Source organism: Arthrobacter sp. zg-Y1143 (assembly GCF_030125565.1).
Classification (GTDB): Bacteria; Actinomycetota; Actinomycetes; order Actinomycetales; family Micrococcaceae; genus Arthrobacter_B.
In genome coordinates this window covers 1-53428 of the sequence record NZ_JASKLW010000001.1, presented here as the reverse complement: position 1 = coordinate 53428, position 53428 = coordinate 1, and the positions used below count along the sequence as shown (strand labels likewise).

The following is a 53428-nucleotide window of genomic DNA, read 5'->3' as shown; positions in this document are numbered from 1 at the left end:
GGGCGTGGAGACCCCCGTTTTTGTGCGCTTTTCCACCGTGCTCGGCTCCCGCGGCTCCGCGGATACTGTTCGGGACACCCGCGGATTCAGCACCAAGTTCTACACAGCCGAGGGCAACTATGACCTGGTCGGCAACAACATTCCGGTGTTCTTCATCCAGGACGCCATCAAGTTCCCCGACGTTATCCATGCGGGCAAGCCGCATCCGGACCGCGAAATACCGCAGGCCCAGAGTGCACATGACACCTTCTGGGACTTCGTTTCCCTCCACACCGAAGCACAGCACCACACCATGTGGAATATGTCGGACCGCGGAATTCCGCGCTCCTACCGCACCATGGAAGGCTTCGGCGTCCATACCTTCCGCCTGGTGAACGCCGCCGGCCAAACCACGCTGGTGAAGTTCCACTGGAAGCCCCGGCAAGGCGTGCATTCCCTTGTCTGGGAAGAGGCACAGATCATCAACGGCATGGATCCGGACTTCCACCGCCGCGATCTTGCCGACGCCATTGAAGCCGGCGCGTTCCCGCAGTGGGACCTGGGCATCCAGGTGTTCCCGGACACCGAGGACGAAATGTTTGAGGGCATCGATCTGCTGGATCCAACCAAGCTGGTACCCGAGGAACTGGCGCCGGTGCAAATCATCGGCACCATGACGCTCAATGCGAACCCCACCAACTACTTCGCCGAAACCGAGCAGGTGGCCTTCCATCCCGGTCACCTGGTGCCCGGCATCGACGTCACCAACGACCCACTGCTGCAGGGCCGGCTGTTCTCGTACATCGACACCCAGCTGACGCGGTTGGGCGGACCGAACTTCAGCCAGATCCCCATCAACCGGCCGCATGCACCCGTCAATGACATGCTCCGGGACGGCTTCCACCAGGATGCCGACCATGCCGGCGTCGCACCGTACCAACCCAATTCGCTGGACGGCGGATGCCCATTCATGGCGGGGGCGGACATGGGGGCGTTCATTGATGTTCCCGCGCCGGTGCCCGCCTCCCGCAAGGTCCGCGAGAACCCGGCCACCTTCGATGACCACTACAGCCAGGTGCGGATGTTCTTCCGCTCCCTGACGCCGGTGGAGCAGGACCACGTGGTCCAGGCCTACACGTTTGAGCTGGGCAAGTGCTATGAGGAGAACATCCGCCTGCGCCAGCTCCAGTCACTGGCGAACATCGACGAACGGCTGGCCGCCGAAGTGGCAACCGGACTGGGACTCGAAGCGCCTGCCCCTGACACAGCGGTTGAAGACACGGACCCAAGCCCCGCGCTGAGCCAGATCGGGGCTTCGTGGCCCGTGGCAGGGCGCGTGGTGGGCGTAGTTGCCGACGATTCCACCGACTTGGGAGCACTGTCCGACGTGCTCACTTCCCTGAACGCGGCGGGCATGGTTCCGCTGGTCGTCGCTCCGCACGGCGGCAAGCTCGGCGGGGAAGTCACGATCCAGCGGACCTACCTGACGGCCCGCTCCACCGAGTTCGACGCCGTTGTTGTGGCAGCGTCGGGTGCTCCGGCACCTGACGCGGCGGACAGCCTGGACGCGAAGGCCGGCAACCCGGAGGGCCATCCGTCCCAGGACCCACGGGTCACCATGCTCCTGGCCGAAGCCTTCCGCCATGTCAAGGCTATTGGGGCCTGGGGCGACGGAGCATCAGTCCTTGCGGCTGCGGGCATCCTTGCGGAAACGCCCGGCGTAGTTGTGGGCGCTGCTGCCGAGGTTGTGTCCGGAGTGACCGGGCTGCTCGCCAACCACCGGGTTTGGGAGCGCTTCCCCGTAGCCTGACCTGTCCCGCCAATCGGCGGACGAACGAATGATGAACGAATAAGGGGATCTGCGGCAGCAGCCGCAGATCCCCTTATTCGTCCTGTTCGGAACCGGCCTAGACTCCGAGGAGCTCGGTGATGGGACCCACTCCGAAGTACAGGACAAACGCAGCAGCCACCACGTACATCAGCGGGTGGATTTCCCGGGCGCGGCCCTGGCAGAGCCTGATGACGGTGTAGGAGATGAACCCGGCACCCAGTCCGTTGGCAATGGAGTAGGTAAAGGGCATCAGTGCGAATGTGAGGAAGGACGGCAGGGCCAGTCCAATGTCCGTCCAGTCGATCTTGCCCACCTGGGAGACCATCAGGTAACCCACCACCACCAGGGCCGGAGCCACGGCCTCGAAGGGGACGAGGTAGATCAGCGGGGTCAGGAACATGGCCACGATGAACAGCAGGCCGGTTACCACGGAGGCCAGGCCGGTCCGGGCACCTTCACCGATGCCGGCGCCGGATTCCACGAAGATCTGGTTGGAGGAAACACCGGCGCCGCCGCCGGCAACTGCACCCGCTGCGTCGACCAGCAGCACGCGCTCAACGTTGGGGATGTTGCCGTCCTTATCGAGGCTCCCGGCCTCGCTGGCCAGGCCCACCATGGTGCCCATGGCGTCGAAGAAGATACTCAGCAGGATCACGAAGACCAGCAGCGAGGCGGCAATGCCGCCCAGGGTCTGGAAGGAGCCAATGAGGCTGACGTCGCCGATCAGGGAAAGATCAGGTGCGCCCCATTCGGGCATGCTGGGGGTCACCAGCGACCAGCCGGTGGCGGTTCCGGCGCCCTGGCTGCCCGGGCTGGCCAGCCACTCAACGATTACCGCGAAGATGGTGGAGGCCACGATACCGATGAGGATGGCGCCGCGGACCTTGCGTGCCATCAGCACAATGGTCAGCAGCAGGCCGAAGACGAATACCAGGGTGGGCCAGCCCAGCAGCTCGCCGCCGTTGCCCAGCCCAAGGGGAACGGTGGTGCCCGCGTCGTCCGGGTTGCGGCGCACAAACCCGGCGTTGACCAGTCCCACGAGCGCCACGAACAGGCCGATGCCCACCACAATGGCGGTCTTCAGGCTGGGCGGAACCGCGCGGAACACCGCGGTGCGGAAACCGGTGAGCACCAGGATGACCATTGCCAGGCCGGCAATGACCACCAGGCCCATGACGTCCGGCCAGGTGAGCCCGTCATTGGTGGCAACAGTAACGGCCACGAAGGCGTTGACGCCCAGGCCGGTGGCAATGGCGAAGGGGTGCTTGGCCCAGATACCCATGATCAGTGTCAGCACGCCGGCCACCAATGCGGTGCCGGCGGCGACGGCCGGGCCGGGAAGGGTGTTCCCCATGGAGTCTTCGCCGCCAAGGATCAGCGGGTTCAGGACCACGATGTAACTCATCGCGAAGAAGGTGGCCAGGCCGCCGCGTACTTCGGTGGAAAGGGTTGAACCACGTTTAGTGATTTCGAAGTAGCGGTCCAGCTTTGAACCTTGTTTGAGCATGACGCGTCCTCTGAACTGAACAAATGGTGGGATGGTGAGGGGAAATCCTGCATCTTGATCTTATCGCGGGCGCATGGCGGTCCCTTTGATCCCGTGCCGCTAGGCTGAAGCTGTGATGAATTTTGCACGCAGTTTCCTTTCCCGGTCCGGTTGCGCCGCCGCCGCCGTTGCAGCACTGACGCTGTTTGCCGGGTTGCTGCTGACCGCTCCGCCAGCTGCCGCGCACGATGAACTGACGGGCTCCACCCCCGCGAACGGTGCAGTGCTTCCCGCTCCGCCGCTGTCCGTGGAACTGACCTTTTCCAACGTCCCTGCCGCCATCGGTTCCGAAGTGCGGGTGCTGGACGAGGAAGGCATGGACTGGGCTGAGGGGGACGTGCGGATCCTGGACAACAGTGCAACCCAGCAGTTGAGGCCCGGTGCGCCCGCGGGCAGCTACACGGTGCAGTGGCGTGTTGTGTCTTCCGACGCCCATCCCATTGAGGGGACCTTCGCTTTCAGTGTGGCCGCCGGAGCAGACACCGGTTCCGGTTCCGCCTCACCCACCGGCACGGCGCAGACCAATGCCGCCGGGCCCACCGGCATGACGCAGACCCCGGTCCTGAACCAGCCGGAGGAGGGCGGATCTCCGTGGCTTGTGGCGGTTCCGGCCGTAGTGGTGCTGATTGCCGTTGCCGTGTTGATTGCCCTGGTGGTCCGCAGGCGGCTGCGCGAGGACTAAGCAGGCGGTGCGGCGTCCGCGATCGCTTCGCCCGCTGCCCGGGCCTGGCGGATGAGGCTTCCGACCGGCAGCGGATCCACGCCCACCAAATACACGCCAATGCCGCGCAGGGCCGTGGCTGCCCCGGGGCCTGAGCCGGCGCCCACGGCGCGGGAAAGCTTCCGCAGATCCGCCCGGGAGCAGCTGGTGAGGACAACGTAGTCCGCCAAGAGCAGTTCCCTGCCCGTGCGGACCGCCCATTTCCCCGCGGAGGGGGCCGGCACCGGTGCCGGCAGCACGCCGTCCGCGGGAGAGGCGAGGCTGATCTCCCGGGCCTCGGAATCCTCCCGGACATCAAGGTGGTGCCCTGCCGCGTAGGCCTGCAGCAGCCGCACCAGCTCCACCCGCTCGGGGAAAACCGCGGGCTCTCCGGACGTTTCACGGATGGCATCCGCATCCGCCACCGGACCATGGATGACAATGGAGTCCACACCCTGCCGGCTCAGCTCCCGGGCCACCGCCATGCCGCTGAGGCCGCAGCCGATGACGACGGCGCCGGTCAGTTCAGTGAGCGGCGCCGCGTCGTCGTCGTTGGTATCTGTGTCAGGCATGTTCATCGGCGGTTCTTTCCGAGAGTCCTGGTTCCGGAACCTCAGCCCACCCCCAGAGCCTCAGCGCCCTGCCGCCGAACCATATAGGCAGATGCTGGCCAGCGGTAGCGTAGCCCGGAGCCCGTGCGCGGTACGCTACTGCTAAGGACAGCCGGAAGGTGTACCGGTTGGGGACCGGAAGGAGCAGCACATGACTGATTCGACCTGGGGAGCCGGGAACGGTGCGGAAGGACCCGCGGGCATTGTGGTGGGTGTGGACGGTTCCGATCAGAGCATCTGCGCCCTGTTCTGGGCGGCGCGGGAGGCCCGGCGGCGGCGATGCCCGCTGCACGTGGTGACCGCCTACACGGTGCCCATCTTCGCCGCGTCCTCCATGGACGCCGGGTACACCACGGTGGATGACGAGATGATCCGCGAGGGCGCGCAGCAGGTCCTGGATGACGCCGTCGAGCGCATCAGCCACTACGGCGTGGAAGTGATCCCGCGGGTGGAGACCGGGGACGCGGCCGCCGTGCTGCTGGAACTGTCCGAAGACGCCGACCTGATGGTGGTTGGTTCCCGGGGCCGCGGCGGATTTGTCGGGCGCCTGCTCGGATCCGTTTCCAGCGCCCTGCCCGCACACGCAAAGTGCCCCACCGTAGTGGTCCCGCTGCGCACCGCCGGGCGGCTGCCGGACTCCGGGGTGCGGCCCCCGGCCAACTCACCCGATCCCGGTGCGGTGCACCAAGCCGTGGTGGTGGGAGTGGACGGTTCCGAACAGGGCCGGGCAGCTTCCCTGGTGGCCGCGGAACAGGCGCAGGGCATGGGCCTGCCGCTGCGCATCCTGTGCGCGCTTCCCCCGTTCACCGGTTCGCTGGCGTGGGTGCCTGCGCCGCTGGACATCGAGGCCCTGCACGCAGAGCTGCGGGAGCAGCTCGACGCCGGGAAGGACTGGCTGCAGAGCCACTTCCCGAACCTGGAAATGAGCGTTGAGCTGGTGGACGGCACACCGCCGGAAATCCTGGTGGAGCGCACAGCCAAGGTTGAACTGCTGGTGATGGGTACCCGCGGACGCGGCGGTTTTGCCGGCATGCTGCTCGGGTCCACCAGCCAGAGCGTGCTGCACCATGCCAAGGGGCCCATGATGGTGGTGCCGGACCATGAGGACCCCCGCCTGCTGGACCGCCCCAATTTCGGACCCATGGTGATGGAGTAGCCCCGGCCGCGGGGTTCGCTGGGGGAATGGCCGGCCGCTAGGCGTGCTGCTGGCCCTCGTGCACGGCGTGGCTGGCCGGCTCCAGCTGGAAGGTGCAGTGCTCGGTGTCGAAATGGCTGCTCAGGCACCGGGTAAGCCGGTCCAGGACCCGGTCCATGCCCTCCGACGTCAGATGCTCATCCTCGACCACCACATGCGCGGAGAATACCGGCACCCCGGACGTGATGGTCCAGATGTGGATATCGTGCGCGTCGGCCACTCCGTCCACCGACACTATGTGGTCTCGGATCAGTGCCACTTCCACCCCTTCCGGGGTCGCCTCAAGGAGGACGTCAATGACTTCGCGCAGCAGCGACCAGGCGCGGGGCAGGATCATCAGGGCAATCAGGATCGAGGCCCAGGCGTCCGCCCGCTGGTAGCCGGTGGCCATAATCACGACGGCGGAAACCACCACTGCGGCCGAGCCCAGGAGGTCGCCGAGCACCTCCAGATAGGCGCCCCGCACATTCAGGGACTCCTTCCGTCCCGAGTGCAGCACCAGCAGGGACGCCAGGTTTGCCAGCCCGCCCACTACAGCCGCAGCCAGCATCAGCCCGGTGTGGACATCCGCGGGGTCGCTTCCCAACCGGCGTACCGCCTCGATGAAAATGACTGCGGCAATCACAATCAGCAGCACGGCGTTGGCCAGCGCGGCCAGGACTTCGGCCCGCTGGTAGCCGTAGGTGCGCCGGGCCGTGGCCGGCCGCCCGGCAATCCAGGCGGCCAGCAGGGCAATGGACACCCCGGCGGCGTCGGACAGCATGTGCCCGGCGTCGGCCAGCAGCGCCAGTGAACCGGACAGCAGGGCGCCGGCAGCCTGGATCAGCACCACGGACATGGTGATGATGAAAACGGTCAGCAGGCGGCGGCGGTGCTTTCCGGTGGCGGTTCCGGAGCCGAGGCCGTGCGAATGCGTGTGGCCGGTGGGGGCGCTCATGCTTTAAGGCTAGCCCCAACCCAATTCGTGCAGGCGTTCGTCGTCGATCCCGAAGTGGTGGGCTACCTCGTGGATCACGGTGATGCGCACTTCGTCCACTACTTCCTCCCGGCTGGAGCACATCCGCAGCAGCGGACCCCGGAACACCACAATGCGGTCCGGCAGGGAACCGGCATCCCACCACGAGTCGCGCTCGGTCAGCGGCGTGCCCTCATAGACGCCGAGCAGTTCGGTGTCCGGGTCCTCGTGCGGGCCGGGTACGTACTCGTCTTCGATGAAGACGGCCACGTTGTTCATGGCGGAGGACAGGTCCGCCGGGATCGAGTCCAGCGCTGCTTCTACGCAGGCCTCGAACTCGTCCGGGTTCATCTCGATTGGCACCCTTCCACTGTAGTGGCGCACGCCTCACCTCAGCCGTTTTGGATATTCCGGAAAATAGACCTATAGTTTTAGAGTCCACAACGGCACGAAACGACTGGTTCTCCAGCCGCTTCAAGCAATGTGTGTTCTGTTGGCCCCCATCGTCTAGCGGCCTAGGACACCGCCCTTTCACGGCGGCGGCACGGGTTCGAATCCCGTTGGGGGTACTCAGGAGTGGTAAATCCGCTGGAAATAATCTGGTAGAGTTTACACTCGTGAAAAGCAAGGCCCTGTAGCGCAGCTGGTTAGCGCGCCGCCCTGTCACGGCGGAGGTCGCGGGTTCAAGTCCCGTCAGGGTCGCTCAGATTTTCTGAAGCGATTTGGAAGATCACGGTGATCATCGGTTGATGATGCCAGGCTCTGTAGCTCAGTTGGTAGAGCGTTCGACTGAAAATCGAAAGGTCACCGGATCGACGCCGGTCGGAGCCACCAGCTAAAACCCCGTAGCTGTCTCGCAAGAGGCAGGACGGGGTTTTTCTTTTGTCCGGGGTCCTTTTGTCCGGGGTCCCGTCCCGCCAATTCGGAGAGCGCCGGCGCGGCTGCTCCAAACTTCCCACGCTGTGGGACTGCTGTTACCCGTGGGGTCACATTGGCCCCTCTGGTACCGAAGCGTGGGAATTCCCGTTCCCCGCATGCGCGCCACGCGCCCTGCACAAGGTCCGGCCCCCGGGATACGCTGAAGCCATGGATGAGCTTCGCAACACATCACCGGCAACTACCCCCGTTTCCCCGGCACACGCAGCCCCGGCCACACCGTCTGCTGACCCGGCCGGCGCCACTGATGCCGCCGTCGTCGTCGGCCGCACCGCCATCAGCGAGCAGGCAGTGGCAAAGGTCGCCGCCATCGCCGCCCGCGCAGTGCCCGGCGTATTCGCCCTGGGCAACCCGACCGGGCGGGCACTGGGTGCCGTGCGTGACGCTGTCGGTGCCTCCAGCGCCACGCAGGGCGTTCACGTGGAGGTCGGGGAACGGGAGGTGGCCGTGGATATTGCCCTGGTTGCCGTGTACGGAAACGCGCTGACCACCGTGGCCAACAATGTCCGCGCAGCGGTCTACGGATCCGTGGAGCAACTGGTGGGGCTGCGCGTGGTGGAGGTGAATGTGGACATCACCGATGTCCACCTGCCCACCGACAATGCTGAGGCTGCCGCCAAACCGGTTGCCGGCGCCAAAGCGGTATAGGGTCAAAAGCACGTTCCTCGCAGGACGCACCAGGCCGTTTGGCCGTTAGACGCAGGTTATGAGGCAGGCAAATGAAAGCAACTGTGGTGGGCATGGCAACGGGCGCCGTATTGGCTTTCGCGGCGCTGATATTCGACTTCTGGGGCTTTCTGCTGACCGCCCTGTTTATTGCCCTCGGCGCGCTGCTCGGCCGCGCAGCGGAGGGCAAGATTGATTTCCGCAGCGTTTCGGACGCCCTGACCGGCCGCCGCTCCTCTTCGTGAGCAGCACTGTTATGTCCGCACCGCCGGCGCTGGACACCGGAGCCGTCCTCGCCGGGCACAACCGGATCAGCACCCAGGCACTGACCAGCACGGCAAAGGCCGCCGCGGCGGAATACTTCGGTGTGCCGGCGCAGCAGATCCGGGTGCTGTGGAGAGATGACCAGGGACTGCTGGCACTGTCCCTATCCCTGCCCATTGCGCTGCCGCCGCTCAATACCCTGACGCCGGCCATGCTGGAGCTTGCCGGCGGCACGGTATGGCAGCGGGCGCACGCCGCCAAGCCGGTGCTGCTGCAGCGCGTGGCCGAGCTCACCGGATCACGGCTGTCCCGCGTGGATATCCGGATCACCGGCGCCCTCCCGGCCGAAGGCAGGCGGGTGCGGTGAAGCGCGCCGACGTTGAACTGACGGACCGGATCGTCAAACGCGAGACCCACTCCGCCCGCACGCCGGCAGCGGTGACCGCGGCAGCCATCGGCATCCTCTTTTTCGCCTATGTCCTGCTGGAAACCGTGCTTCAGGCCCTGGGGCAGGACGCCTGGCTGATCGACCCGCCCACCTTCTGGCGCTGGCTGGCGAACCTGCCCGCCCGCTCTGACCCGCTGATCCTCGGCTTGTCCGGCGGGCTGATCTTCCTTGCCGGCCTGCTCTTTTTCCTGCAGGCGGTGCTGCCGGGATGGCGTGCCCGCTACGCGCTGCCCAACCCGCGTGCCGCCGTCGTGGTGGACGGCGAAGTCCTGGCCGCGTCCCTGGCCCGCTGCGCCCGCACCAGTGCCGGCGTCACGCCGCAGCAGGTGCTGGTCACCGTGGGCCGCACGGCGGTGGATGTGCAGATCCGGCCGACGTCGGGTACCCCTGTTGACCCCGAGGCTGTCCGGGCCGCTGTGGAGGAGGAACTGCAGTTGACCAAGTTGAACCCGCAGCCGGCTGTACGCGTGCAGGTTGCCTCGTCCGGGGTGATCGGACAGTGAACGCCACACCGCGGGCCCTGAACCGTTTCCTGCTCGCACTGCTGGGCCTGCTGCTGATGGGTGTCGGCGGCGGGTTGGCCCTGATTTCCGCCTGGCCGGCCGCTGCCCGTGCCTGGCACAGCTTCGCCGCCCGGGCGGGCACAGAAGGAGCCGCCGCCTTCTCATCCACGGTCATGCCCGGCAGCGGTGCCAGCTGGATCTGGGTGGCCGCCGCAGTGCTGTCCTTTGTGGGCATAGTGCTGATGGTGCTGTGGATGGCTGCCCAGGGCGGCGGCCGCACGGACACGCTGGTCTCCGAATACGACGACGACGGCGCCCCCGGGCGGGTGGCGATCAGCGGCGGCGTGGCTGAGCAGGCGCTGCGCAACGCGTTGCTGCAGGACCCGGATGTCGCGGGTTCCGCAGTGAGCACCTACCGGGTGAGGGGACGCAGTGCCCTGCGGGTGCGGATCACCCCGCGCCAGGGGGCAGCGCCGCACCTGATTGCCGCTGATGCCACCGCTTTGGTGGAAAGCCTGGACCTGGCCCTGGGTCATGAAACACCGGTCCTGCTGAGTCTGGAAGCGGGCCGGCGGATCCGTCTGGGCCGGGAGGACCGGGTCCGCTAGGGCGGCCAGCCGCCCGCCGCTAGGAGGCCCGGGCCAGCTGCCGGATGGGAATCCAGCGGGAGGCGAGGCGGCGGTAGGCCGCAGCCGCGCCGGTCATGTCGCCGTCGGCCAGGGACTCGATGCCCAACCGGACGTCCGAGGGGGAATCGTCGGGGAACACCAGGTCCGCCACCGGTCCGTAGTCAAGCTCCAGAACGGCGTCCGGATCGAAGACCTCCAGCCAGGCGATCAGTTCCGCCAGTTCATCCAGCAGGTCCAGTTCCGGCGCGGCCATGGACAGCGACGCCGACGCCGCCCGGGCCCGTTCGATGCACTGCAGCACCGGTGCGGACAGCCGCACGGTCTGCACATGGCCGTCGTCCTCCACCACTTCGGTGTGGTCCTCCTCGTGCAGCAGCACAAACCAGCCGAACGGCACACCCCAGGTGGCGGAACGGGTGTGCAGCTTGGCCAGCGAATCGGCAAAGGAATCCGGATCCAGCCGCGCTGCGTGGGCCTCGCGGGCCACCTCGGGCACCAGCACGTCCACCAGCGGTCCGCGGATGGACTCGCCCAGGGATTCAGCGGCCAGGGACGTGCGCACCGCCAGCTGGTTGGGGCAGTAAAGGCGGTTGGTCACCCCCTCCTGCGCGGGGTAGTGCAGCACCCGGACCAGGTCCGTGGCGTTGTGCGGAAACGGATCAGAAACCACGCGTACCAGGCGGCGGACGGCGTCGGTGCGCTCCAGGACCTCGGTTTCGTGCCGGCCGCGGGCCCGCTGCTCCATGATGGCCAGCTGCTGGGTGTCATCGAAGGCATCCAGCGGCTCGTAGACGCGCAGGTAAGAGACGAAGGGGAAGGTCCGGTACAGCGAGGGATGCCGCGCCACGGCTAGTCCAGTTCCACAATCACGGGAGCGTGGTCCGAGGCGCCCTTGCCCTTGCGTTCCTCCCGGTCGATCACCGCGCCGGTGACCCGCTTCGCCAGGGCGGGGGAGCCCAGGACAAAGTCGATGCGCATGCCCTGTTTCTTGGGGAAACGCAGCTGGGTGTAGTCCCAGTAGGTGTAGACGCCGGGCCCGGGGTGGAAGGGACGGACCACGTCGGTGAAGCCGGCGTCGAGGAAGTCCTTGAAAGCCTGCCGTTCGGGATCGGTGATGTGGGTGGCGTTCTGGGCGCGGAACCAGTCGATGTCCCACACGTCGTCGTCCTCCGGGGCGATGTTCCAGTCACCCATCAGGGCCAGTTCCAGGGACGGATCCTTGGTGATCCACTCGGCGGCATGGTTCTTGAGGGTCTTCAGCCATTCCAGCTTGTACGGCATGTGCGGATCCTCCACCGCCCGGCCGTTGGGAACGTACAGGCTCCACACGCGCACTCCGCCGCAGGTCGCACCGATGGCACGGGCTTCGGCCACGGTGGTCTCCGCGGTCTTGCCGAAGTGCGGCTGGTCGGGGAAGGTGCGTTCGACGTCGTCGAGGCCCACGCGGGAGGCAATGGCCACGCCGTTCCACTGGCTCAGGCCGAAGTGCGCCACTTCGTAGCCGTTCTTCTCGAACAGTTCCCAGGGGAAGTTCTCGTCCTTCGCCTTGGTCTCCTGAATGGCCAGGACATCGACGTCGGAGCGCTGCAGCCAGGCCTCAATGCGGTCGGCTCGGGCGCGGATGGAGTTTACGTTCCAGGTAGCAATCTTCACACTGCTACGTTACCCAATCCGGCCCGCTCCCACACTGCGCCGCGGGCCCGGCGGGGCCGGATGCGCGGCGCAGTGCGGTGCAGCACAGGCAGGGTCAGGTGTTACTTCCACCAGGTGTCGTGCACCGTGACCGGGATGGTGCGCTTGTGCCGGGTCATCACGAAGCGGGCCTCGATCTTTTCCGCCGCGTCGGCGGGGGTGTCCTCGCCCTCCAGATAGCCGTCGATGGTGTCGTAGCTCAGGCCCAGCTCCGTCTCGTCCGTCTGCCCGGGCTTGTCATCGAGCAGATCGGCGGTGGGGGCCTTGGCTACCAGCTTCTCCGGAGCTCCCAGCTCGGTCAGCAGTGCACGGTTCTGCCGCTTGTCCAGGCCGGAAAGGGGCAGCAGGTCCGCGCCGCCGTCGCCGAACTTGGTGAAGAAGCCGGTAACGGATTCGGCGCCGTGGTCCGTGCCGATCACCAGCAGGTTGTGCTGCCCGGCCACCGCGTACTGCGCGGTCATGCGCACCCGGGCCTTGATGTTGCCCTTGTTGAAATCGGTGATCTTTTCGCCGGTCATCTTGACGTACTCGTCTTCGAAACCGTCCACTGCCGGGCCCACGTTGTAGACCAGGGACTGGTCGGGGGCAATGAATTCCAGCGCAGCTTGGGCGTCCGCTTCATCATGCTGGACCTTGTACGGCAGGCGCAGGGCAATGAACGTTGCCTCGGTACCTTCGGCCTTCAGCTCATCCACGGCCATCTGGGCCAGCTTGCCGGCGAGCGTGGAATCCACGCCGCCGCTGATGCCCAGAACGTAGCCCTTGGTGTGCGAGGCGTGCAGATATTCTTTGAGGAAGTCCACCCGGCGGCGGATTTCCGCGGCCGCATCAATAGTGGGCTGAACTCCCAATTCGGCAATGATTTCCTCTTGTAGTTTCCGCATGGACCTCAGCCTATATCCGTCACCGGCGCCCTGCCCGGGCAACGGCCGGCGCGAGTTGGTCCGCCGCGCCGTCGCAAAGATGCACAAACATCCGTGCGCGGCACGGCCATGGCTAGGATTAAGGCATGACATCGCCCGCCATTGCGCCCGCCCGTACCCGTCTGCTGGACCTGATCCAGGAGTTGGCGGTGGTCCGCGGCAAGGTGGTGCTGTCCTCCGGTGCAGAGGCCGATTACTACATAGACCTGCGCCGCGTCACGCTGCAGCACGAAGCATCCGCCCTGGTGGGCGAGGTGATGCTGGAACTGCTGGACAGCGCAGGAATCGAGTTCACCAACGCCGGCGGCCTGACCATGGGCGCCGATCCGGTGGCCACCGCGCTGATGAACGCCGCCGCCCGCGCGGGCCGCCCGGTGGACGCCTTTGTGGTGCGCAAGGCGCAGAAGTCCTACGGCATGGGCCGCCAGGTGGAAGGCCCCGACGTCGCCGGACGCAACGTGGTGGTCCTTGAGGACACCTCCACCACCGGCGGCTCGGCCCTGACTGCCGTCGAGGGTGTGCGGAAGGCCGGCGGCAACGTGGTGGCCGTAGCCGTGATTGTGGACCGGGATACCGGTGCCAAGGAACGCATCGAGGCCGAGGCCGGGGTGCCGTACCTGTTTGCGTTCGGCAAGGATGAACTCGGCCTCGAGTAGCCGCGGCAACCGGCGCGGCAGCGGCGACCCGGAACCGGAGAGCGTCCGGGACCCGGAAATGCTGCCCGCCCCTGGGACGCCCGGCGACCCGGGAGCATTCCTCCGCAAGGTCTCAGACCTGCACCGGATTTCCCGCCGCCGGTTCCTGGCCGGTTCCGCCGCCGGACTGCTGCTGGCCACGGACCTGGCCGTCACCTCGCGGATCCAGCGCTACCGCGAGGAACTGGAAATCCTGCGGGTGCCGGACAAAGAGGCGCAGCGGAGGTTTCCCCGGGCCATGTGGTTCCTTTTCCCGGGGTACAAAACCAGCTGGGAGGAAACCCGCTGGATCCTCGGCTCACTGCGCCCGGCGCTCACCACCCGCGGACAGCTGGCCGCGGTGGGCTACTCGAACCTGGGCCTGAGGGTGCAGGACATCCTCGACGCCGTCCACCGCTGCATCCTCGACCTGCGACTGGAACGGATCTACTTCTACGGGCACAGCTTCGGCGGCATGGTGGCCGTGCAGGTGGCGGCCGGCCTGCGCGAGCGCGGCGTCGCCGTCGAACTGATCATCCTGGACTCCAGCCCGTCCGGGAAGAAGGACGTCCTGGACCGGGCCATGTTCGAGGGAGCGGTGTTCCTGTACGACGCCGGCTACCGGGTGCCGCTGGGACTGCGCGGCGGCTACGAACTGGGCGAGCGCCTGGTGCACAAAGACGAGCGGTCCTGGCGGACCATCGGCGAACAGACACTGGCCCAGCTCTCACCTCTGGCCCCTTCCAGCACCCTCATCCAGTCCCAGGCCTCGTTCATCTACCACTTCAGCGCCGCACGCTTCACGGCGGCGCTCGCCGGCACCAAGGCCGCGTTCATCGGGAATCCGCGGGATGAAACCGTGAATTACGCGTCGGCCCGGGCGGGCTGGACGGACGCCTTCGGTTCGAACCTGCTGCCCGGTTCCCCGGTGACCGAAGGGGCCCGCCCCGCACATGCCAGCCCGCAGTGGAACCCGGAGATCTACGAAGAGGTCCTGCTGCAGGTATTGCGGCTTTACGAGCCGGCCCCCTCCGGCGGTGTCCGGCCGGTGGAGTAACCGGGCCGGTCGGGTCAGATGGTGTTGATCAGGTCCGATACCGAGTTCATGATCTGCGTGGGCCGGAACGGGTACCGGTTGATGTCCTCGCGCTGCGTGATGCCGCTGAGCACCAGCACCGTGTGCAGGCCCGCTTCGATGCCGGCCACAATGTCGGTGTCCATCCGGTCGCCGATCATGGCGGTGGTCTCCGAGTGCGCGTCAATCTTGCGCATGGCGGAACGGAACATCATGGGGTTGGGTTTGCCCACAATGTACGGCTCCATCTTGGTGGCTGCGGTAATCAGCGCCGCGATGGCACCGGTGGCCGGCAGGACGCCTTCCTGCGAAGGGCCCGTGACGTCCGGGTTCGTGGCGATGAACCGGGCGCCGCCCAGGATCAGCCGGATGGCCTTGGTGATGGTGCCGAAGGAGTAGGTGCGGGTCTCGCCCAGCACCACATAGTCCGGGTTCGTGTCCGTGAGGATCATGCCCGCCTCGTGCAGCGCCGTCGTCAGCCCGGCCTCGCCCACCACAAAGCAGCGGCCCGGGGCGCCGGAGTTCTTGACCTGGTCCTTGAGGAACTCCGCTGTGGCCAGGGCGGAGGTCCACAGGTTCTCCTCCGGGACCTCCAGGCCCGAGGCGCGCAGCCGTGCGGCCAGGTCCCGGGGCGTGTAGATGGAGTTGTTGGTCAGCACCAGGAACCGCTTGCTCGTTGCTACCCAGCGCTCAATGAGCTCCGCCGCGCCCGGAATCGGATGGTTTTCGTGGACCAGGACACCGTCCATGTCCGTCAGCCAGCACTCAATGTTCTCGTTTTCGCCCACGGTCTCCCATTTCTCGCTTCATTGCCTAGGTGGCCCCGCCCACAACCGGCCCGTGACGGGCACGCTGCGGCGGGCACAGCCAGTCTTTCACCTTAGGCTGGAAGGGTGATAGACAGCAGCCCCCGGGAACCCCTTGATGACGCCACGGATGCAACCGCCGCCCCAATGCACCAGGTGGGTGTAGGCCCTTGGGAAGGGCCGCTGCCCGAAGGGGAGCACTGGGATCCGGAACTGCTGGCGAACGGCGATGCCCGCAACGTGGTGGACGAATACCGGTACTGGAAACATGACGCGATCGTGGCGGACCTGGACACCAAACGGCATCCCTTCCATGTGGCCATCGAAAACTGGCAGCACGACTTCAACATCGGCACCGTTGTCCGCACCGCCAACGCGTTTATGGCCAAGGAAGTGCACATCATCGGACGACGCCGGTGGAACCGCCGCGGCGCCATGGTCACCGACCGCTACCAGCACATCCGCAACCACCCCACGGTCGAGGACTTTGTCGCCTGGGCGCACGGCGAAGGCCTGCACATCATCGGGATCGACAATTTTCCCGATTCCGTGCCGCTGGAAACCTATGAGCTGCCGGAAAACTGCGTCCTGGTGTTCGGGCAGGAAGGCCCGGGCCTGAGCCCCGAGGTCCATGCCGCCGCAGACGCCACCCTGTCCATTGCCCAGTTCGGTTCCACCCGGTCCATCAACGCCGGCTCGGCCGCGGCCATCGCCATGCACAGCTGGATCCGCCGCCACGTTTTCGGCCAGAAGGCCGGCTAACCCGGGAGCGGGCGGGTACGTAAACTGCGGCCGCGGTTATCCGCCGGGCGCACCTGATGCCGCGCGGGTACTTGTGGCTAGGATGTAGGAAGCCAGAGAGGGCGCCAGGCCCTGCCGCACGACACTTGGAGTCAGCATGCCTATTGCAACCCCGGAGATTTACGCCGAGATGATCGACCGTGCCAAGGCAGGAGGGTTCGCTTACCCGGCAGTCAACGTCACCTCCTCGCAGACCCTGAACGCAGCCCTGGCCGGGTTCGCCGAGGCCGGCTCGGACGGCATTGTCCAGGTCTCCACCGGCGGCTCGGCCTACTGGTCCGGCGCCACCGTGAAGAACATGGTTGCCGGTTCCCTCGCGTTTGCGGCGTACGCCAAGGAAGTAGCCAAGAGCTACAACGTGAACGTTGCACTGCACACCGACCACTGCCCCAAGGACAAGCTCGAAGATTTCGTCCTGCCGCTGCTGGCCGCGTCCGAAGCTGCGGTGAAGCGCGGCGAGGACCCCATCTTCAACTCGCACATGTGGGATGGTTCCGCCGAAACCCTGGACGACAACCTGCGCATTGGGCAGGAACTGCTGGCGCGCACCGCTGCCGCGAAGATCATCCTCGAAGTGGAAATCGGCACTGTGGGCGGTGAAGAGGACGGCGTGGAAAACGCCATCAACGAAAAGCTCTACACCACCGTGGCGGACGGCATGGCCACCATCGAAGCCCTCGGCGACGGCAGCAAGGGCCGCTACCTCACCGCCCTGACCTTCGGCAACGTACACGGCGTGTACAAGCCCGGCGGGGTGAAGCTGCGCCCGGAGATCCTCAAGGAGATCCAGGACGCAGTCGGCGAATCCCTCGGCAAGGACCGGCCCTTTGACCTGGTCTTCCACGGCGGCTCCGGCTCCTCCGCCCAGGAGATCGCCGACGCCGTCTCCTACGGCGTCGTGAAGATGAACATCGACACCGACACCCAGTACGCGTACACCCGCCCGGTGGCCGACCACATGCTGCGGAACTACGACGGCGTCCTGAAGGTGGACGGCGAAGTGGGCAACAAGAAGCAGTACGACCCGCGTGTTTGGGGTGCCTCCGCCGAAAAGGGCATGGCCGCCCGCGTGGTCGAAGCCGCACAGAACCTCGGATCGGCAGGCAAGGCGCTCTAATGTCAGACGAATTCCGCAAGAACCTGCTCGGCCCCGACGCCACGTACCTGCCTGAGGAGACCGACGTCGTCGCCCGCCTGGAAGCAGGCGACGAACCGGTGGACCTTGCCGCCAAGTACCCCACCTCCTCCCAGGTGTGGGCTGCACTCGCCGACGAGGCGTTCGAGGAGGGCCAGAACGTCGAGTCCTACGCCTACGCCCGGGTGGGTTACCACCGCGGACTGGACTCCCTGCGCCGTGCCGGCTGGCGCGGCATCGGCCCCATCCCGTGGTCGCACGTCCCCAACCGCAGTTTCCTGCGCTCGCTGTACGCCCTCGGCCGCGCCGCAGCAGCCATCGGCGAGACCGAGGAAGTGGACCGGATCCGCAAGTTCCTCGACGATTCCGATCCGCAGGCCAAGGCAGCCATTGAAGGCCAGGCCCTCTAGCCGTTCCTGCTGGAAAACCGGCGGTCCCTGAGGCAGGGGCCGCCGGTTTTTTGTGCCCGCCTGCCCATCCCTATCCGGCTTGGGGGCGGGAACGGTGCCGGCGGACAGCCGCCCGGTTGGCACAGCGGACCGAGCAATACCGCTGCCGGCCGTTGCGGGTGACGTCAACAACCACCGCTCGGCACGGCTCCGCGGCGCACCGTCCGAGCCGGTGCATGCCGCGGGTGACCAGATGCAGGGAAGTGCCGACGCTGATGATGGCCCGCAGTACCGACGGCAGGGATTCGTCATTGTCGCGGTAGTGCAGGTGCCAGCCTTCGCCGTCGTGGTTCGTAAGCCGAGGGTAGGCCGCGGCGTCGGCCATCTGCGCGTTCAGCAGTGCCGCCCGCTGCTCCGGAGCAGGTGTGTCCACCACTGCCAGCCACTCGTCAATGAAGGTGCGGGTGCGCGCAAGATCGTCCGGGCGGGCGGGGAAGGTCATGGTCATACCGGCCTCCAACGTCCGCTCCACCAGGGCGTCCCGGTTGCCCGGCCAGTTGTTCGCCAGCGACGCGGCCAGCAGCACGGTGTACTCGCCGTAAGGGTTGAGATGCATAAGGCCATTACAGCATTGTTGAGTCCATGCATATCAGTCCGGTCTCGAACCACGATCTCCCAGTAGTTGGTGTCAGTCACGAACATTCCTGGATAACGGAATCCCGCCACCAGGTATCCGCCGGCGTCCTCCTCTGTGTCCGGTGTACGCAGTGCCGGGGACGGCGGGTGGATCTGCAGGCCCCGGCACAGGTTGTTCCCGCGGGCATCAGCCGGGTAGTAGGGGTGTAGTGCACCGCCGGGGACGGTGCGTAGGCTGGACCCGACGCGAAAGGCCGGTGCGGGCATGGATAAGTTCGACTTCCGGAAGTCCTACCCGGAGCTGTACTCGCCCGGCCGGCGGGACTTCACCCTGGTGCAGGTGCCGCACCTGCAGTACCTGGCCGTGGATGGACACGGGAACCCGAACACCTCGCCCGAATACGCCCAGGCCCTGGAGTGCCTCTATCCCGTCGCGTACGCAGTGAAGTTCCGGTCCAAGAACGAGCTGGAGCAGGACTTCACGGTGCCGCCGCTCGAAGCGCTATGGCGGGCAGCGGACATGAGCGCGTTCACTGCCGGGGACAAGGATTCGTGGGACTGGACCGCATTGATTGCCCAGCCGGAATGGATCACCGCCGGGATGGTGGAACAGGCGGTGGCCGCGGTGGCCGCGAAAAAGGATCCGCCCGGCATCGACCGGGTGCGGCTGCTGCCCCTCGATGAAGGGCTGTCCGCGCAGATCCTTTTTGTAGGCCCCTACGACGACGAGGCGCCGGTCCTGGCGCGGCTGCACGATGCCTGGATGCCGGAACATGATCTGGCGTTCAACGGCGATCACCACGAGGTCTACCTGAACGATCCCCGGCGCACCGCCCCGGCGAAACTGCGGACGGTGCTGCGCCAGCCGGTCCCGCCGGATTCGGGGTAATCCGCCCGGTCACCGTCCTAGGGTTACTGCACGTCTCCCGGTGCCAGCACGGCGTAGACCACGTAATTGTCGTCAAACTTTCCGGTTTCCGGATCGTAACCGTCGCAGGTGATCAGGCGCAGTTCAGGGCCTGCCGTGTTTCCGTAGACCTTCAGCGTGGGGAAATTGTCCTTCGCGTATTGCTCCGCTGCCTGCACCGTGAATACAGCCGTGCTGCCGTCTTCGCGGGCAACTTCGATCCGGTCCCCGGCGGCCAGCCGGCGCAGGTCCGCGAATATTCCGGGTCCGCCGCCCTCGGCGTTGACGTGGCCCAGCAGCACGGCAGGGCCGAGCTCACCCGGGGTGGGGGAGTGTTCGTACCATCCTGCGGGCGACCCGGGGTCTCCCGGCGGCACTTCCAGCGCGCCGTGGGCATCGAGGCCCAGCCGGATCACTTTCGACTGGGCGCCGATCGACGGGATAGTCAGCGACACCGGCGTGGACTCAGGCAGTGGGGGTGCGGCGGGTTCGGCGGACGTTGTGGGGGCCGCGGGCAGCGACGACACCTGTGCCGTGGCCGCCGGCGACGGAGCCAGCAGGGGAACCCGACCCTTAGGGTCCGAGTTCGCGGCGCATCCCCCGGCGAGGACCATTGCCGGAAGCAGGACGGCAGCCGCCGCAGTTTCCCGCAGGCCCCTGCGGCGGCTGCCCCTAACGGTGCTGGTCATGTCTGTCCGTCCCCAGTGCCGGATGCATGTGCCATGGGATGTCCTGTCGGTTTTCGGAGAGTCCGGTGTAAACGGTGGGTCTTAGTCAGCTGTACGACGGCGGCGCACCACGTAGGTTCCGCCGGCGGCAGCGGCCAGGACCAGGCCACCGCTCAGGGCAAGGATTCCGGCATTGGATTCCTCGGGCTCCTGGGTGATGCCGGTGTTGGCGCCGCCTGCCGGCATCTGGCCGACCTGCGCGCCCATCCAAGTGCCGTCCGCATCCAAATGTCCCTGTTTCATGGGTACCTGGGCCATCGGCTTGGTGGAATCCTCGCAGCCGATGCCGTCCCCGTCATTGTCCAAATGTGGACCATAGCGGGGGTGGTCGGCCGGGATGTTGTAGACGCCCTCCGCGGCTGCCTCGTCACAGTTGACATAGGGGGCCGTTGGCGGCGGCCGGTGATCGCCGCCGCCGGGGCCGTCTGCCAGCGCCGGTCCGGCGGTGAGGAGCCCGAACCCGGTGATGGCCGTAAAAGTGAGTCCTGCTGTCGTCTTTTTCATGCGATTCCCTGCTTTCTGAGTAAAGGAGGGCATCCAGGAGAGGATGACCCTGAAAGCGTAGGTACTCGCGTAATCGGCGCGCTTCCCCGCAGGCAGATATTGGTCCGCAGAGCCGCCAATTAGTTCGCACGGGCAAAAGTTGTCCTCCGTCAACCACTTCGGACGGGTGGGTGGGGTTGTCTGGGGCCGTCAGGCAAGTTAAAAGCTCCGGGATGGGAAAAATCGACCGGTTTGGGAAATCCCTGCGCTGCGCAGTGGCAGGAAATGCCCAAACAGTGGCAGGAAATGCCCAAACTGGAGGGGATTTCCCAAACTGCAGGGAATCCGCCGCGGCGGCCCGCCAAGTGCCCGCCCAGAGCGTTCATAGTGCAGTTAATTCCATAGTGCAGTTAATGCTGCCCAGGGTGGGGCCACACGGCTTTAGCTGCACTATGAACGCCGGGTGGCGGTCTCAGGGCAGGATCGTGGTGGTGACCGCGACAATCTGTGGTGGAGCCGGAACGGAGCTGAAACCGAACTTCACGGGCGGATCGATCCGGCGCAGCTGCCCCAGATCAGCACCGTCCCAGGCAGCCGTCGCTGCAACGAGGGAGCGGATGGACCGGACGCCGTAGAACTCCCGCCGCCCACCGCCGGCGGAACCGGCGGTCTGCACGCCGGGAACAATCAATCCGGCCACGGGGTTGACGGCACGCAGCCACCATGGCGCAACGGCCAGCGGAGCCGGCACATGTTCGAGCAGCCGGCCCAGAACCGTCACCGGACCCAATTCCACCTCCAGCCGCAGCGGACCGGCGGCCACCCGCAGTGCGCTCGCGGACAGCACCGCGTCCACCGGTGCCACCACGGTCCGGTCAAACCGGTACGTCCCGCCCACATACTCCGCCACCGCGTCTGAGGGGGCGAGCAGTGTCCGGACGCCGTCGTCGTGCTCCGCCATAACGTCCGTGAAGGCACCAAAGGGTGAGTCGAGCCAATGCCCCACCACCAGCCGCACACCGGAGGCGGTCCCCAGCCCGGCAATGTACCCGCGGAATCGGTCCATGACGCTACGGTACCTGCGCCGCCGCACCGGATACTGCCCCTGATGTCGTAATTCCGGGGCGGGCAAAGCGTGATCGGCTAAACTTGGCAGGTAAGAGCCCCGCGACTTGCGCGTAGCCAGGCCACCACGGCTTGACCGGCGAGTTCAGGGGCGTTCTCATGCACGGTAGCGGATCTGCACCTAGCAGCTCTGCCCCGTAACTAATGGGGGAGGATCCCATGCCAGCTATAGTCATCGTCGGCGCCCAATGGGGCGACGAAGGTAAAGGTAAGGCCACCGATCTGCTCGGCGGGCGCGTCGACTACGTCGTCAAGCCCAACGGCGGAAACAATGCCGGCCACACCGTCGTCGTCGGCGGTGAAAAATACGAACTCAAGCTGCTGCCTGCAGGCATCCTCAGCCCCAACGCCATTCCCGTGATCGGCAACGGCTGCGTGGTGAACCTTGAGGCGCTGTTCGCCGAGATCGACGGCCTTGAGTCCCGCGGCGCAGACACATCCAAGCTGCGGATCTCCGCCAACGCGCACCTGGTGGCCCCGTTCCACCAGGTGATGGACAAGGTCACCGAACGCTTCCTGGGCAAGCGGGCCATTGGCACCACCGGCCGCGGCATCGGGCCGGCGTACATGGACAAGGTCGCCCGGCTGGGCATCCGCGTGCAGGACATCTTCGATGAATCCATCCTGCGCCAGAAGGTCGAAGGCTCCCTGAAGCAGAAGAACCAGCTGCTGCTGAAGGTCTACAACCGCCGCGACGTTGACGCCGAAGAGATGGTCCAGTACTTCCTCTCCTACGCGGACCGGCTGCGCCCCATGGTCATCGACTCCACCTATGAGCTGAACACTGCCCTGGACGAGGGCAAGGTAATCCTCATGGAGGGCGGCCAGGCCACCTTCCTGGACGTTGACCACGGCACCTACCCGTTTGTCACCTCCTCCAACCCCACCGCCGGCGGCGCGTCCGTGGGCTCGGGCATCGGCCCCACCCGCATCAACCGGGCCGTGGGCATCATCAAGGCGTACACCACCCGCGTGGGCGCCGGACCGTTCCCCACGGAACTGTTCGACGACATGGGCCTGTACCTGCAGAAGACCGGCGGCGAATTCGGTGTGAACACCGGCCGGCCCCGCCGCTGCGGCTGGTACGACGCCGTCCTGGCCCGCCACGCGTCCCGCGTCAACGGGTTCACGGACTACTTCGTGACGAAGCTCGATGTCCTCACCGGCATCGAGAAGATCCCCGTATGCGTGGCCTACGACGTCGACGGCGTGCGCTTTGACGAGATGCCGATGACGCAGACCGACTTCCACCACGCGAAGCCGATCTTCGAGTACTTCGACGGTTGGACCGAGGACATCACCGGGGCCAAGACCTTGGAGGACCTGCCCGAAAATGCCCGGAACTACGTGCTGGCGCTGGAAAAGATGTCCGGCACCCGGTTCTCCGCTATCGGCGTGGGCCCGGACCGGGACCAGACCATTGTGGTGCGGGACCTGATCAACGAGTAGGTCCCTTGAGGAAGGCCCTGCAGCATGTGATGCTGCGGGGCCTTTCTGCGCCTACCAGCGGTTCCTGGCCTCCTCGATCCAGCCGCCCATCCCGTCCAGCGAATACTCGGTCCCGTCCGGAGTGCGGGCCGTTCCGGTCCATGTGCCAAAGGCCTGCCAGGTCCGGGCACTGATCACTACGGCGTTGGTGGCGGCCACCCGCCGGTGGAACGGGGTGAGGGTGGCATCGATCCACTCGCCGCGGACCCGCCAGGCCGACGCCGGATCGGCCAGATCGTACTGAAACTCCAGTTCGCCGTCGTAATGGTGCAGGCGTCCGTCAACAATGAGGGCGTTCTCCGTGGCGGGGGTGCCTGCCGTCCACTTCCCGCCGACCTGCAGCCCGAGCCGCACCCCGTCCACCGTGCCGGCACCCGCGCCCCAGTTCCAACGCCTCGAATACGGCCAGCGGCCGCGCCCGCGGTCCAGGACGGCAAAGGAATCCCCGCCGCCCACGGAATACTCCCGGCCGTCCACGGTGACGGTGCCGGAGATCCGGCGGGCCACGTCCTTGAGGGTGTACTGGTAGCGGCGCCCGGACCAGGGCACCACCACGCCCAGCACATCGCCGTCCGCCTCGGCGAAGAGGTCCGCGGAAACCCGGGGCGACGACGCGGTCAGGCGGGTGCCGCCGTCGGCGTCGTGGAAGCGCAGCGATAATCCGCCGAAGGAACCGAACGCGGTCAGCGGCGGCAGGGTATCCGGCAGGGAAATGTTCGCATAGGAGGGCAGCAGCTTCAGGGGGTCGACACTGATCTCCTTGCCGGTGCTGCGCTCGAAGACGTAGAGCTGCAGGGTGGCGGCATAGTCCAGGTGCGCAATGGTCAGACCGACGGCCAGTTCCGGGGTGAGGATGCCCCAGTATTCCCAGCGCTTGGTCCGCCAACCCCCGCGGGCCCCGGAGGGTACTACCGGGCGGTGCAGCGGAGTGCGGGAAAACGCGACCGCCGCGGGGTTCAGGAGCCCGCCGGGGGTGCCAAGGTCAACGGGGGCGGTGAGTTCTTCCATGCCGACCAAGTGTAGGGGAGCGCGGGGGTCGGGCAATGCAACCTGGTCTAGGCTGGGAGCACCCAAGCCCGAGACGAAGGTGGTCCGCAGTGTTAGTCAGCGTCGGTCAGTTCAGTCCGTCCGGTGAAGTGCGCGAGAACCTGGATACCATGCGTGCCCTGGCCGGCAAGGCCCGGGCCGAGGGCGCGGAGCTTGTCATTTTTCCCGAAGAGTCCATGTTCAGCATCGGGCAGGTCCAGGGGCCGCTCGCCGCCGCCGTCGACGCGTCCTGGAGCACGTTCGTGCAGCAGCTGTCCCTGCTGGCCGCCGAACTGGAGATCGCCATTGTGGCCGGTGGATACGAGTCCAGCGGCGAGGAACGCCCGTACAACACCCTGGTGCTGATCGAAGCGACCGGGCGGATTGCCGGCACGTACCGGAAACTGCACCTTTATGACGCGTTCAGCTACGCCGAATCGGACCGGATCAAGCCGGGCGACGGCGGCGTGAAGGTTCTGCAGGCGGGCGGACTGCGGGTGGGGGTCATGACGTGCTATGACCTGCGCTTCCCGGAACTCGCCCGGGCGCTCGCGGACCAGGAGGCGGACCTGCTGGCGGTGCCGGCCGCCTGGTTCCGGGGCGAACACAAGATTGATCATTGGGAGACGCTGCTGAAGGCACGCGCCATTGAGAACACGGTCTGGGTGGCGGCAGCAGGCACTTCCAGCCGGCACACTGTGGGCCACTCCGTCATCCTTGATCCCATGGGTGTGCCGCAGGCCTCCCTGGCGGAGGAACGCGAGGCAGTGGCGACGGCGGACGTCACCCGGCAGCGCATCAGCGAGGTCCGGGAGTTCCTGCCCGTGCTCAAGAACCGCCGTTTCGCCGAAAACACCCGGATTATTGACGCCGGATAAGCACCGAAGCACCTGCTGAAAAAACTTTTTCCAGGTGCGTAACCTTTTCGTACCCCCCGGCGATTACCTGTTTGTAACGGCCGCGCCGAGGCTTATCCCCCCAACGAGCATCGGTGCGGCCGTTGCACATGCGTCTACGGCTCGGAGCAAGGTAGCATTTGCACCACCCCGCTTCCTACGAAAGTGATCCGTCGTGGCCGCAGCGCTTACCGAGCAGACGCTCCGTGATGCGCGCGCCCGGAAACCGGCCGCGCTGCGGGAACTCTATGACGACTTCGCACCCGGCATCCTCGGTTACCTCCGGTCCAAAGGCTGTGAAGATCCCGAGGGCCTCACCCAGGAAGTGTTCCTGACGCTGTTCGCCAAGCTGGACTCACTATCCGGCGGTCTTCGCGGGGCACGTACCTTCGCTTTTTCCGTAGCCCATGCCCGCATGGTGGATGACATCCGCCGGCGGGAACGTGAACCGGCGACGGCCGTGTTTGACCCGGAACTGGACGGCAGGTCAACGCAGTCCGCCGAGGAAAGCGCGCTGGGCGCAGACACCGGCGTCGCCTCGTTGCTGCAGGGACTAACACCCCAGCAGCAGGAAGTGCTGCTGCTGCGGGTGGTGGCGGACCTGTCCATCGACGAGTCGGCCAAAATCATGGGACGCACTCCCGGAGCGGTGAAGCAGCTGCAACGCCGTGCGTTGGGGATACTGAAAGGCCAACTGGAAGGGAAGGAGGCACCGGACAATGAGCGAGCATCCTGACGACCAAGACGCCCGGTATATCCGCGGCCTCCTGACCGAAGCCGGGGTGGAGGAATCCCCCGAACTGCTCGCGGGCCTCCTGTCCCTGCGGGCGCAGGCGCATACCGCTGCACCGGAGCCGAGCGGGAAGCTGGCCGCACTGCTGGACGGTGCTCCGGTGCCCCTGAAGTCCAAGCACCGCCGGGGGATCATTCTCAGCACCGCGCTGATCGGCGCCATGGCGGCCGGAGCCACCGGCGTTGCTGCCACGCAGGATTTCCTGGTGCGCGCGGATCCGGCACCAGTTGTCAGCTTTACGCCGGAGCCTGCGCCCACAGCCGAACGAAGCACGACAGAACTCGTTGTTCCGGAAGAAACTTTTGCCCCGGTGGCCGCGGAAAGTGTGCCGTCAACACCGGAAAATGTTGCTCCCGCACCTGAACCGGTGCCTGATCCGGCACCGGTTCCCATGCCGGCGCCAGCCGCACCGGTGGAAGCAGTGCCCGCACCCCCAGTTCAGCACGCGCCCGGATATCCGGGCAGCGGGAAAGACGCCGGGAAGAACCCCGGCACATTCGACGGGCCGCCCACCGGTTATATCCCGGGCCAGAACCGGCGCAACGACGGCGGTGTACGGGACACCATGGGCCCTGGCGGCGGTGCGGCGGCGATGTTCAACGGCGGACAGTCCGGCAACGGCGCGCACAACAGCAACGGCCGGGGCCACAACGGACAGGGCAACAACGGCTACGGCTGGCCCGGCGGAGGACGGTAGTCCGCCTCCGCACGGACCCGCCTAAAGCGGTAGCTGGCGCCGGGAGGAAATCACTCCGGTGTTGAAGCCGGCGAGGTTCAGCCCGCCGTGGAACCGGGCGTGCTCGATCTTCACGCACCGGTCCATCACCACCCCCATGCCTGCTGCTTCGGCGTCCCTGGCCACTTCTTCGTGCCAGGACCCCAGCTGTAGCCACAGGTTCTTTGCCCCCGCAGCCTTTGCTTCCTCCAGCACCCCGGGCAGGTCTTCGTAGCGGCGGAACACATCCACAATGTCCGGAGGTTCTGGAAGGTCCGCCAGCGCGGCGTACACGGGCTGGCCCAGGATCCGTTTCGCCGCGGGGTTCACGAAATAGACCCGGTAGCGGGACGAGGAGAGCAGGTACGTGGCCACGAAGTAAGAGGCACGCGATGGTTTGTCCGAGGCTCCCACAATGGCGATGGTCCGGGCCCCGCGCAGCAGCGCCAGGCGTTCCGCCGCCGTCGGACCGGTCCAAGTCCTGGTTCCGGAATCTCCGGCGGTGCCGGAAGGAGTTTCAGCGGACATCGGCGGTCTCCTTCGAAAGGTCGGCGGCACCGCTGGCGGCGGCACCGAGGTCGGCGGCACCGCTGGCGGCGGCACCGGCGGCACTGGTGCCGGTGGCTGCGGTCAGGGCCGAGTCCAGGTCCCAGAGGATGTCCGCCAGGTCCTCCAGCCCCACGGAAATGCGCACCAGGTCCTCGGATACTCCGGCGGCGGAGAGCTGGTCAGGGGAGAGCTGCTGGTGGGTGGTGGAGGCCGGGTGGATCACCAGCGTCCGGGAATCACCTACGTTGGCCAGGTGCGAGGCCAGTTGCAGGGATTCGATGAACACCTGTCCAGCTGCCCGGCCCCCGGCCACGCCAAAGCTGAACACTGACCCGGGGCCCTTGGGCAGGTATTTGCGCGCCCGTTCGTGGTGCGGATGGGAGGGCAGTCCGGCGTAGCTGACCCAGGACACCCGCGGGTCCGCTTCCAGCCACTGCGCCACCGCCAGGGCGTTGCGCACGTGTTCGTCGAGGCGCTGGGCCAGCGTCTCCACTCCCTGCAGGAGGGCGAACGCCGACGTCGCACTGAGTGAGGGGCCTATGTCGCGCAGCTGTTCCGAGCGCAGCTTGGTCAGGAAACCGTATTCCCCGAAGTTCCCCCACCAGGAAACGTTGCCGTAGCTGGGCACCGGTTCGGTCATGGCCGGGAACTTCCCGTTGCCCCAGTTGAACCGGCCGCTTTCCACAATGACGCCGCCCAGGGTGGTGCCGTGCCCGCCGAGGAACTTCGTGGCCGAGTGGATCACAATGTCCGCACCATGCGTGAAGGGCTGCACCAGGTAAGGCGTGCTGAGGGTGGCGTCCAGGATCAGCGGCACCCCGGCGTCATGCGCCACCCGGGCCAGGCCTTCAATGTCTGTGACGTCTCCGCTTGGGTTGGCCACGACTTCGGCATAAACGGCCTTGGTGTTCTCCTGCACCGCGCCGGCATAGTCCGCCGGGTCCGTGCCGGGCACGAATGTGGTTTCGATGCCGAAGCGGCGCAGCGTGACGTCCAGCTGGGTGACGGTGCCGCCGTACAGCTGGGCGGAGGCGACAATGTGGTCGCCGGCGGAACAGAGTGCGGCGAAGGTGAGGAACTCAGCGGACATGCCCGACGCCGTCGCCACGGCTCCGATTCCGCCTTCGAGGGAGGCGATGCGTTCTTCGAAGGCCGCAACAGTCGGGTTGCCGATCCGAGAGTAGATGCTGCCGTACTTCTGCAGCGAGAACAGGTTCGCGGCGTCGGCCGTGTCCTTGAAGACAAAGGACGTGGACTGGTAGATGGGTACCGCGCGTGCCCCGTGCAGGGCGTCGGGGGTGCCGCCGGCGTGCAGGGCGCGGGTGCGGAATCCGAACTGGTGCTCACTCATGGGGGCCTTTCGTTGCTGTTGACGGAGGGTGCTGCTGAACTTGGCGGTGCCGGGCCGCCGCGGGGCGGTTCCCCGTTGCGGTTTGCGCCGGGTGTGGGCTTAGGTTGCGGTAGGCAGGGCCGGACACGGATGCATGGGGCGCAGGGAGGCCGCAGTGGACGAATACGTGATTGTTGTGGAAACCGGCTACAAGATGGCCTCGGCCGCGCACCGGATGACGTTCACGGAACCGATGGCGCGCTGGGAAGCGACCCGCACGTTCCTGGAACTGATGGAGGGCAGGCATGAAGACCTGCTGCCGGCCCGGACCGACAGCCACATCCTGGAGGTGTCGGCCACGGAGTTCCTGCGCGTGCACCAGGCCATGGGCGGATCCGTGGTGCTGGACCGTGTCACGCTGACCCGCAAGCACTAGCCCCGCCCTTTCCGTCCTCAGCATGCCGCGGCCGGTCCGGCAACGGCGCTCACGTCCATTTCTTCACGGCCCGGTTCTGTGCCAGCCCCAGGACGGCGTCGGTCGCCTTGCCGAGCACGGCCAGCAGGATGATTGCCAGGAACAACCGGTCGGTCCGCCCGTTGTTCTGGGAATCCGTCAGCAGGAACCCCAGTCCCATGGAGGAAGCGATGAGTTCGGCGGCTACCAGGAACAGCCAGGACTGGGCCAGGGCCAGCCGCAGTCCGGAGAAAACCGCCGGCACCACGGCGGGCAGCTGCACGGTGGTCAGCAGCTTCAGCCCGTGCAGGCCGAAGGCCCGCGCGGCCTCCACCAGGTTCCGGTCAACATGCCGCAGGGCCAGGGCCACTGTGGTGAACACCGGGAAAAACGCGCCGATGGTGATCAGGGTGATTTTCGAATCCTCGCCGATCTTCAGCCACAGGATCAACAGCGGCACCCAGGCCAGGGAGGGCACGGCCCGCAGGGCGCCGATGGCCGGTCCCAGCAGGGTCTCGGCCAGCCGGGACAGACCCAGCAGTGCCCCCAACGCCAGGCCCAAAGCGGAGCCGAGCGCGAAGCCGATCAGCACCCGCTGGGTGGAAATGGCAACATGGCGGCCCAGCTGTCCGCGCTGGAGCAGGTCCGCGGCAGCGGTGTACACCGCGGCGGGGGAGGGTAGCTGGACCGGGCTGAAGGTCCCGGCGACGGCGGCGAGCTGCCAGGCGGCCAGCAGCAGGGCCGGAACCAGCAGGCCCAGGGCCAGCCGCACCGGCCGGCGGTGCAGTAATGATCCGGCGCGGGCCGGTGCCGCTGCGGCCGCCGGTACTGCAGGAACTGCCGGTGTGCCGGTCGGGGAGAGGGTAGGTGGAACCGGTACCGGGGCGGCAGCAGTACTCATCGAGACGCCGCCACGGCATCAGGGTCGGCCTTGCTGACATAGGTATCCTCCAGCAGGCCGGCCAACGCCGCATCAACCTGTTCCTGGCTGGCGACGTCCCCGGTTTCCACCAGGGTCGGGCCGATTTTGGCCAGGACGCGGCGCTGGTCCTCTCCCGGAGCCGGGTCCACGTCCAGGTTGCTGCGTTCGAGGATCACGGTCTTGGCGACGGCGGGGTCCAGTCCTGCGACGTCGGCCAGGATCCCTGCCGTCTCGTCCGGGTGCTCCGCGGCCCAGGCGCGGGCCTTTTCATAAGCGTTGACCACTGCCTGCGCCTGCTCCGGGTTCTCCTCGAGGAAGGATTCGTTGGCCGCGAGCAGGCCGTACGTGTTGAAGTCCAGATTGCGGTAAACCAACCGGGCCCCGTTCTGTTCCGCCCCGGCCATGATGGGATCCAACCCCGCCCACGCATCCACGGAACCGTTGTCCAGGGCAGCACGCCCGTCGGCGTGCTGCAGCTGTTCCACCGTGACGTCGGACAGGCTGAGTCCCGCCTCGTCCAGGGCCTGGACCAGGAAGAAGTACGGGTCGGTGCCCTTGGTGGCAGCCACGGACTTGCCGGCCAGGTCCGCCACGGAGGTGATGCCGGAATCCGCGCCCACCACCAGGGCGGACCATTCCGGCTGGGAGAACACGTCAATGGCCTTGATCTTCGAGCCGTTGGCCCGGTTGAGCAGGGCCGCGGAGCCGGCGGTGGAACCGATATCGATGGCCCCGGAACGCAGGTTCTCATTGGCCTTGTTGGAGCCGGCGGACTGTACCCACTCGACCGTCACGCCGTCATCCGCCAGGGAGTCCTCCAGCCAGCCTTGGTCCTTGATGATCAGGCTCAGCGGGTTGTAGGTAGCGAAGTCGATGGTGAGCGTTCCGCCGTCGGCGTCCTGGACGGCGGACGCGCCGGTGGTGTCTTCTCCGGCCACGCAGCCGGTCAGGGACAGGGCGGCGACGGCGGCGAGGGCGCCAAGGGTGCGGGCCGTGCGGGATGGGAGGGAAAAACGGGCAGGGAGGGAAGATCGGCTGAACATGTGGGTTCCTTAGCAGAGGGCCCGCGGGTACGCGCATGCGGGGACAGGGCGGGCAGGGAGCAGTTGAGGACGGCTGAGGGCCGGAAAGAGGAGCCTGAAAAGCAGGCCGGAAAGCGGGAAGCTAGCGGCGTTCGACGCCCAGCAGGGCCAGGAGCTCGCCGCGCATTCGGGCCAGTTCCGCCGAGGCGCGGTCCCGCGGACGGTCGCCGGGTACAGCGACAACGTTGGTGATGGTTGCGCCGGGTGCCCCCGGTTCGGTGCCCAGCACAATGATGCGGTCCGCCAGCTGGAGGGCCTCATCCACGTCATGGGTGACCAGCAGTACCGTGGCGGGGGCTGCCCGGTGCAGGGACAGGAGCAGGTCCTGCATCTTCAGCCGGGTCAGGGCATCCAGGGCGCCGAAGGGTTCGTCCAGCAGCAGGACACCGGGCTCACGCGCCAGTGCCCGGGCCAGTGAAGCCCGCTGCGCCATGCCGCCGGACACCGCCCGGGGCCGGTGCTTGGCGAAGGCGGTCAGCCCCACGAGGTCCAAAAGTTCGGCCACGCGGGCCTTGCCCCGGCTGGCGCTTGAGGATTTGGGCAGGCCGATTGCAATGTTGGCTTGCAGGGTTTGCCACGGCAGCAGCCGCGGCTCCTGGAAGGCGACGGCGCACTGCTCACTGATGCCGTTCACCGGCTTGCCGCCGATCAGGACGACGCCGGAGGAAGGCCGGTCCAGGCCGGCCGCAGCGCGCAGCAGGGTGGATTTGCCGCAGCCGCTGGCCCCGAGAACGGCCAGCACCTCCCCCGGGACAACGTCGAAACTGACGTCCCGCAGGACTACGTGTTCGTCATTGCCGGTGCCGAAGCTGCGGCCGAGCCGGTCAAACGTGATCGGAAGGGCGGGCCCGGCCGGCTGGGCGGTGCCGGAAGCGGGCGTGGAAGAAGCCAGAACTGCTGTCATAGAAACACTCCATCGTTCCTGGCAGTAGCACCCTACGGAAAGTGTCCTGAGCCGGGATAACGGCTTCCTGCGACACCAGCCTCGTTATTGCCGCGCTTCAAGGAGGAAATGCGGCAACCAGGGTTGCTGCGGCTTCATCGATCCAGGTCTCTCAGCCGCTCGGGATGGTCACGGACAACTAAACGCCGGATCCGCACATCCGACAAGTGTTGGCCTGTGAGCCGGTTCACAAAACGACATGTTCCCGGCATCGGGCACGGCAGTGTGCAGGGCATTGACCTTGTCCGGCACCGGCTCCTACCGTTGAATTCCGGCCCCGGCCCAGCAGCACCGGCCCAGTGAGCACCAAAGAGCATCCAACGAGCAGGAGCGGTCATGGAACCCAGCGCCTCCGGAACTGTTTCGTCCGCAGACGGAACGCCCATCGCCTGGTCCCGCCAGGGCAGCGGCCCGCCGCTGGCCATAGTTGGTCCCCTCCTGGCACACCGGAGCAGCCGCGCGACGGCGGCCCTCGCAGACATCCTGTCCCGGAACCACACTGTGTACACCTATGACCGCCGGGGTATCGGGGAAAGCGGGATCGGTGAGGAATACACGGCCGAATCCGACGTGGATGACCTGCTGGCCGTGCTCCAGGTGGCCGGCGAATCAACGGACCTTTACGGCTTTGACGAGGGAGCGTTCCTGGCGCTGCGGGCCGCCGAGGAGTCGGTGGTGGTCAACCGGGTGGTGGCGCTGGAACCCGCCCTCGCCCCGGCGGAGGGCGAGGACGAACTGCTCGTGATGCAGACCGAAATCGAAGGACTCGGCGGCATCAGCGTCCCGGTCCTCATCCTGGCGGGCAGCGGCAGTGCCGATGAGACGCGGGATCTTGCCCAACGGGCCGCCGATGCCTTGGAATCCGGGGAGTTCCGGCTGCTGGAGGCGGATGCGGGCGGCGTGCCCGACGCCGCGGTGGCAGAGGCCATCGAGTCTTTCCTGGACTGATTGGTCCGGGCGTAAGCTGGAGCCCCATCTTCGGGCAACCACGAAGGACGGCAGATGTCCCAGCTCAATTCCGCCAGCACCGCACACGCCAACGATCCGGAGGTTCTGCGCCGGCTCCTGACCACGCCTGGCCGGTGGGCCGTGGTGGGCCTGTCCAACAACCCGCTGCGCACCGCCGTCGGCGTCTCGCGCTACGTCCAGGACACCCTGGGCATGGAGATCATCCCGGTCAGCCTCAAAGGGGATGACGTGCACGGCAACAAGGGGTACCGGAAACTCAGCGAGGTTCCGGGCAGTATCGACGTGGTGGACTGCTTCGTGAATTCCTCCCGGGCAGGTGACATTGTGGACCAGGCCATCGCGGTGGGTGCCAAGGCGGTGTGGCTGCAGCTGGGCGTGGTGGACGAAGCGGCGGCCGCCCGCGCGAAGGCTGCCGGACTCGACGTCGTGATGGACACCTGCCCTGTGATCGAAGCCCCGCGCTTTGGCCTGTAACGCCTACAGCTTCGCGAAACGGGCCCTGATGATGCCGATGTACAGACCGTAGAGCATCAGGCCGATGCCCACCGCAGCCAGGGCAACCACACCGAACGGCTGGTCGCGCAGGGTGTGCAGGGCGCCGTCGAGGCCGGTGGACTGTTCCGGATCCGACTTCACGGCGGCCAGGGTCAGCAGGATGCCCAGGACCACCAGCGAGATGCCCTTGGCGATGTAGCCGGCTACGCCGGTGATATCCACGGCACGATTCCAAACCCGTCCGGCCACTCCGGTCAGGTTGCCGCGGAAGCGCCGGGTGGCTCCCTTGAAGATGAAGTACCCGCCAATGCCCACAACCACCAGGCCGGCGATCCCCAGCAGCCACTGCCCGGCCGGAACGGCCAGCAGCCGTGCGGTCCAGCTGACGGAGGATGAGCTGCCGTCATTGCTGCCGCGGCCCAGGGCGAAGGAGCCAAAGATGCTGCCGATGCCCGCGTACACAATGGCCTGGCTGGCGTCGCGGGCGCGGTCCTTCCACAGCTCTTTGTCCGACAGCCGCTGGCCCGCCAAGAAGATCCGGCTGAACTGGAACAGCGCCAGGGCGAAGCAGCCGATGAAGCAGAACCAGAGCAGCAGGTAACCCGCCGGCTGGTGTGCCAGAGCGGCCACGGCGCCGTTGGTGTCCGCGTTGCCGGACCGGCCGGCGTCGATCTGCAGGGCGATGGCGCCAATGACCACGTGCACTATCCCGCTGGCCACATAGCCCAGCCGGGCAATCCGCTCGAAGGTCCGGGAATCCGCGGCACGCTCCGCTGTTTCCGCCACGGGCCCGCCGTTGCCGTTCTCCTGCGCCACACCAACCGTCCTCTGCTCTACCTGCGATACGTGGAACACGTACCTCCTTCCTCTATCCTGTCATCCGTAGTGGGCGGGAGTGCCGCGGCGCGGCAACCGGGGCTAGGCTTTCGGCATGGATGCGCATGAGCTGAGGCAGATGTGTTTGGCCCTGCCCGGGGCGTTCGAGGACTTTCCCTTCGGGCCGGAAACATCCGTGTTCAAGGTTCGGGCAGCCGGCGGGCGGGCGAAGATGTTCGCCATGTCGTCACTACAGGTGGACCCCCTGCTGGTCAGCCTCAAATGCGAGCCGGAGTTGGCGCTGCAGCTGCGTGCCGCTCATCCGGAGATCACCGGCGCGTGGCACATGAACAAAACCCACTGGAACCAGGTGGAGGTGGCCGCCGGGCTGGCCCGGGACATGATCCGGGACCTGGTGGAAGACTCCTATGACCTGGTGGTGGCTTCGCTGCCGAAAAAGGACCGCGAATCACTGGCCTGGAAGGGACTCGCGGAGGCATGAACAGCCAGCACCGGGAGCTGACCTATCCGGACCCCGGGCGGACCGAGCGGCCATACCCCTCGCCCATGACGGACCGCTGGCCGGCGGAATACCGGCTGGTCCTGCGCAAGGAGGAGCTGGCCGTGGCTGATCCGGCGGCAGCGTTCCTGCGGCTTGCGGACAGCCTGCTGGGTTGGGACGTGCACCGCGGGGCGGGCCTGTGGGTGGCTCCGGCGACGCCGCGGGCTGCGCCCGGCGTTGAAATGGCCTCCGGGATCGGGCTGGGGAAGGTGCGGTACTACGCTCCGTGCCGGGTGCTGTGGGCGGCGGAACCGGTGCTGGATGACGCCGGGACGCCGCTGCCCGGGCAACGGGCCGGGTTCGGCTACGGGACACTGCGCGGGCACCCGGAAAGGGGCGAAGAGGGGTTTTATGCAGAGCTCGACGACGACGGGCGCCTGTACTTCCGGATCGCGGCCTACAGCCGTCCTGCCAACGCCGTGATCGGTGCAGCCAACGCCGTCAACGTCCGGGTTCAGCAGTTCTTCACCAACCGGTATTTTGCGGCTGCCTACCGGCTGGTGTCCGACAGCTGAGAGCGGCGGAAACTGAACCGCAGCACCATGTCGCTTTCTTCCTGCGGCAGGAATCCGGCGCTCAGGAGCACCGATTGGGAAGCTTCATTGGTGGGTTCGGTGAAGGCCAGGACCTCTTCCACCATGGGACGGGTCAGGACGAACCGGGTGAGGGTGATCAGCGCCTCGGCCGCATACCCCTGGCCCCGGCAGGACGGCACCACGTTGTACGTGACCTCCACAGCCCGGTCCAGCGGGATCCCTTCGAAGCCGATGGTGCCCACCACCAGGGAGGTGGAGCGTTCACGGATCATGCGGATGCCGAAGGCAGCGGCCGCCGGAGTCAGCAGCCCGGCTTCAAACGCACGCCGGGCTGCGTCGTAGTCCGCGGGCTGCGGAAAGTCCGGCGCCCAATCCGTCCCCCGGGTCTGGATGATCAGGGCGTCCACCTCGTTCACCGTCATCAGGTCCAACGACAAACGCTCAGTGGGGAGGCCGGCGTCGGCTGCGCGGTTTTCGGGGATTATGCTCACGAGCTAATTTTGCACGCTGCGTGCGCATTTGCCCCCATCCGACGCCCTGAACGGTGTCGGACACTACTTGTTTGCGCGCTCATCGCGCTCGAAAAGCATTCGGAAACAGTTCGTTATCAGCAGGGGTGCCACGCCCGTGGAAACGGTGGGCTGATCAAGGCTGAGCGAACCGGCGAGCAGGAGGACGCATACGCCGATCATGACGGCCGCGTATCCGGTCCGGGACCGGTCCTGGGTGAGCACCTGCTCTTCGCCCCGGCTCCGGGCACCGGTCAAGAGCCATACCCCGGTGCCGACTGCGATGAGTCCGGCTGCGGATGCCAGCCAGGCGGAAATCTGCTCATCGCCGCCGGTGAACAGGTACGGCCAGGACAGGATCAGGGGGACGGAGCCGACTGCCAGGCTCGCCAGCCCGCACAGCAGCCGTGCCCGCGCGGTCCGGGCCTCGAGTGTTTTCTCCATGCCCCCGGAGCCTACACGGGGAACGTGCAAGGGCCCGGCGGAAGACCGCCGGGCCCTTGCTGCTCATCCGTGCAGGGTTAGCCGAAGTGCCGCGGCAGCGTTCCTTCGTGCGCAGCCTTCAGCTCGTCCAGCGGCAGCACGAAGTTGCTCTGGAAATCCAGCGCGCCGATCTCCGTGTCCACCACGCCGATCCGGGCGTACGGGAAGCCGCGGGCCGAGCACATGTCGTTGAAGCGCACCTCTTCGCTGCGGGCCACGGCCACCACGGCGCGGGCCTGGGACTCGGAGAAGAGCATGGTGAACAGGTCCACCCCGTCCCGCTCACAAACCTCGCCGAGCCCGATGCGGGCGCCGACGCCGAAGCGCAGCGCCATTTCGGACAGGGCCGCTGCGAGGCCGCCCTCGGAGAGGTCGTGCGCGGCGTCGATCATGCCGTCGCGGGAGGCGTTGACCAGCAGTTCGCCCAGCAGCTTCTCGGCCTGCAGGTCCACCCTCGGCGGCCGGCCGCCCAGGTGTCCGCGCAGGTTGGCGTATTCGGAGCCGTCCAGCTCGTCCTGCGTGGTGCCCATCAGGTAGATGGCCTGTCCGTCCTGCCGCCAGCCCGACGGCGTGCGGCGGGCGACGTCGTCGAACACGCCCAGGACGCCCACCACCGGGGTGGGGTGGATGGCGACGCCGCCGGTCTGGTTGTAGAGCGAGACGTTGCCGCCGGTGACCGGCACGCCGAGTTCCTTGCAGCCGTCGGCCAGTCCGCGCACGGACTCAGCGAACTGCCACATCACTTCGGGGTCCTCGGGGGAGCCGAAGTTCAGGCAGTCGGTGACGGCCAGTGGCGTGGCACCGGCGGTGGAGACGTTGCGGTAGGACTCGGCCAGCGCCAGCTTGGCACCCTCGTACGGGTCCAGGTAGGAGTAGCGGCCGTTGGCGTCCGTGGAAATGGCCACGCCCAGTCCGGTGGTTTCATCCACGCGGATCACCCCGGCGTCATCGGGCATGGCCAGGGCGGTGTTGCCCTGCACGTAGCGGTCGTACTGGTTGGTGACCCAGGACTTGTCGCACATGTTGGGAGAGGCCATCAGTTCCAGGATGGCGTCCTTGACCGCGGCGCTGCCGAACGGGCGTTCCGCGCTGAAGGAGCTGGCCTGGATGGAATCCTGCGCGGCGGGCCGGGACATGGGGCGCTGGTAGACCGGGCCTTCATGGGCCACGGTGCGCGGATCCACGTCCACAATGGTCTCGCCGTCCCAGTCGATGATCAGCCGGCCGGTGCCGGTGACCTCGCCGAGCCAGGAGTATTCCACGTTCCACTTGTCCATGATGGCTTCGAACGCCTCGACGTTCTCCGGCGTGACTACGGCCATCATGCGTTCCTGGGACTCGGACATCAGGATCTCGCCCGGGGTGAGGGTGGGATCGCGGAGCAGCACGTTGGTCAGTTCCACGTGCATGCCGCCGTCGCCGTTGGAGGCCAGCTCCGACGTCGCGCAGGAAATCCCTGCCGCGCCCAGGTCCTGGATGCCTTCCACCACGGAGGACTTGAACAGCTCCAGGCAGCACTCAATGAGTACCTTTTCGGCGAACGGGTCGCCCACCTGCACAGCGGGGCGCTTGGAGGGCTTGTCTGCGTCGAAGGACTCGGAGGCCAGCACGGAGGCACCGCCAATGCCGTCGCCGCCGGTGCGTGCGCCGAAGAGCACCACCTTGTTGCCGGCGCCGGAAGCGTTGGCCAGGCGGATGTCCTCGTGCCGCAGCACGCCCACGGCCAGGGCGTTGACCAGCGGGTTGCCCTGGTAAACGGAGTCGAAGACCAGTTCCCCGCCGATGTTCGGCAGGCCCAGGGAGTTTCCGTAGCCGCCGATGCCGGAGACGATGCCGTGCACCAGCCGGGCGGTGTCCGGGTGGTCAATGGCGCCGAAGCGCAGCGGGTCCATTACGGCCACCGGGCGTGCGCCCATGGAGATGATGTCGCGGACAATGCCGCCGACGCCGGTGGCGGCACCCTGGTAGGGCTCCACGAAGGAGGGGTGGTTGTGGGATTCGACCTTGAAGGTCACGGCCCAGCCTTCACCGATGTCGACGACGCCGGCGTTCTCGCCGATGCCCACGAGCAGGTGTTCCTTCATCTTTTCGGTGACCTTGTCACCGAACTGCTTCAAATGCACCTTGGAGGACTTGTAGGAGCAGTGCTCGGACCACATGACCGAGTACATGGCCAGTTCCGCCGCGGTGGGCCGGCGGCCAAGGATCTCCACGACCTTGCTGAATTCGTCTTCCTTCAGGCCCAGTTCAGCCCAGGGCAGTTCGGTGTCCGGGGTGGCGGCGGCGTGCTCAACGGTGTCGATGCGGAACTTCTTCTGGTCCGCTGCAGGGGAAACGGTCATTACTTGCCTCCGGCAACGAGCGAGTTGAGAACTGAGGAGAAGATGCGCAGGCCGTCGGTGCCGTAGCCCAGGCCCACCTCGCCGTAGGCGGAGGAATCCGGGCCGAAGCCCGGTTCCACGGCGTGTTCAGGGTGCGGCATCAGGCCGACGACGTTGCCTGCGGCGTTACTGATGCCGGCAATGCCGCGGCGGGAGCCGTTGGGGTTTTCGCCGTCGTAACGGAACACCACCCGGCCTTCGCCCTCGAGTTCGTCCAGCGTCTTTTCATCCGCGACGTACTGGCCGTCCTGGTTCTTCAGCGGAATGACCATGCCCGCACCGGGCTCGTAGGCAGAGGTCCACGCGGTGGTGTTGTTCTCCACGCGCAGCAGCTGGTCCGCGCAGGAGAACTTCAAATGGTTGTTCTTGATCATGGAGCCGGGCAGCAGGTGCGCCTCGGTGAGGATCTGGAAGCCGTTGCAGATGCCCAGCACGGGCATGCCGCCCGCGGCGGCATCCACCACCTTTTCCATCAGCGGAGCGAAGCGGGAAATCGCACCGGCGCGCAGGTAATCGCCGTAGGAGAAGCCGCCGGGAATGATTACGGCATCCACCGACTGCAGGTTCGCTTCGGCATGCCACAGCCCGACGGCGGTGCCGCCGGCGATGGTCACGGCCCGCGCGGCGTCGCGGTCATCCAGTGTGCCGGGGAAGGTGATCACACCAACCCGGACCGCCCGCAGGGCGTCATTTTCGGGGGCGACGGAGAAGTCACCAATGAGGGGAGTGCTCAAGGTCAGGCCTCCGGGAGAACTTCGACGCGGGTAACGTCTTCGATCACGGGGTTGGAGAGCAGCGTCGCGGCGGCGTTGCGGGCCTGCTCCAGGATTTCCGGGGTGACCTCCCCGTCCACGGTGAGCTCAAAACGCTTGCCCTGCCGGACGCCGGTGAACCCGGTCAGCCCCAAGCGGGGCAGCGCCCCGGCAATGGCTTTTCCCTGCGGATCCAGGATCTCGGGTTTGGGCATTACATCAACAACGATCCGGGGCATCCGGCAACTCCTGTGAGTGAAATGGGTGGCCGCGGACCCTGCCGTCTCACGCTGATTCAGCGCTCCGCGAGCTTGCACGACTCAGTCTAGCGGCGTTACGCGCGTTACGTGGACGTGCCCGGTCAGGCCGGGATTTCCAGCTGGAACCCGCAGCGGCAGCGCAGCACCGTGGTCTCGAGCTGCACTTCGGCGGGGGCGTTCGCCGGCATGGATTCGGTGCTGACCGGTTCGAAGATGGAGAGCTGGCGGCCGTCGCGGGGCTGCATGGGTTCGCCGCAGTGCATGTACTCGGCGTCCGCGGGTTCGGCCAGGCCGCGTGCCCAGACCAAGGAATGCCCGATGCCGTGGCCGTAGAACTCACCCGGAGCGGCAGAGCCTGCCCCGGAAAGATCTTCGGGACTGATTTCAATGGACATAATACGAGACCTTCAAGTCAGGTCCGGACGGACAGTTCCATCGTCCAGAACGGATAGTAAGCATGCTTACTCATAATATGCCACGAACCGCGGTGGCATGTACAGGCCCCGCCTGGCGGAGACCTGGATCACGGGTGGCTACAGTGGAGCGGTGAAACTGCTCAAAGCACAACCGGGTACCGTCCGCCGGTTTATGAACATCTGGCCGCCGTTCGCCTTCACCGGAATCCGGGTCACCCGCCTGGATCCGGACTATCTGGGCGTTTCGGTGCGGCTGCGCGAGCACTGGTGGAACCGGAATGTTGCCGGTGTGCATTTCGGCGGTTCGCTCTTCGCCATGACCGACCCGTTCTGGATGATGCTCCTGCTGCACCACCTCGGCAAAGACCACGTGGTGTGGGACAAGTCCGCGGAAGTCGATTTCATCAAGCCCGGCAACGGCGAGGTCACCGCCGAGTTCACGCTGGCTAAGGCCGACGTCGAGCGTCTCCGTAAGTTGGCTGCTAACGGGGACAAGGTCCTTGAGTGGTTCTCGGTGGACATCACGGACAAGACCGGTGCGGTGGTGGCGCGGGTGCGCAAGCAGGTCTACATCCGCCGGAAGCGGGAGAGCCGGGACGCCGTTGCTCCCGCCGCGGGGGACACCGCAGCAGGTTAGGGGCTGCCCGGTTACAGCCCGTTACAGGCTGCCGTTGGCCGGGCCCAGCAGGGCGGTCAGGTTTTCCCAGCGGGAGATCTGGCAGCCGTCGGTTAACGCGAAGGACGCGTCCACCGCGCTCCCGTTGACGGTCCCGGTTACATGGGCGCGCTGCATGCCGGCAATGATCTGCGTGCACATCATGCCGGCCTCCGGTTCGGCGAAAAGCGTTGCCCCCTGCCCGGCCAGCAGGGCACAGGCCGCCGCAGGATCGGGAACATTTGAGCCGGGGAGCGGGGTGGTGCCCTCGCACTGCAGGGTCCACGTGTCGGTGGTGTTCTGGCCGTCAGCCATGAATTCCACCGTGAGGGAGGTTGCGGCCGCCTGACCGGGGGCGGGGGCCGGAGCGGAGGTGGAACCCGGAGCGGACGTGGTGGGGGATGCTGCGGAGGGCGAAACCCCGGGAGTGGCAGAGGCGGAGGCCGAGCTGTCATCGCCAGAGGTGCCGGCGTTAGAGCCGCAGGCGGCCAAAACCAGCACGGAACAGAGCAGCAGCAGGGGGAAGCCGGTGCGGCGGGGGCGGATCATGGTGAGACCTCCATCAGTCGGTGGCCCCAGCCTAGTGGCCCCGTCAAGCGGCGGACCACCCAAATCGGCCCGCACGCTCAACCGGCGTAACCCGCTCCCAGTGCGGTCCGGGCCTGCTCCTCGAAGTAAGGGCCCTGCGCCGGATAATAATCGCCGAACTCCGGCGCCGGAGTGCCGTTCAGTGCCGCTTTGAGCCGGTCCAGGTAGTATTCCCAGCCCGGACCGTAGCTGCCGGCCGCAGCGGGGTCGGCCAGATGCTGGATGAATTCCATCCGCGTTCCGCCGGCAGCGTCCTGCAACTGGATCTCCAGGTCCCAGGCGCCGTCGTCGTCCCCGACCAGCAGCCGCAGCAGCTCAGGCGCCGCGCAATCCCGGACCTGCACCCGGCTCCAGGGCAGACCCTCTTCGTAAAGCATCTGCAGGTCAAAACTGCTGTTCCTGGCCGGGTGCCCTTCCCAGCGGCCGAACCACGCCGCCGCCTGAGCAGGATCGGTGAGGGCGGACCATATGTCCGCCGGGGGCACCGGAAAACCGCGCGTAAGGATCAGCTGGTAGGACTGGTCTCCGGTGCGGAGGACCCGGCCGGTGGGCTCTGGCTCCATGGCTGCTCTCCCAATTGGGCCAGCAGGTCCAGGATGCGGGCCCGGAGCTGCTGTGATTCCTCGGCAAATGCCCGTTGCGCGGCAGCATACTCCGCCCGCCCCTGCGGTGTCTCCACTGGAATGGGTGCATAACCCCAGTCCTCAAGGTCATAGGGCGAGGCGCGCATGTCCATCATCCGGATCCGCCAGGACAGCTCGAAGCAATCCATCACCAGCTCGCTGGGCAGCAGCGGGACAAGCTTGTACGCCCATTTGTACAGGTCCATGTTGGCGTGCAGGCAGCCGGGCTGTTCCAGGTCCCGCTGGTTTTCACGGGTGGGGGTCAGTTCGTTCAGGGGTACGGCTTCGGGGGTGTAGAACCGGAAGGCGTCGAAGTGGGTGCAGCGGATTTTGCTGCGCTCCACCAGTTCGTCGGTGCCCTGCGCACCCAGCCGCAGCTGCAGGTAGTCGTGGCGGATCCCGTTGTCCTCGGACTTGTACGCCATGGCCCACTCGTGCATGCCGAAGCAGCCCAGCACCGGTTTCCGGGCGGCCGTGCGGGAGAGCAGCATGGCGGTAAAGGCCGCCGCTTCACCTCGTGCCGCGGCAAACCCGGCCACGTCCACGGTCACGGCCGGGGCGGCGGCGTCCAGGCCGGCCGCGGCCGTTTCGTCTGCCGTGAGGTTTCGGTAGAACTTCCAGCCGGCACGCTCGTGCGCAGCTTCACCGGTCAGGACGACGCCGGCGCCCGGGTGCCAGCGCAGCAGCTGGCCCGGCTTTTGGGAATAGTAGGTGAAGAGGAAATCTTCCACGGGGTGCTTGCGACCGGCGGAGCGGCGCTGCAGGTAGTCCTCGGTGAAGGGGCGCACACGTGCTTCGTGCGCTGCCTGGCGAGGCAGCCACTGGTCCTGGGGGAGGACAACGGGATGGGCGGAAGGAATCACGCCTCCATTATCCTGCCTGCCGGCATGGACGTCGTCGGCATCTGCGGAGCGTCCGCCTGCCGCCGGGAACTTCCGGCGTGATCATTAGTAGGATGTGAACGGAAGCCCGTTCGAAAGGTGCAGCATGGTTGAGAAGGAAAGCTTCGTGTCCCGGTTCATGCGGACCACGGGCAAAGTGCGGCTGATCTTCGGTCCGGCGCAGCAGGGTTCCACCGAGCACCCCATGACCGAGGAAAACAAGGCACTGCTCAAGGCGCAGCAGGAGCAGGAAAAGGTCATGTGGGAGACCAAGACCCGGGCCGACGGCAGCAGTTACATCGTCTCCCGCGAGCGTCATTAGCCACTTCCTGGGCACCCATATGTGGCTGGTGCAGACCGCGTTCGCAGCGCTCGTCATCGTCGGGCCCCTGCTGGGGGCGTGGCTGATACCCCGGATGCGCGCGGCCCGCGTACTGCTGAATCTGTACACGGCCGCCATCCTGCTGCTGACTATGTTTCCCACTACCTGTGGCCATGTTCCTTGCCGGTGTCGGTCTGTCGGCACTGATCGAGGCGGTCCAGGCGTTCGTCCCCGTGCTCGGCCGCAGCTGCACCGCCACGGACTGGCTGGCCAACAGTGCCGGCGCCCTGACAGGAGCCGTGCTGGCGGCAGCCGCCCTGTGGATCCACCGGGCCCGCACCCGGCGGCGGCTACCCGCGGAATCCCCGCTCCAACCGGTTAGGCCGGAACCCTAGCGCCCGGTGCCGCCGTAAACCGTGGCCTCGTCCTCGCCGTCGAGCCCGAACGCCGCATGGACCGCGCGCACGGCCGTGTCCAGCAGCTTGGCACTGGTCACTACGGAAATCCGGATCTCCGAGGTGGAGATCATGTCGATGTTGACCCCGGCGTGGTGCAGGGCCTCGAAGAAGCGGTGCGATACACCCGGGTTGGAACGCATTCCGGCGCCGATCAGTGAGAGCTTGCCGATCTGCTCGTTGTACTGGATGGTGTCGAAACCGACCTCGTCCTTGGCGGCGTTCAGCGCATCAATGGCCTCCTTGCCGTCGATGATCGGCAGCGTGAAGGAGATGTCGGTCCGTCCCGAACCCTTGGTGGAGACGTTCTGCACGATCATGTCGATGTTGGAGTTCGCGCCGGCCACAATGCCGAAGATCTCAGCCGCCTTGCCGGGGATGTCAGGGACACCCACCACCGTGACCTTGGCTTCGGAACGGTCGTGGGCAACACCGGAGATGATGGGCTGTTCCAAGGGTTCTCCCTCTTGAATCTTGATCTTGTCGTCGGGGCTGGGCAGTACCCAGGTTCCCTCGTGTGAGCTGAAGGACGAGCGGACGTGCAGCGGCACACCGAAGCGGCGCGCGTATTCCACGCAGCGCAGGTGCAGGATCTTGGCGCCGGAAGCGGCCAGTTCCAGCATTTCCTCGCTGGAAATCTTCTCGATCTTCTGCGCGCTCGAAACCACCCGCGGATCGGCGGTGTACACGCCGTCGACGTCGGTGTAGATCTCGCAGACATCGGCATCCAAGGCAGCGGCCAGCGCTACGGCAGTGGTGTCCGAGCCGCCGCGGCCGAGGGTGGTGATGTCGTGGCTGTCCTGGCTGACGCCCTGGAAGCCGGCCACGATGGCGATGTCGCCGCGCTCAATGGCTGTTTTGATCCGGTGCGGGGAGACATCGATGATGCGGGCTTTGCCATGGATGGCATCCGTGATCATGCCGGCCTGGCTGCCGGTGAAGGACTGCGCGGAGCCGCCCAGCTGGTTGATGGCCATGGCCAGCAGGGCCATTGAAATGCGTTCTCCGGCGCTGAGCAGCATGTCCATTTCCCGGGCGTTGCCCAGGGTGGTGATTTGTCCGGCCAGATCGAGGAGCTCATCGGTGCTGTCGCCCATGGCGGAAACCACTACCACCACTTCGTTGCCGGCGGCATGGGTATCCACCACGCGCTTGGCCACGCGCTTGATGCCTTCGGCGTCCGCTACGGAGGAACCGCCGAATTTCTGCACTATCAGGCTCATGCGTACACTTTCTGAGTTTTGTTGTTCTCTGGTGTGCCCGGCATCTTCGGCGTGGCAGGTATTCCCCTGGAAAACGGGCCGCGGTACCCACGACGTCCGTCCAGAAAGTCTATAGCCGCGCTTGGGCCGGGCTGAAATATCACGGCAACATGCACTTAACGTCACTTTGCGGCGAGTTTGTACCGTAGTCCCGGACTGCCGGACCCTATGGTGGGCGCCATGGGGAATAACAGTGCCGAGAGCACGGGCATAGTCGCCGAGGGAATCCAGCGCAGTTTCGGTAGCGTGCAGGCGATCCGTGCCATGGATTTCACGGCACCCGCCGGGGAAGTGACGGCGCTGATCGGCCCGAACGGTTCAGGCAAAACCACGCTCCTGCTCATTCTTGCCTCCCTGCTGGCACCCGATGCCGGTTCCGTGCGGATCAACGGGTTCGACCCGCTGACCCAAGCCGGTGCGGTGCGCGCCACCGTGGGCTGGATGCCGGACACGCTGGGAACCTGGGAATCGCTGACCGCCACGGAAATCCTGACCACCATGGGGGCCTTCTACGGATTGGGCCGGTCCGCTGCCGCTGCCCGTGCTGCCGAACTGCTGGACACCGTGCACCTGACCGAATACGCGGACCAGCCCGCACGCGTTCTGTCCCGGGGGCAGCAGCAGCGGCTGAGCCTGGCCCGGGCGCTGATCCACGATCCCTCCGTACTGCTGCTGGACGAGCCCGCGTCCGGCCTGGACCCGGCCTCTCGGGTGGACCTGCGGGTGCTGCTCCGACGGCTGGCCGGCGAGGGTAAAACCATTCTGGTCTCCTCGCATGTGCTCTCCGAGCTGGATGAAATGGCGGACCGGGCAGTTTTCGTGGCGCGCGGTGAAACCGTGAAGACCCAGTCGCTTTCCGACGCCGGCACGCAGGAACGCTGGTACACCGTCCGTGCGCTGGACACCGGGAAACTGCTGCGGCAGGTGGATGCGCAGCAGCTCCAATACCGGCAGCCGCAGGACCAGCAGCGGCCCCACATACAGATCCGGGTGTCCGGCGAGGACGCAGCCGCCGAACTGCTGCGCAACCTGGTGCTTGCCGACGTCGGCGTCACCGCCTTCGCCCCGTCCGGCGGTGCCCTGGAAGAGACCTACATGAGTTTGGAAACCGATCGCCGATGAGTACCCTGAGCCAAAGTCCGGTTGTTTCCCCGCTTGGTTACGCCAGCGGCGTGCGGTCCGTGTTTGCCCTGGAAATGAAGCAGCGGCTGCGCACGCGCAGCTGGTACGTCCTGCTGACGGTCTGGTTTTTCGTCATTGGGCTCGTCGCGATGCTGACGGCCTTGAACGCCGGCTCCCAGCAGGGCCAGCGAGGTCCGGTCCTGTTCGAGCTGATGGTCGGCTTTGTCCTGTTCTTCGGCCTGCTGCTGGCCCCGGCCCTGTCAGCCAACGGGGTGAACGGTGACCGCGCCGCGGGCACCCTGGCCATTTTGCAGGTCACGCTGCTGCGGCCCGGCCAAATTCTGGCCGGCAAGTGGCTGGCGGCATGGGTGGCTTCGCTCGGTTTCCTGGTAGCGAGTGTGCCGTTCCTGCTCTGGGCGCTCGTCCTGGGCGGGGTGCGCCCGCTCTCGGCGCTCGTGGCCGTGGTCATGCTGGCCGTGGAACTGGGGATTGTGTGTGCAGTGGGGGTGGGGGTTTCGGCGCTGGCCGCCCGTCCGCTGTTCTCCATTGTGGTGACCTACATGCTGGTGGCCCTGCTGGGGTTGGGCACCCTGATTGCCTTTGGACTCAGCACCACACTGACCGAGGGCACGGTTCGTGCCAGTCCGGTGCAGTACTCCCAGTCCGCGCCTTTCGACCCGGAAAACTACGAGTGCGTGGGCGAAGTGCAGGACATGCCGGCATTGCGCACCGAGCGGGTCGCCTGGATCCTCGCCGCCAATCCCTTTGTGATTGTGGCCGACGCCATGCCGGCGCAGAGCGGAAAACCCGGCGTCGAGAGCGGAGTCATGGAGAGCATCAGCATTCTCGTCCGCGAGGCCCAGGCCGGTCCCGAGAGCGGGATGCCGTGCGTGAACGGCGAGAAGAAACCGGGCGTCACGGCCGGCTCACTGGCCGTCACGCCGATCTGGCCGCTGGGGCTGGGAATCCAGCTTGCCGTGGCCGCGCTGCTGCTCTTCCTGGGACGACGCCGGCTGGTTACGCCGGTGCGGAACCTCTCTGCCGGAACGCGGATCGCCTAGGACATGCTGCGGCGGCCTTCGAAGGCCCGGCCCAGGGTGATTTCGTCGGCGTACTCCAGGTCTCCGCCCACCGGCAGCCCGGAGGCAAGGCGGGTGACCTTGATGCCCAGGGTCTTGAGCATCCGCACCAGGTAGGTGGCGGTGGCTTCACCCTCCAGGTTCGGGTCGGTGGCGATGATGATCTCGGAGATCTGTTCGTCGGAGAGCCGGCTGAGCAGCTCACGGATGCGCAGCTGGTCCGGGCCGATGCCCCCGATGGGGTTAATGGCGCCGCCCAGCACGTGGTAGCGGCCGCGGAAGGACCGGGTGCGTTCCACCGCGATGACGTCCTTGGATTCCTCCACCACGCAGATCATGGTGGGATCGCGCCGCGGGTCGCGGCAGATGGCGCAGGTTTCCTGCTCCGTGACGTTGCCGCACACAGTGCAGAACTTCACCCGCTCCTTGACCGTGACGATGGCCGTGGCCAGCTTCTTCATGTCATCGGGATCGGACTCGAGGATGTGGAACGCAATGCGCTGGGCGGACTTCGGCCCCACGCCCGGCAGGCGGCCTAGTTCATCGATGAGTTCCTGAACCGCACCTTCGTACACGTAACCTTCTCTGCTGGGTTGAATTGCATTTGTTGCTTAATCATCTGCTGCCGGCAGCCGGCTGGAGCCGCTGCCGGGATGTTGGGCGGGGACCGCCGTCGTTGGTGCCGTCCGGTCAGCGGCCGTCGACGCTGCGTTCTTCGATCAGCCGGCCGCCCAGGATCCGCTCAATGGCCTTGCGGCCCACCAGTCCCGAGTCCTCCAGCGTGATGTCATCTGCGCTGGGAACGTCTTCGACGTATGCCGAGTCTACTGGCCGGCTCCCCCTGACGGGGGCTCCGCCGCCGCGCTGGGCGGCTTCGTTGAGCAGCTTCTGGTAGCGGCTCAGCGGTTGGTTGGGGCCGGCGGGTGCTGCAGGTGTGGCCGGTGTGGCCGGTGTGGCCGGTGCGGCCGGTGCGGCCGGTGCAGCAGGAGCGGAAGCCCGCGCGGCTGGGGCCGCAGGAGCCGAAGCCCGCACGGCTGGGGCCGCTGCCTCCACTGCGGGCTTCGCAGCCGCCGGCGCGGAGGCTGCTCCCGTCTGGCCGTTTGCTCCGGTCGCTGGAGCGGCGCTCGATCCGGTGCCCGCCCAGTTGGTGGTGGCCCACTCGGAATCGGAGAGGTGGCCGCCGGAGTACACATCGGCAGGTGCCTCGGCGGTTTCCCAGGCATTGCTTTCCGGTGCGTCGTTGAAGGGATCGGAAGGCTCGTCCGGCCACGCCTCGTCCGACGGACCCGGCTGCGGTCGTCCGGACTGGCCTGCCCGTCCGCCGCCGCGGCCGGCGCCTGTGCCCCGGGAGGCAGAAGCTACCGGCGCGTTGGACGGCGAGGCGGTCCGACGGCGGAGCGCAGCAGATGCCGCGTTCACGGGCGCGGCCGCAGCAGGTTCTGATGCCTTCGTGTCCGCAGCTTCCGGATTCGGGCCGGCGGCGTTGGTGGGGGCTGCGGGGGAGGGCGCAACAGAGGGTGCAACTGTCGCGGCTGAGGACGAAACTGCCGCAGCTGCCAGCGGCCAAGCCGGTGCGCCGGCGCCCTGAGTGCCGGAGCCCTGAGTGCCGGAACCCTGAGTGCCAGAACCCTGAGTGCCGGAACCAGGCGATGTTGTGCGGGCGTTGCCAGCCGCTGCGGTGTCAGCATCCGGACGGGCTTCTGCCGTACGTACCGCGCCGCTCGGGCTGACGGCAGGGGCACTTGCAACGGCGTCAGCAGCGGCACTCGCGGGGGTGCCAGGCGCAACCGGTTCGGCCGGGCGCTCGGCAGTGGCCGGAGCGTCAGGGCGCCCAGCCGACGGCGCGGAGGGTGCCTGCCCAGCCGGTGCATTGGCTGCGGAGCTGCCGGGGCCACCCGCAGAAAGCGTTGCAGCCGGGGCGGATGCCGGCGCGCGCCGGCTATCGGCTTTTGGGCCCGACTCACCCGCTGACGCCGAGCTGTCATGGATCGGATTGATCTGGCAGTCCAGCGCCAGGACCTGATGGATGGCCTTGCGCAGGTTATCCAAGTGGTCTGGCCGGTTGAAGTTGGTGGCAGCACCCGGGTTGGAGAACGCCAATTCCAGGACCTTGCCGTCAAAGGAGCGAGGGCTGGAGTTCTTGCTGACGTTCAGCCAAGTGGCCCGGCGGATACTCGTGAGGGCATCCATGATTTCGGGCCAGGCGCGGCGGATCATCTCGATCTGCCCGCCTCCGCCTGTGGGAGCAGCTCCGTGCCCGGCGGCGGGTGCCTGACGGGAGGGGGCTGCAGGGCTGCCGACTGCAGGGCTGCCGGCGGCAGGCTGCTGTGCCGGCTGCGGGGCGGTGGGCTGCTGTGCCGGCGCCTGTGAGCCGTTGGTGGAGGAACCGTTGCTTCCGGCCGGTCCCGCTGGCGCAGGTGCGGACGACGGAGCCGAGCCGCTCCGGTCAGCGGCCGGGCTCTGCGCGGGTGCGGACGCAGCGCCGGCAGTGCTGCTGGCAGCGGGAGAGCTTTGGCCGGGTGCATCCACGGGAGTGGACCAGGTACCGCCCCAGTCCAGGGAGCTGCCCCCCGCAGTACTATCTGCCGCAGGTGCATCCGATCCGCCCTGGTCCGAAGTTTCCCCGGGGGAGGGGGTGGCGGCAAAGTCGATGCCCCGCGGCGAGGAAGGTGCTTCATCCACGGACGGCGCGGAAGCACCCGACTGCGATGCGGTGGGTGCGGCGGCCGGGATGGTGGTTACCGGTGAGGCAGCAGCGGCTGCGCGGCCCATGGCTTCGGTGGGATCGCCGGCGTAGCTCAGGCGCCGCTCGAGGCGGTCCACCCGTGCAGCGGTTCCGCGTTCGGTCTGGTCTGCGGCCGGCAGCAGGATGCGTGCGCAGAGCAGCTCCAGATGCAGGCGCGGCGAGGTGGCGCCGGTCATCTCGGTCAAAGCGGTGTTGGTGATGTCTGCGGCCCGGGAAAGCTCGCTGCCGCCCAGCTGCGCAGCTTGGGTCTGCATCCGGCTGATCTGGTCCTCCGGCATGCCGCGCAGCACGGCAGCGGCACTGTCCGGCATCGCGTTGACAATGATCAGGTCGCGGAAGCGTTCCAGCAGGTCTTCGACAAATCGGCGCGGGTCCTGGCCGGTCTGGATGACACGGTCGACGGCGCGGAATACCGTTGCTGCGTCCGCTGCGGCCACGGCGTCGACGACGTCGTCGAGCAGGGATACCGGTGTGTAACCCAGCAGGGAAACGGCTAGTTCGTAGTCCAGTCCGTCGGGGCCGGCACCGGCCATGAGCTGGTCGAGGACGGACAGGGTGTCACGCACCGACCCGCCGCCGGCCCGGATCACCAGGGAAAGCACACCGGGTGCCACGGCTACCTGTTCCTGGGCGCAGAGCTTTTCCAGGTAGGCCAGCAGCGGCTCCGGCGGGACCAGGCGGAAGGGGTAGTGATGGGTGCGGGAGCGGATGGTCCCGATGACCTTGTCCGGCTCCGTGGTGGCGAAGATGAATTTGATGTGTTCCGGGGGCTCTTCGACAATCTTCAGAAGGGCGTTAAAGCCGGCGGACGTGACCATGTGGGCCTCGTCGATGATGAAGATCTTGTAGCGGTCACGGACCGGAGCGAAGGTGGCCCGCTCCCGGAGGTCGCGGGCGTCGTCCACGCCGCCGTGGCTGGCGGCGTCGATCTCGATGACGTCGAGGCTGCCGGAACCGTCACGGGCAAGCTCAATACAGCTGTCGCACTTGCCGCAGGGAACGGGAGTGGGGCCTTCAGCGCAGTTCAGGCAGCGCGCCAGGATGCGCGCGGAAGTGGTTTTGCCGCAACCACGGGGACCGGAGAACAGGTACGCGTGGTTCACGCGGTTCTTTTGCAGGGCCGCCATCAGCGGCTCCGTGACGTGCTCCTGGCCGATCACATCCGCGAAGCTCTCGGGACGGTAGCGGCGGTAAAGGGCTGTACTCACAGATAGAAGCCTATCGGTTGGCACTGACGGTTTTCACTCCGGCGCCCGGTGCGTGACGAAGCGCTCTCCGGGGAAAATTAAAGACCCCCCATGCACCTGCCAGAGCCCGCTTACCCTTGCTACCTTCCGGTCCTGGGGGAGTTCACAGGATGACACCACATGAGGGGCCGGGAACCAGTCTACCCGATATTTGAGGGTGCCGAATGCGCGCTGGCGGGCTCCTTCAGCCGCGGGACCGCGCGGGCTTGCAGGCCCTTGTTAACTGCTGCCGGAGCCGGTGGTGCGCATTCCGTCCATCAGAAGGGTGATCATGCCGTCTGCGTCAGGGCGCCAACCCGGTTGGCCGTAGGCGGTTCCGATGCCGTGCAAGGCAAGCAGGACGGCCCCCGCTCCTATGTCCTTCCGTATGGTCCCAGCGGCAGCGGCTGCGGTCACCAAGGCGTCCACGGCGGACGTGAGCTTCCGGGTGCCGTCGGCGATCGCCGTCGTACTGCCGGACAGGAGTACTGCCAGGGTTGCCCCGAGCCCCTTCTGCGACTCCATATGGTCGACCATCCCGTGCAGGAATGCCTCCAGTGCTTCTTCGGCGGGCATAGCGTCCTGCAATTCCCCTGCCCGTTCGCACAGGGAGTCGATCTCTTCCTGGTAAACGGCCTCAGCCAGCGCTTCCCGGGTGGGGAAGTGGCGATACAGGGTTCCCGTGCCAACACCGGCCAAGCGGGCGAAGTCGTCAAAGCGCAGCTCGACGTCGCCGGCGTCAAATACATGCCGCGCCGCAGCGATGAGAGCATCCCTGTTCCGCCGGGCATCGGCGCGCAGCTGCTTGGTGGCGGTCATGGCACTCCTCGGGATCGACAAATGGAGACGATCTCCATACCGTACCAACTGGAGACAGTCTCCACTTGCACCGATTCCGGGAGGTACTGCATGAAGATCCTGATGTTCGGACGAGGCGTTATTGCCACTATGTACGGGTGGGCACTTGGGCAAGCGGGCCACGAGGTGGAATTCCATGTCCGGCCCGGCCGTGCGGCGCACTACGGCGACGGCGTTGAACTGGACCTCCTGGATGCCCGGCGCCGGCCGTGGGGCAGGCGCCACACAGGGGAGATGCCGCTGCGCTTCCGGGAGGAGTTGACGCCTGAGGACGGCTTCGACCTCGTTGTACTGAGCGTGCCGCATTACCGCTTGGCGGAAGCGGCAGCGTTCCTGGCTCCCCGAATCGGCAGTGCGTCGGTGCTGGTTTTCGGCAACGTATGGGATGAGCCGCTCGAGGCCGTCGCGGCTCTTGATCCTGAGCGTGTGGTGTGGGGCTTCCCCCAGGGCGGAGGCGGGTTCGGTTCCGACGGCGTTTTGCGGGGAACATTACTGGCGACGGTCATCTTTGGCACGTTCGGCCGTCCTCCGCAGGAGCGGGAGCGGGCGGTCCGGGCAATGTTTCGCCAGTCCGGGTTCCGGGTTCGCGAGCAACCCGACTTTCGCGGCTGGCTGTGGACCCACTTCGTTGCGGACGCAGGACTGCACGCCCAGGGTTTGAAGGCGGGGTCGATGGCGGGGCTGGTGGGGAACAGGGCCGGCCTGCGCAGAGCGATGAAAACCAGCCGGGAACTGCTGGCGCTGCTGCAGGCCCGCGGCGTCGATCTGCGCCGCCACCGAGGTTCGGTGCTTCCATTCAGGGCACCCGCATGGTTGACGGCTACCATCCTGGCTTGGGTCCTTGCCCACCTCCCGCCGGCCCGCGCCAACGTCGAGGCGCACGCAGACCCGGAGGCTCAGGAACCGAAGGTGATTTGCCGGGACGTCCTGGCTGAAGCGCGGAGGCTCGGCGTTCCGGCCACCGGCTTGGCAGCAGAGGAGCTGTATTTCATCCATAGTGGTCCCGAAAACCCGTAAGCATGTACCCCTCTATATGCACCTCTCTACGTGCGCCTCTATAAGGGATTGCGCACGGGGAGCGGGTGTCGGATTCCGGGCCTTGCCGCTGCCCGCCGGGCGGTGGTCTGCGACCCTCGGAAGGGGTGTGACAGGTCACTTCGAAACGGTTTGCGGGGACCGGGCCGGGTGTGCAAAGATAGACGAGTCGCCGCGGCCGGGACGCTGAAATAAGCGCCCGAAGCATGGCGGCCAAACCCACCAAAAAACTGAGTCTCCTTGGTGCGCCCTTCACGGGGCCGGCAGGAAAGACTCCGGCTTTTTGCTGGGCCGGAACGGCGGTTGACACGCTTTCCCGGGGCTTCCGATGAGGATAACCGGGAATTGCGGAAAACGCCGGAATGGAATAAGATGGAAAACCTTGCAGCGAAGAAGAAAAGGAAAACATTGTTTTCCCGAGTATTTTCGGATTGCGTCTGTTGTTTGAGAACTCAATAGTGTGCCAAGTTTATTGATACCAATTTATTTTAATTGGTTGAATCGACTGTTCCGCCCACCCCGTGGGCTGGAATGGTTTTTTTAGCTGGTTTCGAATTTAGTG

61 protein-coding genes, 3 tRNA genes and 1 other RNA gene (1 of these 65 cut by a window edge) are annotated in these 53428 nt (G+C 66.7%); 32 read left to right on the top strand and 33 right to left on the bottom strand.

Annotation, left to right across the window (positions count from 1 at the left end):
• On the top strand, positions 1 to 1789 hold the 3' portion of the coding sequence (locus tag QNN98_RS00325; protein ID WP_283995933.1) for a catalase. 425 nt of this gene lie to the left of the window's left edge; the window shows 1789 of its 2214 coding nt (coding positions 426–2214); the start codon falls outside the window, past its left edge; its stop codon occupies positions 1787 to 1789.
• Between the two features lie 97 nt (positions 1790 to 1886).
• Here the strand turns inward: QNN98_RS00325 and QNN98_RS00320 are convergent, their stop codons facing one another.
• Complete coding sequence (locus QNN98_RS00320) at positions 1887 to 3317, bottom strand: NCS2 family permease (RefSeq protein WP_227912484.1); 1431 nt, start codon at positions 3315 to 3317, stop codon at positions 1887 to 1889.
• A 115-nt stretch (positions 3318 to 3432) separates the two neighbouring features.
• Between QNN98_RS00320 and QNN98_RS00315 the strand changes: the two genes are divergently transcribed.
• A complete protein-coding gene (locus QNN98_RS00315) occupies positions 3433 to 4038 on the top strand; it encodes a copper resistance CopC family protein (protein WP_283996238.1) in 606 nt (201 codons plus the stop codon).
• Here the strand turns inward: QNN98_RS00315 and QNN98_RS00310 are convergent.
• On the bottom strand, positions 4035 to 4628 hold the full coding sequence (locus QNN98_RS00310) for an NAD(P)/FAD-dependent oxidoreductase (protein ID WP_283995932.1): 594 nt from the start codon (positions 4626 to 4628) through the stop codon (positions 4035 to 4037). The two genes, QNN98_RS00315 and QNN98_RS00310, sit on opposite strands and share 4 nt — an antisense overlap.
• 190 nt (positions 4629 to 4818) lie before the next feature.
• Here QNN98_RS00310 and QNN98_RS00305 point away from each other — a divergent pair, with 190 nt between their 5' ends.
• Entirely contained in the window at positions 4819 to 5823 is a 1005-nt protein-coding gene (locus tag QNN98_RS00305) for a universal stress protein (protein ID WP_227912482.1), read from the top strand.
• Between the two features lie 37 nt (positions 5824 to 5860).
• Here QNN98_RS00305 and QNN98_RS00300 read toward each other — a convergent pair whose 3' ends face one another.
• Both QNN98_RS00300 and QNN98_RS00295 read right to left on the bottom strand, forming a co-directional pair.
• Positions 5861 to 6799, bottom strand: coding sequence for a cation diffusion facilitator family transporter (locus tag QNN98_RS00300; protein ID WP_227912481.1), 939 nt, complete (start codon positions 6797 to 6799; stop codon positions 5861 to 5863).
• A gap of 9 nt (positions 6800 to 6808) precedes the next feature.
• Positions 6809 to 7168, bottom strand: a complete 360-nt coding sequence (locus QNN98_RS00295) for a metallopeptidase family protein (RefSeq protein ID WP_227926053.1) — start codon at positions 7166 to 7168, stop codon at positions 6809 to 6811.
• 145 nt (positions 7169 to 7313) lie between these two features.
• Here QNN98_RS00295 and QNN98_RS00290 point away from each other — a divergent pair.
• The 8 genes from QNN98_RS00290 (at position 7314) to QNN98_RS00255 (ending at position 10242) form a co-directional block, all read left to right on the top strand.
• Positions 7314 to 7386 (top strand) — tRNA-Glu (locus QNN98_RS00290).
• 59 nt (positions 7387 to 7445) lie between these two features.
• Positions 7446 to 7519: transfer RNA gene (locus QNN98_RS00285), tRNA-Asp, on the top strand.
• A 56-nt stretch (positions 7520 to 7575) separates the two neighbouring features.
• Positions 7576 to 7651: transfer RNA gene (locus QNN98_RS00280), tRNA-Phe, on the top strand.
• A 252-nt stretch (positions 7652 to 7903) separates the two neighbouring features.
• The gene (locus QNN98_RS00275; protein ID WP_227912480.1) at positions 7904 to 8401 is read left to right on the top strand and encodes an Asp23/Gls24 family envelope stress response protein; all 498 of its coding nucleotides are present in this window, start codon (positions 7904 to 7906) and stop codon (positions 8399 to 8401) included.
• 71 nt (positions 8402 to 8472) lie between these two features.
• Positions 8473 to 8664 (top strand): DUF2273 domain-containing protein, encoded by a 192-nt coding sequence (locus QNN98_RS00270; protein ID WP_227912479.1) that lies wholly within the window; start codon positions 8473 to 8475, stop codon positions 8662 to 8664.
• 11 nt (positions 8665 to 8675) lie between these two features.
• Complete coding sequence (locus QNN98_RS00265; protein ID WP_227912925.1) at positions 8676 to 9050, top strand: hypothetical protein; 375 nt, start codon at positions 8676 to 8678, stop codon at positions 9048 to 9050.
• Entirely contained in the window at positions 9047 to 9634 is a 588-nt protein-coding gene (locus QNN98_RS00260; protein ID WP_227912478.1) for a DUF6286 domain-containing protein, read from the top strand. The genes QNN98_RS00265 and QNN98_RS00260 overlap by 4 nt, the downstream gene beginning before the upstream one ends.
• Positions 9631 to 10242 carry a hypothetical protein gene (locus tag QNN98_RS00255; protein WP_283995931.1) on the top strand — a complete coding sequence of 204 codons (612 nt, stop codon included), beginning with the start codon at positions 9631 to 9633 and terminating at the stop codon, positions 10240 to 10242. Before QNN98_RS00260 ends, QNN98_RS00255 begins: the two co-directional genes overlap by 4 nt.
• 19 nt (positions 10243 to 10261) lie before the next feature.
• Here the strand turns inward: QNN98_RS00255 and QNN98_RS00250 are convergent, their stop codons facing one another.
• The 3 genes from QNN98_RS00250 to nadE form a co-directional block, all read right to left on the bottom strand.
• A complete protein-coding gene (locus QNN98_RS00250; RefSeq protein ID WP_227926008.1) occupies positions 10262 to 11110 on the bottom strand; it encodes a DUF8083 family protein in 849 nt (282 codons plus the stop codon).
• 2 nt (positions 11111 to 11112) lie between these two features.
• Positions 11113 to 11916 (bottom strand): exodeoxyribonuclease III, encoded by an 804-nt coding sequence (locus QNN98_RS00245; protein WP_227912475.1) that lies wholly within the window; start codon positions 11914 to 11916, stop codon positions 11113 to 11115.
• Between the two features lie 101 nt (positions 11917 to 12017).
• Positions 12018 to 12839, bottom strand: a complete 822-nt coding sequence (gene nadE, locus QNN98_RS00240; RefSeq protein WP_227912474.1) for an NAD(+) synthase — start codon at positions 12837 to 12839, stop codon at positions 12018 to 12020.
• Positions 12840 to 12964: 125 nt separating this feature from the next.
• Here nadE and pyrE point away from each other — a divergent pair, with 125 nt between their 5' ends.
• Positions 12965 to 13534 (top strand): orotate phosphoribosyltransferase, encoded by a 570-nt coding sequence (pyrE, locus tag QNN98_RS00235; RefSeq protein WP_283995930.1) that lies wholly within the window; start codon positions 12965 to 12967, stop codon positions 13532 to 13534.
• Complete coding sequence (locus QNN98_RS00230; RefSeq protein ID WP_227912472.1) at positions 13515 to 14609, top strand: alpha/beta fold hydrolase; 1095 nt, start codon at positions 13515 to 13517, stop codon at positions 14607 to 14609. The genes pyrE and QNN98_RS00230 overlap by 20 nt, the downstream gene beginning before the upstream one ends.
• A 14-nt stretch (positions 14610 to 14623) precedes the next feature.
• Here QNN98_RS00230 and QNN98_RS00225 read toward each other — a convergent pair whose 3' ends face one another.
• Complete coding sequence (locus QNN98_RS00225) at positions 14624 to 15376, bottom strand: HAD-IIA family hydrolase (RefSeq protein WP_227912923.1); 753 nt, start codon at positions 15374 to 15376, stop codon at positions 14624 to 14626.
• 204 nt (positions 15377 to 15580) lie between these two features.
• Here QNN98_RS00225 and QNN98_RS00220 point away from each other — a divergent pair, with 204 nt between their 5' ends.
• The 3 genes from QNN98_RS00220 to QNN98_RS00210 all read left to right on the top strand — a co-directional run bounded on the left by QNN98_RS00220 (position 15581) and on the right by QNN98_RS00210 (position 17779).
• On the top strand, positions 15581 to 16195 hold the full coding sequence (locus QNN98_RS00220) for a TrmH family RNA methyltransferase (RefSeq protein ID WP_227912921.1): 615 nt from the start codon (positions 15581 to 15583) through the stop codon (positions 16193 to 16195).
• 136 nt (positions 16196 to 16331) lie between these two features.
• Positions 16332 to 17351: a class II fructose-bisphosphate aldolase gene (gene fbaA, locus QNN98_RS00215; protein WP_227912466.1), complete on the top strand. Its 1020-nt coding sequence runs from the start codon at positions 16332 to 16334 to the stop codon at positions 17349 to 17351.
• Positions 17351 to 17779: a DUF3151 domain-containing protein gene (locus tag QNN98_RS00210; RefSeq protein WP_283995929.1), complete on the top strand. Its 429-nt coding sequence runs from the start codon at positions 17351 to 17353 to the stop codon at positions 17777 to 17779. The genes fbaA and QNN98_RS00210 overlap by 1 nt, the downstream gene beginning before the upstream one ends.
• Positions 17780 to 17849: 70 nt before the next feature.
• On the opposite strand, the gene QNN98_RS00205 is transcribed toward QNN98_RS00210, so the two are convergent.
• Entirely contained in the window at positions 17850 to 18374 is a 525-nt protein-coding gene (locus tag QNN98_RS00205) for a CGNR zinc finger domain-containing protein (protein WP_283995928.1), read from the bottom strand.
• A 285-nt stretch (positions 18375 to 18659) separates the two neighbouring features.
• On the opposite strand from QNN98_RS00205, the gene QNN98_RS00200 reads away from it, so the two are divergent.
• Positions 18660 to 19283, top strand: coding sequence for a GyrI-like domain-containing protein (locus QNN98_RS00200; RefSeq protein ID WP_283995927.1), 624 nt, complete (start codon positions 18660 to 18662; stop codon positions 19281 to 19283).
• 23 nt (positions 19284 to 19306) lie between these two features.
• On the opposite strand, the gene QNN98_RS00195 is transcribed toward QNN98_RS00200, so the two are convergent.
• From QNN98_RS00195 to QNN98_RS00185, 3 genes are all read right to left on the bottom strand, one after another.
• Positions 19307 to 19990, bottom strand: coding sequence for a class F sortase (locus tag QNN98_RS00195; RefSeq protein ID WP_283995926.1), 684 nt, complete (start codon positions 19988 to 19990; stop codon positions 19307 to 19309).
• An 81-nt stretch (positions 19991 to 20071) separates the two neighbouring features.
• Entirely contained in the window at positions 20072 to 20533 is a 462-nt protein-coding gene (locus QNN98_RS00190; protein ID WP_283995925.1) for an excalibur calcium-binding domain-containing protein, read from the bottom strand.
• A gap of 451 nt (positions 20534 to 20984) precedes the next feature.
• A complete protein-coding gene (locus tag QNN98_RS00185) occupies positions 20985 to 21578 on the bottom strand; it encodes a hypothetical protein (protein WP_283995924.1) in 594 nt (197 codons plus the stop codon).
• A 218-nt stretch (positions 21579 to 21796) separates the two neighbouring features.
• On the opposite strand from QNN98_RS00185, the gene QNN98_RS00180 reads away from it, so the two are divergent.
• On the top strand, positions 21797 to 23086 hold the full coding sequence (locus QNN98_RS00180; protein ID WP_146359322.1) for an adenylosuccinate synthase: 1290 nt from the start codon (positions 21797 to 21799) through the stop codon (positions 23084 to 23086).
• Positions 23087 to 23137: 51 nt separating this feature from the next.
• Here the strand turns inward: QNN98_RS00180 and QNN98_RS00175 are convergent, their stop codons facing one another.
• On the bottom strand, positions 23138 to 24133 hold the full coding sequence (locus QNN98_RS00175; protein WP_283995923.1) for a DUF2804 domain-containing protein: 996 nt from the start codon (positions 24131 to 24133) through the stop codon (positions 23138 to 23140).
• An 89-nt stretch (positions 24134 to 24222) separates the two neighbouring features.
• On the opposite strand from QNN98_RS00175, the gene QNN98_RS00170 reads away from it, so the two are divergent.
• The 3 genes from QNN98_RS00170 to QNN98_RS00160 all read left to right on the top strand — a co-directional run bounded on the left by QNN98_RS00170 (position 24223) and on the right by QNN98_RS00160 (position 26537).
• Positions 24223 to 25029: a carbon-nitrogen hydrolase family protein gene (locus QNN98_RS00170; RefSeq protein WP_227912458.1), complete on the top strand. Its 807-nt coding sequence runs from the start codon at positions 24223 to 24225 to the stop codon at positions 25027 to 25029.
• A 193-nt stretch (positions 25030 to 25222) separates the two neighbouring features.
• Positions 25223 to 25783, top strand: coding sequence for an RNA polymerase sigma factor (locus tag QNN98_RS00165; RefSeq protein WP_227926018.1), 561 nt, complete (start codon positions 25223 to 25225; stop codon positions 25781 to 25783).
• Entirely contained in the window at positions 25767 to 26537 is a 771-nt protein-coding gene (locus tag QNN98_RS00160) for a hypothetical protein (RefSeq protein WP_283995922.1), read from the top strand. Before QNN98_RS00165 ends, QNN98_RS00160 begins: the two co-directional genes overlap by 17 nt.
• A 21-nt stretch (positions 26538 to 26558) precedes the next feature.
• Here QNN98_RS00160 and QNN98_RS00155 read toward each other — a convergent pair whose 3' ends face one another.
• Together QNN98_RS00155 and QNN98_RS00150 are read right to left on the bottom strand one after the other, a co-directional pair.
• Positions 26559 to 27083, bottom strand: coding sequence for a CoA-binding protein (locus QNN98_RS00155; RefSeq protein ID WP_283995921.1), 525 nt, complete (start codon positions 27081 to 27083; stop codon positions 26559 to 26561).
• Positions 27073 to 28455: an O-acetylhomoserine aminocarboxypropyltransferase/cysteine synthase family protein gene (locus QNN98_RS00150; protein ID WP_283995920.1), complete on the bottom strand. Its 1383-nt coding sequence runs from the start codon at positions 28453 to 28455 to the stop codon at positions 27073 to 27075. The genes QNN98_RS00155 and QNN98_RS00150 overlap by 11 nt, the downstream gene beginning before the upstream one ends.
• Before the next feature lie 133 nt (positions 28456 to 28588).
• Between QNN98_RS00150 and QNN98_RS00145 the strand changes: the two genes are divergently transcribed.
• The gene (locus tag QNN98_RS00145) at positions 28589 to 28870 is read left to right on the top strand and encodes a hypothetical protein (RefSeq protein WP_227926021.1); all 282 of its coding nucleotides are present in this window, start codon (positions 28589 to 28591) and stop codon (positions 28868 to 28870) included.
• A gap of 49 nt (positions 28871 to 28919) precedes the next feature.
• On the opposite strand, the gene QNN98_RS00140 is transcribed toward QNN98_RS00145, so the two are convergent.
• The 3 genes from QNN98_RS00140 to QNN98_RS00130 all read right to left on the bottom strand — a co-directional run bounded on the left by QNN98_RS00140 (position 28920) and on the right by QNN98_RS00130 (position 31796).
• On the bottom strand, positions 28920 to 29789 hold the full coding sequence (locus tag QNN98_RS00140; protein ID WP_283995919.1) for an ABC transporter permease: 870 nt from the start codon (positions 29787 to 29789) through the stop codon (positions 28920 to 28922).
• The gene (locus QNN98_RS00135) at positions 29786 to 30853 is read right to left on the bottom strand and encodes an aliphatic sulfonate ABC transporter substrate-binding protein (RefSeq protein WP_283995918.1); all 1068 of its coding nucleotides are present in this window, start codon (positions 30851 to 30853) and stop codon (positions 29786 to 29788) included. The genes QNN98_RS00140 and QNN98_RS00135 overlap by 4 nt, the downstream gene beginning before the upstream one ends.
• A gap of 121 nt (positions 30854 to 30974) precedes the next feature.
• Positions 30975 to 31796, bottom strand: coding sequence for an ABC transporter ATP-binding protein (locus QNN98_RS00130; RefSeq protein WP_283995917.1), 822 nt, complete (start codon positions 31794 to 31796; stop codon positions 30975 to 30977).
• A gap of 375 nt (positions 31797 to 32171) precedes the next feature.
• Here QNN98_RS00130 and QNN98_RS00125 point away from each other — a divergent pair, with 375 nt between their 5' ends.
• Positions 32172 to 32783 (top strand): alpha/beta fold hydrolase, encoded by a 612-nt coding sequence (locus QNN98_RS00125; RefSeq protein ID WP_227926025.1) that lies wholly within the window; start codon positions 32172 to 32174, stop codon positions 32781 to 32783.
• Between the two features lie 54 nt (positions 32784 to 32837).
• Positions 32838 to 33278 carry a CoA-binding protein gene (locus QNN98_RS00120; protein WP_283995916.1) on the top strand — a complete coding sequence of 147 codons (441 nt, stop codon included), beginning with the start codon at positions 32838 to 32840 and terminating at the stop codon, positions 33276 to 33278.
• A gap of 3 nt (positions 33279 to 33281) precedes the next feature.
• On the opposite strand, the gene QNN98_RS00115 is transcribed toward QNN98_RS00120, so the two are convergent.
• Entirely contained in the window at positions 33282 to 34115 is an 834-nt protein-coding gene (locus QNN98_RS00115; RefSeq protein ID WP_227912447.1) for a DUF1206 domain-containing protein, read from the bottom strand.
• A gap of 115 nt (positions 34116 to 34230) precedes the next feature.
• Here QNN98_RS00115 and QNN98_RS00110 point away from each other — a divergent pair, with 115 nt between their 5' ends.
• Both QNN98_RS00110 and QNN98_RS00105 read left to right on the top strand, forming a co-directional pair.
• Positions 34231 to 34617 carry an MmcQ/YjbR family DNA-binding protein gene (locus tag QNN98_RS00110; protein WP_229958733.1) on the top strand — a complete coding sequence of 129 codons (387 nt, stop codon included), beginning with the start codon at positions 34231 to 34233 and terminating at the stop codon, positions 34615 to 34617.
• On the top strand, positions 34614 to 35192 hold the full coding sequence (locus tag QNN98_RS00105) for a DUF1990 domain-containing protein (RefSeq protein WP_283995915.1): 579 nt from the start codon (positions 34614 to 34616) through the stop codon (positions 35190 to 35192). Before QNN98_RS00110 ends, QNN98_RS00105 begins: the two co-directional genes overlap by 4 nt.
• Here the strand turns inward: QNN98_RS00105 and QNN98_RS00100 are convergent.
• The 6 genes from QNN98_RS00100 to QNN98_RS00075 form a co-directional block, all read right to left on the bottom strand.
• Positions 35168 to 35704 (bottom strand): GNAT family N-acetyltransferase, encoded by a 537-nt coding sequence (locus QNN98_RS00100; protein ID WP_227912444.1) that lies wholly within the window; start codon positions 35702 to 35704, stop codon positions 35168 to 35170. The genes QNN98_RS00105 and QNN98_RS00100 overlap by 25 nt on opposite strands.
• 63 nt (positions 35705 to 35767) lie before the next feature.
• Positions 35768 to 36166 carry a hypothetical protein gene (locus tag QNN98_RS00095; RefSeq protein ID WP_227912443.1) on the bottom strand — a complete coding sequence of 133 codons (399 nt, stop codon included), beginning with the start codon at positions 36164 to 36166 and terminating at the stop codon, positions 35768 to 35770.
• A 77-nt stretch (positions 36167 to 36243) separates the two neighbouring features.
• Complete coding sequence (gene purL / locus QNN98_RS00090; RefSeq protein ID WP_283995914.1) at positions 36244 to 38547, bottom strand: phosphoribosylformylglycinamidine synthase subunit PurL; 2304 nt, start codon at positions 38545 to 38547, stop codon at positions 36244 to 36246.
• A complete protein-coding gene (gene purQ / locus QNN98_RS00085; protein ID WP_442860163.1) occupies positions 38547 to 39326 on the bottom strand; it encodes a phosphoribosylformylglycinamidine synthase subunit PurQ in 780 nt (259 codons plus the stop codon). Before purQ ends, purL begins: the two co-directional genes overlap by 1 nt.
• On the bottom strand, positions 39323 to 39577 hold the full coding sequence (gene purS / locus QNN98_RS00080) for a phosphoribosylformylglycinamidine synthase subunit PurS (RefSeq protein WP_227912441.1): 255 nt from the start codon (positions 39575 to 39577) through the stop codon (positions 39323 to 39325). The genes purQ and purS overlap by 4 nt, the downstream gene beginning before the upstream one ends.
• Positions 39578 to 39699: 122 nt before the next feature.
• Positions 39700 to 39993 carry a hypothetical protein gene (locus QNN98_RS00075; protein WP_227926030.1) on the bottom strand — a complete coding sequence of 98 codons (294 nt, stop codon included), beginning with the start codon at positions 39991 to 39993 and terminating at the stop codon, positions 39700 to 39702.
• A gap of 151 nt (positions 39994 to 40144) precedes the next feature.
• Between QNN98_RS00075 and QNN98_RS00070 the strand changes: the two genes are divergently transcribed.
• Positions 40145 to 40651, top strand: a complete 507-nt coding sequence (locus QNN98_RS00070) for a DUF4442 domain-containing protein (RefSeq protein WP_227912439.1) — start codon at positions 40145 to 40147, stop codon at positions 40649 to 40651.
• A gap of 21 nt (positions 40652 to 40672) precedes the next feature.
• Here the strand turns inward: QNN98_RS00070 and QNN98_RS00065 are convergent, their stop codons facing one another.
• The 3 genes from QNN98_RS00065 to QNN98_RS00055 form a co-directional block, all read right to left on the bottom strand.
• Complete coding sequence (locus tag QNN98_RS00065) at positions 40673 to 41218, bottom strand: serine protease inhibitor (RefSeq protein ID WP_283995913.1); 546 nt, start codon at positions 41216 to 41218, stop codon at positions 40673 to 40675.
• A gap of 77 nt (positions 41219 to 41295) precedes the next feature.
• Entirely contained in the window at positions 41296 to 41820 is a 525-nt protein-coding gene (locus QNN98_RS00060; protein WP_227926033.1) for an SRPBCC domain-containing protein, read from the bottom strand.
• Positions 41763 to 42743 (bottom strand): 3-methyladenine DNA glycosylase, encoded by a 981-nt coding sequence (locus QNN98_RS00055; protein ID WP_283995912.1) that lies wholly within the window; start codon positions 42741 to 42743, stop codon positions 41763 to 41765. Before QNN98_RS00055 ends, QNN98_RS00060 begins: the two co-directional genes overlap by 58 nt.
• 124 nt (positions 42744 to 42867) lie before the next feature.
• Here QNN98_RS00055 and QNN98_RS00050 point away from each other — a divergent pair, with 124 nt between their 5' ends.
• Positions 42868 to 43083 carry a hypothetical protein gene (locus QNN98_RS00050; RefSeq protein ID WP_227912435.1) on the top strand — a complete coding sequence of 72 codons (216 nt, stop codon included), beginning with the start codon at positions 42868 to 42870 and terminating at the stop codon, positions 43081 to 43083.
• 173 nt (positions 43084 to 43256) lie between these two features.
• The gene (locus QNN98_RS00045; RefSeq protein WP_283996237.1) at positions 43257 to 43478 is read left to right on the top strand and encodes a VanZ family protein; all 222 of its coding nucleotides are present in this window, start codon (positions 43257 to 43259) and stop codon (positions 43476 to 43478) included.
• Here the strand turns inward: QNN98_RS00045 and QNN98_RS00040 are convergent.
• Positions 43475 to 44761 (bottom strand): aspartate kinase, encoded by a 1287-nt coding sequence (locus tag QNN98_RS00040; protein WP_227912434.1) that lies wholly within the window; start codon positions 44759 to 44761, stop codon positions 43475 to 43477. The genes QNN98_RS00045 and QNN98_RS00040 overlap by 4 nt on opposite strands.
• A 219-nt stretch (positions 44762 to 44980) precedes the next feature.
• Here QNN98_RS00040 and QNN98_RS00035 point away from each other — a divergent pair, with 219 nt between their 5' ends.
• Positions 44981 to 45922 carry an ABC transporter ATP-binding protein gene (locus QNN98_RS00035; RefSeq protein WP_283995911.1) on the top strand — a complete coding sequence of 314 codons (942 nt, stop codon included), beginning with the start codon at positions 44981 to 44983 and terminating at the stop codon, positions 45920 to 45922.
• Complete coding sequence (locus QNN98_RS00030) at positions 45919 to 46983, top strand: ABC transporter permease (protein ID WP_283995910.1); 1065 nt, start codon at positions 45919 to 45921, stop codon at positions 46981 to 46983. The genes QNN98_RS00035 and QNN98_RS00030 overlap by 4 nt, the downstream gene beginning before the upstream one ends.
• Here QNN98_RS00030 and recR read toward each other — a convergent pair.
• The 4 genes from recR to QNN98_RS00010 form a co-directional block, all read right to left on the bottom strand.
• Positions 46980 to 47576: a recombination mediator RecR gene (gene recR, locus QNN98_RS00025; protein WP_227912431.1), complete on the bottom strand. Its 597-nt coding sequence runs from the start codon at positions 47574 to 47576 to the stop codon at positions 46980 to 46982. The two genes, QNN98_RS00030 and recR, sit on opposite strands and share 4 nt — an antisense overlap.
• Positions 47577 to 47691: 115 nt before the next feature.
• Positions 47692 to 50955 carry a DNA polymerase III subunit gamma and tau gene (locus QNN98_RS00020; RefSeq protein ID WP_283995909.1) on the bottom strand — a complete coding sequence of 1088 codons (3264 nt, stop codon included), beginning with the start codon at positions 50953 to 50955 and terminating at the stop codon, positions 47692 to 47694.
• Between the two features lie 76 nt (positions 50956 to 51031).
• Positions 51032 to 51127, bottom strand: an RNA gene (gene ffs, locus QNN98_RS00015) — signal recognition particle sRNA small type.
• 86 nt (positions 51128 to 51213) lie between these two features.
• The gene (locus tag QNN98_RS00010) at positions 51214 to 51792 is read right to left on the bottom strand and encodes a TetR/AcrR family transcriptional regulator (RefSeq protein WP_283995908.1); all 579 of its coding nucleotides are present in this window, start codon (positions 51790 to 51792) and stop codon (positions 51214 to 51216) included.
• Between the two features lie 90 nt (positions 51793 to 51882).
• On the opposite strand from QNN98_RS00010, the gene QNN98_RS00005 reads away from it, so the two are divergent.
• On the top strand, positions 51883 to 52848 hold the full coding sequence (locus tag QNN98_RS00005) for a ketopantoate reductase family protein (protein ID WP_283995907.1): 966 nt from the start codon (positions 51883 to 51885) through the stop codon (positions 52846 to 52848).
• Positions 52849 to 53428 lie beyond the last annotated feature (580 nt).

Coding starts and splice junctions, on each gene's coding strand:
- QNN98_RS00205 (WP_283995928.1), bottom strand. CDS start 18,374: ATGCATCTCAACCCTTACGGCGAGTACACCGTGCTGCTGGCCGCGTCG.
- QNN98_RS00155 (WP_283995921.1), bottom strand. CDS start 27,083: ATGTCCGCTGAAACTCCTTCCGGCACCGCCGGAGATTCCGGAACCAGG.
- fbaA (WP_227912466.1), top strand. CDS start 16,332: ATGCCTATTGCAACCCCGGAGATTTACGCCGAGATGATCGACCGTGCC.
- QNN98_RS00045 (WP_283996237.1), top strand. CDS start 43,257: ATGTTCCTTGCCGGTGTCGGTCTGTCGGCACTGATCGAGGCGGTCCAG.
- QNN98_RS00225 (WP_227912923.1), bottom strand. CDS start 15,376: ATGGACGGTGTCCTGGTCCACGAAAACCATCCGATTCCGGGCGCGGCG.
- QNN98_RS00320 (WP_227912484.1), bottom strand. CDS start 3,317: ATGCTCAAACAAGGTTCAAAGCTGGACCGCTACTTCGAAATCACTAAA.
- QNN98_RS00065 (WP_283995913.1), bottom strand. CDS start 41,218: ATGATCCGCCCCCGCCGCACCGGCTTCCCCCTGCTGCTGCTCTGTTCC.
- QNN98_RS00200 (WP_283995927.1), top strand. CDS start 18,660: ATGGATAAGTTCGACTTCCGGAAGTCCTACCCGGAGCTGTACTCGCCC.
- QNN98_RS00125 (WP_227926025.1), top strand. CDS start 32,172: ATGGAACCCAGCGCCTCCGGAACTGTTTCGTCCGCAGACGGAACGCCC.
- QNN98_RS00105 (WP_283995915.1), top strand. CDS start 34,614: ATGAACAGCCAGCACCGGGAGCTGACCTATCCGGACCCCGGGCGGACC.
- QNN98_RS00160 (WP_283995922.1), top strand. CDS start 25,767: ATGAGCGAGCATCCTGACGACCAAGACGCCCGGTATATCCGCGGCCTC.
- QNN98_RS00075 (WP_227926030.1), bottom strand. CDS start 39,993: ATGTCCATTGAAATCAGTCCCGAAGATCTTTCCGGGGCAGGCTCTGCC.
- QNN98_RS00220 (WP_227912921.1), top strand. CDS start 15,581: ATGCACCAGGTGGGTGTAGGCCCTTGGGAAGGGCCGCTGCCCGAAGGG.
- QNN98_RS00310 (WP_283995932.1), bottom strand. CDS start 4,628: ATGCCTGACACAGATACCAACGACGACGACGCGGCGCCGCTCACTGAA.
- QNN98_RS00305 (WP_227912482.1), top strand. CDS start 4,819: ATGACTGATTCGACCTGGGGAGCCGGGAACGGTGCGGAAGGACCCGCG.
- QNN98_RS00110 (WP_229958733.1), top strand. CDS start 34,231: ATGGATGCGCATGAGCTGAGGCAGATGTGTTTGGCCCTGCCCGGGGCG.
- QNN98_RS00195 (WP_283995926.1), bottom strand. CDS start 19,990: ATGACCAGCACCGTTAGGGGCAGCCGCCGCAGGGGCCTGCGGGAAACT.
- QNN98_RS00135 (WP_283995918.1), bottom strand. CDS start 30,853: ATGTTCAGCCGATCTTCCCTCCCTGCCCGTTTTTCCCTCCCATCCCGC.
- QNN98_RS00230 (WP_227912472.1), top strand. CDS start 13,515: ATGAACTCGGCCTCGAGTAGCCGCGGCAACCGGCGCGGCAGCGGCGAC.
- QNN98_RS00270 (WP_227912479.1), top strand. CDS start 8,473: ATGAAAGCAACTGTGGTGGGCATGGCAACGGGCGCCGTATTGGCTTTC.
- QNN98_RS00050 (WP_227912435.1), top strand. CDS start 42,868: ATGGTTGAGAAGGAAAGCTTCGTGTCCCGGTTCATGCGGACCACGGGC.
- QNN98_RS00175 (WP_283995923.1), bottom strand. CDS start 24,133: ATGGAAGAACTCACCGCCCCCGTTGACCTTGGCACCCCCGGCGGGCTC.
- QNN98_RS00150 (WP_283995920.1), bottom strand. CDS start 28,455: ATGAGTGAGCACCAGTTCGGATTCCGCACCCGCGCCCTGCACGCCGGC.
- QNN98_RS00295 (WP_227926053.1), bottom strand. CDS start 7,168: ATGAACCCGGACGAGTTCGAGGCCTGCGTAGAAGCAGCGCTGGACTCG.
- QNN98_RS00140 (WP_283995919.1), bottom strand. CDS start 29,789: ATGAGTACTGCTGCCGCCCCGGTACCGGTTCCACCTACCCTCTCCCCG.
- QNN98_RS00040 (WP_227912434.1), bottom strand. CDS start 44,761: ATGAGCCTGATAGTGCAGAAATTCGGCGGTTCCTCCGTAGCGGACGCC.
- QNN98_RS00060 (WP_227926033.1), bottom strand. CDS start 41,820: ATGGAGCCAGAGCCCACCGGCCGGGTCCTCCGCACCGGAGACCAGTCC.
- QNN98_RS00210 (WP_283995929.1), top strand. CDS start 17,351: ATGTCAGACGAATTCCGCAAGAACCTGCTCGGCCCCGACGCCACGTAC.
- QNN98_RS00180 (WP_146359322.1), top strand. CDS start 21,797: ATGCCAGCTATAGTCATCGTCGGCGCCCAATGGGGCGACGAAGGTAAA.
- QNN98_RS00275 (WP_227912480.1), top strand. CDS start 7,904: ATGGATGAGCTTCGCAACACATCACCGGCAACTACCCCCGTTTCCCCG.
- QNN98_RS00300 (WP_227912481.1), bottom strand. CDS start 6,799: ATGAGCGCCCCCACCGGCCACACGCATTCGCACGGCCTCGGCTCCGGA.
- QNN98_RS00145 (WP_227926021.1), top strand. CDS start 28,589: ATGGGGCGCAGGGAGGCCGCAGTGGACGAATACGTGATTGTTGTGGAA.
- QNN98_RS00130 (WP_283995917.1), bottom strand. CDS start 31,796: ATGACAGCAGTTCTGGCTTCTTCCACGCCCGCTTCCGGCACCGCCCAG.
- QNN98_RS00315 (WP_283996238.1), top strand. CDS start 3,433: ATGAATTTTGCACGCAGTTTCCTTTCCCGGTCCGGTTGCGCCGCCGCC.
- QNN98_RS00010 (WP_283995908.1), bottom strand. CDS start 51,792: ATGACCGCCACCAAGCAGCTGCGCGCCGATGCCCGGCGGAACAGGGAT.
- QNN98_RS00095 (WP_227912443.1), bottom strand. CDS start 36,166: ATGGAGAAAACACTCGAGGCCCGGACCGCGCGGGCACGGCTGCTGTGC.
- QNN98_RS00035 (WP_283995911.1), top strand. CDS start 44,981: ATGGGGAATAACAGTGCCGAGAGCACGGGCATAGTCGCCGAGGGAATC.
- QNN98_RS00185 (WP_283995924.1), bottom strand. CDS start 21,578: ATGGACCGATTCCGCGGGTACATTGCCGGGCTGGGGACCGCCTCCGGT.
- nadE (WP_227912474.1), bottom strand. CDS start 12,839: ATGCGGAAACTACAAGAGGAAATCATTGCCGAATTGGGAGTTCAGCCC.
- QNN98_RS00005 (WP_283995907.1), top strand. CDS start 51,883: ATGAAGATCCTGATGTTCGGACGAGGCGTTATTGCCACTATGTACGGG.
- purS (WP_227912441.1), bottom strand. CDS start 39,577: ATGCCCCGGATCGTTGTTGATGTAATGCCCAAACCCGAGATCCTGGAT.
- QNN98_RS00265 (WP_227912925.1), top strand. CDS start 8,676: ATGTCCGCACCGCCGGCGCTGGACACCGGAGCCGTCCTCGCCGGGCAC.
- QNN98_RS00190 (WP_283995925.1), bottom strand. CDS start 20,533: ATGAAAAAGACGACAGCAGGACTCACTTTTACGGCCATCACCGGGTTC.
- pyrE (WP_283995930.1), top strand. CDS start 12,965: ATGACATCGCCCGCCATTGCGCCCGCCCGTACCCGTCTGCTGGACCTG.
- QNN98_RS00120 (WP_283995916.1), top strand. CDS start 32,838: ATGTCCCAGCTCAATTCCGCCAGCACCGCACACGCCAACGATCCGGAG.
- QNN98_RS00030 (WP_283995910.1), top strand. CDS start 45,919: ATGAGTACCCTGAGCCAAAGTCCGGTTGTTTCCCCGCTTGGTTACGCC.
- purL (WP_283995914.1), bottom strand. CDS start 38,547: ATGACCGTTTCCCCTGCAGCGGACCAGAAGAAGTTCCGCATCGACACC.